This is a genomic window from Ensifer soli (assembly GCF_041928815.1).
Lineage (GTDB): Bacteria > Pseudomonadota > Alphaproteobacteria > Rhizobiales > Rhizobiaceae > JBHFEI01.
This window is the reverse complement of the sequence record NZ_JBHFEI010000012.1, coordinates 1-57,671: the sequence shown is the minus strand read 5'-3', so window position 1 is coordinate 57,671 and position 57,671 is coordinate 1. Positions and strand designations below refer to the sequence as shown.

Annotated in this window: 45 protein-coding genes and 1 tRNA gene (1 of these 46 running past the window's edge); 19 read left to right on the top strand and 27 right to left on the bottom strand. The window is 67.6% G+C overall.

All coding sequences use genetic code 11. The annotated features are described in order from the left end of the window. From ACEVQ6_RS17800 to purH, 3 genes are all read left to right on the top strand, one after another. On the top strand, positions 1-805 hold the 3' portion of the coding sequence (locus ACEVQ6_RS17800; protein WP_374890381.1) for an RsmB/NOP family class I SAM-dependent RNA methyltransferase. It extends 593 nt beyond the left edge of the window; 805 of the gene's 1,398 nt are visible here — the last part of the coding sequence; its start codon lies beyond the left edge, outside the window; its stop codon occupies positions 803-805. Between the two features lie 215 nt (positions 806-1,020). Next, positions 1,021-2,706, top strand: coding sequence for a heparinase II/III family protein (locus ACEVQ6_RS17795; RefSeq protein WP_374890380.1), 1,686 nt, complete (start codon positions 1,021-1,023; stop codon positions 2,704-2,706). 117 nt (positions 2,707-2,823) lie between these two features. Next, the gene (gene purH, locus ACEVQ6_RS17790) at positions 2,824-4,434 is read left to right on the top strand and encodes a bifunctional phosphoribosylaminoimidazolecarboxamide formyltransferase/IMP cyclohydrolase (protein WP_374890379.1); all 1,611 of its coding nucleotides are present in this window, start codon (positions 2,824-2,826) and stop codon (positions 4,432-4,434) included. A 6-nt stretch (positions 4,435-4,440) separates the two neighbouring features. Here the strand turns inward: purH and ACEVQ6_RS17785 are convergent, their stop codons facing one another. Together ACEVQ6_RS17785 and ACEVQ6_RS17780 are read right to left on the bottom strand one after the other, a co-directional pair. Then, complete coding sequence (locus ACEVQ6_RS17785) at positions 4,441-5,766, bottom strand: MFS transporter (protein ID WP_374890467.1); 1,326 nt, start codon at positions 5,764-5,766, stop codon at positions 4,441-4,443. 99 nt (positions 5,767-5,865) lie between these two features. Beyond that, positions 5,866-10,650: an NAD-glutamate dehydrogenase gene (locus ACEVQ6_RS17780; RefSeq protein ID WP_374890378.1), complete on the bottom strand. Its 4,785-nt coding sequence runs from the start codon at positions 10,648-10,650 to the stop codon at positions 5,866-5,868. 256 nt (positions 10,651-10,906) lie between these two features. Here ACEVQ6_RS17780 and pdxY point away from each other — a divergent pair, with 256 nt between their 5' ends. Both pdxY and ACEVQ6_RS17770 read left to right on the top strand, forming a co-directional pair. Next, the gene (gene pdxY, locus ACEVQ6_RS17775) at positions 10,907-11,794 is read left to right on the top strand and encodes a pyridoxal kinase PdxY (protein WP_374890377.1); all 888 of its coding nucleotides are present in this window, start codon (positions 10,907-10,909) and stop codon (positions 11,792-11,794) included. Between the two features lie 88 nt (positions 11,795-11,882). Beyond that, a complete protein-coding gene (locus ACEVQ6_RS17770) occupies positions 11,883-12,527 on the top strand; it encodes a carbonic anhydrase (protein WP_374890376.1) in 645 nt (214 codons plus the stop codon). A gap of 68 nt (positions 12,528-12,595) precedes the next feature. Here ACEVQ6_RS17770 and ACEVQ6_RS17765 read toward each other — a convergent pair whose 3' ends face one another. Both ACEVQ6_RS17765 and ACEVQ6_RS17760 read right to left on the bottom strand, forming a co-directional pair. After that, positions 12,596-13,408, bottom strand: coding sequence for a lytic murein transglycosylase (locus ACEVQ6_RS17765; RefSeq protein WP_374890375.1), 813 nt, complete (start codon positions 13,406-13,408; stop codon positions 12,596-12,598). A 187-nt stretch (positions 13,409-13,595) separates the two neighbouring features. Further along, the gene (locus tag ACEVQ6_RS17760; protein ID WP_374890374.1) at positions 13,596-14,630 is read right to left on the bottom strand and encodes an aspartate-semialdehyde dehydrogenase; all 1,035 of its coding nucleotides are present in this window, start codon (positions 14,628-14,630) and stop codon (positions 13,596-13,598) included. Positions 14,631-15,104: 474 nt separating this feature from the next. On the opposite strand from ACEVQ6_RS17760, the gene ACEVQ6_RS17755 reads away from it, so the two are divergent. Next, positions 15,105-16,991, top strand: coding sequence for an MFS transporter (locus ACEVQ6_RS17755; RefSeq protein ID WP_374890373.1), 1,887 nt, complete (start codon positions 15,105-15,107; stop codon positions 16,989-16,991). A 105-nt stretch (positions 16,992-17,096) separates the two neighbouring features. Here ACEVQ6_RS17755 and ACEVQ6_RS17750 read toward each other — a convergent pair whose 3' ends face one another. From ACEVQ6_RS17750 to mtgA, 6 genes are all read right to left on the bottom strand, one after another. Next, positions 17,097-17,798: a phosphatase PAP2 family protein gene (locus ACEVQ6_RS17750; protein WP_374890372.1), complete on the bottom strand. Its 702-nt coding sequence runs from the start codon at positions 17,796-17,798 to the stop codon at positions 17,097-17,099. 145 nt (positions 17,799-17,943) lie between these two features. Next, on the bottom strand, positions 17,944-19,056 hold the full coding sequence (gene leuB, locus ACEVQ6_RS17745; RefSeq protein WP_374890371.1) for a 3-isopropylmalate dehydrogenase: 1,113 nt from the start codon (positions 19,054-19,056) through the stop codon (positions 17,944-17,946). 97 nt (positions 19,057-19,153) lie between these two features. Continuing rightward, positions 19,154-19,561 carry a hypothetical protein gene (locus tag ACEVQ6_RS17740; RefSeq protein WP_374890370.1) on the bottom strand — a complete coding sequence of 136 codons (408 nt, stop codon included), beginning with the start codon at positions 19,559-19,561 and terminating at the stop codon, positions 19,154-19,156. A gap of 100 nt (positions 19,562-19,661) precedes the next feature. Next, the gene (gene rpmF, locus ACEVQ6_RS17735; protein ID WP_374890369.1) at positions 19,662-19,847 is read right to left on the bottom strand and encodes a 50S ribosomal protein L32; all 186 of its coding nucleotides are present in this window, start codon (positions 19,845-19,847) and stop codon (positions 19,662-19,664) included. Positions 19,848-20,003: 156 nt separating this feature from the next. After that, the gene (locus ACEVQ6_RS17730; protein ID WP_374890368.1) at positions 20,004-20,651 is read right to left on the bottom strand and encodes a glutathione S-transferase family protein; all 648 of its coding nucleotides are present in this window, start codon (positions 20,649-20,651) and stop codon (positions 20,004-20,006) included. Positions 20,652-20,726: 75 nt separating this feature from the next. Continuing rightward, positions 20,727-21,380 (bottom strand): monofunctional biosynthetic peptidoglycan transglycosylase, encoded by a 654-nt coding sequence (mtgA, locus tag ACEVQ6_RS17725; protein WP_374890466.1) that lies wholly within the window; start codon positions 21,378-21,380, stop codon positions 20,727-20,729. A 268-nt stretch (positions 21,381-21,648) separates the two neighbouring features. On the opposite strand from mtgA, the gene ACEVQ6_RS17720 reads away from it, so the two are divergent. Then, the gene (locus ACEVQ6_RS17720) at positions 21,649-22,563 is read left to right on the top strand and encodes a polyprenyl synthetase family protein (protein ID WP_374890367.1); all 915 of its coding nucleotides are present in this window, start codon (positions 21,649-21,651) and stop codon (positions 22,561-22,563) included. Positions 22,564-22,883: 320 nt separating this feature from the next. Then, positions 22,884-24,359 carry a calcium-binding protein gene (locus tag ACEVQ6_RS17715; protein ID WP_374890366.1) on the top strand — a complete coding sequence of 492 codons (1,476 nt, stop codon included), beginning with the start codon at positions 22,884-22,886 and terminating at the stop codon, positions 24,357-24,359. Between the two features lie 295 nt (positions 24,360-24,654). On the opposite strand, the gene ispG is transcribed toward ACEVQ6_RS17715, so the two are convergent. From ispG to ACEVQ6_RS17690, 5 genes are all read right to left on the bottom strand, one after another. Further along, on the bottom strand, positions 24,655-25,908 hold the full coding sequence (ispG, locus tag ACEVQ6_RS17710; RefSeq protein WP_374890365.1) for a flavodoxin-dependent (E)-4-hydroxy-3-methylbut-2-enyl-diphosphate synthase: 1,254 nt from the start codon (positions 25,906-25,908) through the stop codon (positions 24,655-24,657). 104 nt (positions 25,909-26,012) lie between these two features. Beyond that, complete coding sequence (locus tag ACEVQ6_RS17705; protein WP_374890465.1) at positions 26,013-27,200, bottom strand: MFS transporter; 1,188 nt, start codon at positions 27,198-27,200, stop codon at positions 26,013-26,015. Between the two features lie 46 nt (positions 27,201-27,246). Further along, positions 27,247-28,020, bottom strand: coding sequence for a DeoR/GlpR family DNA-binding transcription regulator (locus ACEVQ6_RS17700; RefSeq protein ID WP_374890364.1), 774 nt, complete (start codon positions 28,018-28,020; stop codon positions 27,247-27,249). Positions 28,021-28,171: 151 nt separating this feature from the next. After that, a complete protein-coding gene (gene pyc, locus ACEVQ6_RS17695; RefSeq protein ID WP_374890363.1) occupies positions 28,172-31,627 on the bottom strand; it encodes a pyruvate carboxylase in 3,456 nt (1,151 codons plus the stop codon). Between the two features lie 128 nt (positions 31,628-31,755). Next, entirely contained in the window at positions 31,756-32,496 is a 741-nt protein-coding gene (locus ACEVQ6_RS17690) for a helix-turn-helix transcriptional regulator (protein WP_374890362.1), read from the bottom strand. 342 nt (positions 32,497-32,838) lie between these two features. On the opposite strand from ACEVQ6_RS17690, the gene ACEVQ6_RS17685 reads away from it, so the two are divergent. Continuing rightward, positions 32,839-34,596, top strand: a complete 1,758-nt coding sequence (locus tag ACEVQ6_RS17685; RefSeq protein WP_374890361.1) for a glucan ABC transporter ATP-binding protein/ permease — start codon at positions 32,839-32,841, stop codon at positions 34,594-34,596. Positions 34,597-34,712: 116 nt separating this feature from the next. Here ACEVQ6_RS17685 and ACEVQ6_RS17680 read toward each other — a convergent pair whose 3' ends face one another. Beyond that, complete coding sequence (locus ACEVQ6_RS17680) at positions 34,713-36,146, bottom strand: aminotransferase-like domain-containing protein (RefSeq protein WP_374890360.1); 1,434 nt, start codon at positions 36,144-36,146, stop codon at positions 34,713-34,715. 118 nt (positions 36,147-36,264) lie between these two features. Here ACEVQ6_RS17680 and ACEVQ6_RS17675 point away from each other — a divergent pair, with 118 nt between their 5' ends. Then, on the top strand, positions 36,265-37,128 hold the full coding sequence (locus ACEVQ6_RS17675; RefSeq protein ID WP_374890359.1) for a DMT family transporter: 864 nt from the start codon (positions 36,265-36,267) through the stop codon (positions 37,126-37,128). 107 nt (positions 37,129-37,235) lie between these two features. Here ACEVQ6_RS17675 and ACEVQ6_RS17670 read toward each other — a convergent pair whose 3' ends face one another. After that, positions 37,236-37,838 carry a LysE/ArgO family amino acid transporter gene (locus ACEVQ6_RS17670; RefSeq protein ID WP_374890464.1) on the bottom strand — a complete coding sequence of 201 codons (603 nt, stop codon included), beginning with the start codon at positions 37,836-37,838 and terminating at the stop codon, positions 37,236-37,238. 105 nt (positions 37,839-37,943) lie between these two features. On the opposite strand from ACEVQ6_RS17670, the gene ACEVQ6_RS17665 reads away from it, so the two are divergent. After that, the gene (locus ACEVQ6_RS17665) at positions 37,944-38,843 is read left to right on the top strand and encodes a LysR family transcriptional regulator ArgP (RefSeq protein WP_374890358.1); all 900 of its coding nucleotides are present in this window, start codon (positions 37,944-37,946) and stop codon (positions 38,841-38,843) included. Between the two features lie 12 nt (positions 38,844-38,855). On the opposite strand, the gene ACEVQ6_RS17660 is transcribed toward ACEVQ6_RS17665, so the two are convergent. Next, positions 38,856-41,771: a S8 family serine peptidase gene (locus ACEVQ6_RS17660; RefSeq protein ID WP_374890357.1), complete on the bottom strand. Its 2,916-nt coding sequence runs from the start codon at positions 41,769-41,771 to the stop codon at positions 38,856-38,858. Between the two features lie 341 nt (positions 41,772-42,112). Here ACEVQ6_RS17660 and ACEVQ6_RS17655 point away from each other — a divergent pair, with 341 nt between their 5' ends. The 7 genes from ACEVQ6_RS17655 (at position 42,113) to ACEVQ6_RS17625 (ending at position 50,156) form a co-directional block, all read left to right on the top strand. Continuing rightward, the gene (locus ACEVQ6_RS17655; protein ID WP_374890356.1) at positions 42,113-42,772 is read left to right on the top strand and encodes a response regulator transcription factor; all 660 of its coding nucleotides are present in this window, start codon (positions 42,113-42,115) and stop codon (positions 42,770-42,772) included. After that, a complete protein-coding gene (locus ACEVQ6_RS17650; protein WP_374890355.1) occupies positions 42,765-44,462 on the top strand; it encodes an MASE1 domain-containing protein in 1,698 nt (565 codons plus the stop codon). The genes ACEVQ6_RS17655 and ACEVQ6_RS17650 overlap by 8 nt, the downstream gene beginning before the upstream one ends. A gap of 113 nt (positions 44,463-44,575) precedes the next feature. After that, positions 44,576-44,956: a hypothetical protein gene (locus ACEVQ6_RS17645; protein WP_374890354.1), complete on the top strand. Its 381-nt coding sequence runs from the start codon at positions 44,576-44,578 to the stop codon at positions 44,954-44,956. A 218-nt stretch (positions 44,957-45,174) separates the two neighbouring features. Beyond that, positions 45,175-45,306, top strand: a complete 132-nt coding sequence (locus ACEVQ6_RS17640; RefSeq protein WP_374890353.1) for a hypothetical protein — start codon at positions 45,175-45,177, stop codon at positions 45,304-45,306. A 125-nt stretch (positions 45,307-45,431) separates the two neighbouring features. Then, positions 45,432-45,905: a VOC family protein gene (locus tag ACEVQ6_RS17635; RefSeq protein WP_374890352.1), complete on the top strand. Its 474-nt coding sequence runs from the start codon at positions 45,432-45,434 to the stop codon at positions 45,903-45,905. Between the two features lie 147 nt (positions 45,906-46,052). Then, on the top strand, positions 46,053-48,329 hold the full coding sequence (locus ACEVQ6_RS17630) for a calcium-binding protein (protein WP_374890351.1): 2,277 nt from the start codon (positions 46,053-46,055) through the stop codon (positions 48,327-48,329). Between the two features lie 426 nt (positions 48,330-48,755). Then, positions 48,756-50,156, top strand: coding sequence for a calcium-binding protein (locus ACEVQ6_RS17625; protein WP_374890350.1), 1,401 nt, complete (start codon positions 48,756-48,758; stop codon positions 50,154-50,156). A 512-nt stretch (positions 50,157-50,668) separates the two neighbouring features. Here ACEVQ6_RS17625 and ACEVQ6_RS17620 read toward each other — a convergent pair. From ACEVQ6_RS17620 to rplU, 8 genes are all read right to left on the bottom strand, one after another. After that, positions 50,669-51,262: a nicotinate-nucleotide adenylyltransferase gene (locus ACEVQ6_RS17620; protein ID WP_374890463.1), complete on the bottom strand. Its 594-nt coding sequence runs from the start codon at positions 51,260-51,262 to the stop codon at positions 50,669-50,671. Positions 51,263-51,299: 37 nt separating this feature from the next. Continuing rightward, positions 51,300-52,583 carry a glutamate-5-semialdehyde dehydrogenase gene (locus tag ACEVQ6_RS17615; RefSeq protein WP_374890349.1) on the bottom strand — a complete coding sequence of 428 codons (1,284 nt, stop codon included), beginning with the start codon at positions 52,581-52,583 and terminating at the stop codon, positions 51,300-51,302. Further along, positions 52,576-53,742, bottom strand: a complete 1,167-nt coding sequence (gene proB, locus ACEVQ6_RS17610) for a glutamate 5-kinase (protein ID WP_374890348.1) — start codon at positions 53,740-53,742, stop codon at positions 52,576-52,578. Before proB ends, ACEVQ6_RS17615 begins: the two co-directional genes overlap by 8 nt. Positions 53,743-53,747: 5 nt before the next feature. Continuing rightward, a complete protein-coding gene (gene obgE / locus ACEVQ6_RS17605; RefSeq protein ID WP_374890347.1) occupies positions 53,748-54,755 on the bottom strand; it encodes a GTPase ObgE in 1,008 nt (335 codons plus the stop codon). A gap of 137 nt (positions 54,756-54,892) precedes the next feature. After that, complete coding sequence (locus ACEVQ6_RS17600) at positions 54,893-55,387, bottom strand: GNAT family N-acetyltransferase (RefSeq protein ID WP_374890346.1); 495 nt, start codon at positions 55,385-55,387, stop codon at positions 54,893-54,895. Between the two features lie 80 nt (positions 55,388-55,467). After that, positions 55,468-56,103: a GNAT family N-acetyltransferase gene (locus ACEVQ6_RS17595; RefSeq protein WP_374890345.1), complete on the bottom strand. Its 636-nt coding sequence runs from the start codon at positions 56,101-56,103 to the stop codon at positions 55,468-55,470. Positions 56,104-56,233: 130 nt separating this feature from the next. Next, positions 56,234-56,503: a 50S ribosomal protein L27 gene (gene rpmA / locus ACEVQ6_RS17590; protein ID WP_374890344.1), complete on the bottom strand. Its 270-nt coding sequence runs from the start codon at positions 56,501-56,503 to the stop codon at positions 56,234-56,236. A gap of 38 nt (positions 56,504-56,541) precedes the next feature. After that, a complete protein-coding gene (rplU, locus tag ACEVQ6_RS17585) occupies positions 56,542-56,859 on the bottom strand; it encodes a 50S ribosomal protein L21 (RefSeq protein WP_374890343.1) in 318 nt (105 codons plus the stop codon). Between the two features lie 308 nt (positions 56,860-57,167). Here rplU and ACEVQ6_RS17580 point away from each other — a divergent pair. Further along, a tRNA-Ser gene (locus ACEVQ6_RS17580) sits at positions 57,168-57,257 on the top strand. Positions 57,258-57,455: 198 nt separating this feature from the next. Here ACEVQ6_RS17580 and ACEVQ6_RS17575 read toward each other — a convergent pair. Next, positions 57,456-57,671 (bottom strand): helix-turn-helix domain-containing protein (locus tag ACEVQ6_RS17575; RefSeq protein WP_374890342.1); only part of this gene is annotated, 216 nt, incomplete at its 5' end.

The following is a 57,671-nucleotide window of genomic DNA, read 5'->3' as shown; positions in this document are numbered from 1 at the left end:
CGTGGCGGAACCCGCCGCGCTCGACCTGACGGTCAAGGGCGATGCGGCCAGCTGGGCCGCGCGGCTTGGCGGGCGCCTTCTGCCGACCGGCTCCGTGCGGCTCGGTGCCGTCTCCGGCCCGGTCACCGCGCTCGCCGGCTTCGCCGAGGGCGACTGGTGGGTGCAGGATGCAGCCGCCGCGCTGCCCGCCCGGCTGTTCGGCGCCCTTGAGGGCAAGCGTGTCGTCGATCTTTGTGCCGCACCCGGCGGCAAGACCGCGCAGCTCGTCATGGCCGGCGCTTCCGTCACCGCGCTCGATCTTTCGGCGAATCGTCTGCGCCGGCTGGAGGGCAATCTCGCCCGGCTCGGCCTGACCGCGACGCTGCTCAAGGCCGATGCCGCAAGGTTCGAGACCGAAGACCTCTTCGATGGCGTGCTGCTCGATGCCCCCTGCTCCTCGACGGGCACGCTCCGCCGCCACCCCGACATTCCCTGGACCAAGACGCCGGAGGACATCGAGACGCTGGCGCTTCTTCAGGAACGGCTGCTTCGCCATGCACTTGCCCTCGTCGTGCCTGGCGGGCGCGTCGTCTTTGCCAATTGCTCGCTCGACACGCGCGAGGGTGAGGACGTCACGGCGCGCGTGCTGGCGGACACGCCCGGCATCGCCCGCGTTCCGATCGCGCCGCGGGACTGGCCGGGCCTCGAGCAGGCCATCACCCCCTTGGGCGAATTCCGCACCACGCCGGCGATGATCGCGGCCGAGGACGGTTTTGCCGGCGGCATGGACGGTTTCTACGCGGTCGTCCTGCGCCGGACGGCGTGAGCGCCCCCATGGTAAACAGATCCTTGCCGATGCATCGAATTTTAACCCTTTATCAAGCATGATGGCCGCCACCAGAGGTCTTATTACCGCTTTCTTGAACAGGTTCGGGCAATACACCCCGCCTAGTGTCGCTGCGGTGGCACTGCCTCGCCTGCGCCCGCGGCCGACAGTCGTGCAGGGCTTCCGCGTCGCGCCCAGGAGAGAAACCACGCATCATGGCATGGTCTGATCGCAAGAGACTCTATGCCCTTTACCTGCGGGAAAGCGGGCGACGGGTCGGGCGTGCCCTGCGGGCCGGTGGCAGCCGGCCCCTCTGGTGGCGGCGGACGACACCGGACCGGCTAATCGTGGCACCGACCGACCTGAGGGCGATCGATCCCTTCGTCGCCGAGGAAATCCTGCTCGGGCGCTTTCCGCTGGCCGGGCGGGTGCTGGAGACGGAGGGCGAATCGCCCTTCGAGATCGATCTCCCCTCGCGCGATTTCGCCGTCCGGCTGCTGTCGTTCAGCTGGGTACGCCATCTGCGATCGGTGCGCGACGATGCCGGGCCCGAGCGGCTGCGCATGCTGGTCCAGGAGTGGATCATCGCCCATGGCCGCCCGTCCGGCAGCATCTCCTGGGAGCCCGATGTCGCCGCCCAGCGGGTCATCGCCTGGCTTTCCCATTCTCCGATCATCCTGCGCAATGCCGAACATCCCTTCTATCGCCGGTTCCTGAGAAGCCTGGGGCTGCAGGTCCGCTACCTGAAGCGCAAGGCGGCGACCACCGAGGACGGCGAGGCAAGGCTCAGGCTCCGCATCGCCCTCGCCATGGCGTCGGTGGCGATGCCGGCGTCGGCGGCCGCGCTGAAGAAGGCCTCAAGGCTGCTCGACGAGGAACTCGACCGCCAGATCTGGCCGGATGGAGGCCACTGTTCACGCAATCCCCGCGTCGGCCTGGAACTGCTGCTCGACCTGCTGCCGCTCCGGCAGACCTATGTCAATCTCGGCCATTCCATCCCGTCGCGGCTCATTCCCTGCATCGACCGCATGTATCCGGCGCTGCGCTTCTTCCGCCACCAGGGTGGCGAGCTTGCCCATTTCAATGGTGCGACCTCGGCGCTCGCCAACGAGCTGATGTCGGTGCTGCGCTATGACGAGACCGCGGGCGCGCCGTTCAAGAGCCTGCCGCACAGCCAGTATGAGCGGCTGCAGCTTGAGGGCGTGACGCTGATCGTCGATACCGGCAAGCCGGCTTCGACCGCGCTGTCGCGCACGGCCCATGCGGGATGCCTTTCCTTCGAGATGTCCTCCGGACGACACCGTTTCATCGTCAATGCGGGATCGCCGAAATTCGCCTCCGACCGTTTCCGGCAGCTGGCCCGCGCGACCGCCGCCCATTCGACGGTGACGGTGAACGACACCTCGTCGCTGCGCTTCTCCGCCTCGCGCTTCCTCGGCCCCGTTGCCGTCAGCGGCGTCAGCGAGGTCAAGGCGAAGCGCGAGGACACGGCCGGCGAGCGCGAGTCGCTCGTCGCAAGCCATGACGGCTATCTCGCGAATTTCGGCCTTGTGCATCATCGCGACCTGGCGATCGTCTCCAGGGGGCGAACCGTGCGCGGGCGCGACCGGCTTTCCGCCGCCGACGGCACGGAGCCGCCGGCGACCAGCACCGCCGTGGCGGCCGCGCGTTTTCACATCCACCCCGCGATCACGCTCCGGGCCGACGGCCCCCACAACGTGTTCCTGTCGGCGCCGGACGGCGAGACCTGGCTGTTTTCCTGCCATGACGCCGGGATCGCCATCGAGGAAGACGTCTTCTTTGCCGATCCGTCCGGCATGCGCCAGTCGAGCCAGCTCGTCATCGGCTTTCCGGTCGCCTCCCAGCCGGAAATCCAGTGGATTCTCACCCGGCAGGGCTGATCGCCTCCCGCCTGCCGCGCTTCTCCGTTTCCTCGCGTCGAGACCTGTGCTAACCGGCAGGCACCCTCAAGGCCGGTCCGGTCGCCCGACCCCGGCGCCCGAACAGGAGCATCGCTGATGGCCGTCGCCTCGAAGAAAATCGCCCCGCCCGATCATGTCGCCATCCGCACGGCGCTGCTCTCGGTCTCCGACAAGACGGGCATCGTCGCGCTGGCCCAGGCGCTCCACGACAAGGGCGTGCGGCTGCTCTCCACCGGCGGCACGCGCAAGGCGCTCGCCGATGCCGGGATCCCGGTGACCGACGTCTCCGACGTCACCGGCTTTCCCGAGATCATGGACGGGCGCGTGAAGACGCTGCATCCCGGCGTCCATGGCGGACTGCTTTCGATCCGCGACGATGCCGACCATGTCGCGGCGATGGAGGCGCACGGCATCGGCGCCATCGACCTGACCGTGATCAACCTCTATCCGTTCGAAGCGGTGGTTGCGTCCGGCGCGGACTATCCGAGCGTGGTCGAGAACATCGATATCGGCGGGCCGGCGATGATCCGCGCGTCGGCGAAGAACCACGCCTATGTCGCTGTCGTCACCGATCCCGCCGATTATGCGCCGCTCCTTGAGGAACTCGCCGGCGGCGGAACCTCCTATGCCTTCCGCCAGAGGCTCGCGGCCAAGGCGTTCGGAAGGACCGCCGCCTATGACGCGGCGATTTCCAACTGGTTCGCCACCGCGCTCTCGATCGACACCCCGGCCTCCCGGGTGATCGGCGGCGCGCTGCGCCAGGAGATGCGCTATGGCGAGAACCCGCACCAGAGGGCGGCCTTCTATGTGACCGGCGAGACGCGGCCGGGTGTCTCGAGCGCGGCCCTCCTGCAAGGCAAACAGCTTTCCTACAACAATATCAACGACACGGATGCCGCCTTCGAGCTCGTCGCCGAGTTCCTGCCGGCGAACGGGCCGGCCTGCGCCATCATCAAGCATGCCAATCCTTGCGGCGTCGCCAGCGGCGAAACGCTGGCCGAGGCCTATCTGAGGGCGCTTGCCTGCGACCAGACCTCGGCCTTTGGCGGGGTGATCGCGCTCAACAGCGAGCTCGACGCGGCGACGGCGGAGGAAATCGTCAAGCTCTTCACCGAAGTGATCATCGCGCCCTCGGTCAGCGAGGAGGCGCGGGCGATCATCGCACGCAAGCCCAACCTGCGCCTGCTTTCCGCCGGCGGGCTGCCCGATCCGCGCGTGCCGGGGCTGGCGGCGAAGACGGTCGCCGGCGGTCTCCTCGTGCAGACGCGCGACAACGGCATGGTCGAGGATGTCGATCTCACCGTCGTCACCCGGCGCGCGCCGACGCCGGATGAGCTGCGCGACATGACATTCGCCTTCAAGGTCGCCAAGCACGTCAAGTCCAATGCCGTCGTCTATGCCAAGGACGGGCAGACGGTCGGCATCGGCGCCGGGCAGATGAGCCGGGTCGATTCGGTGCGCATCGCCGCGATCAAGGCCGAGGATGCCGCCCGCGCCCTCGGGCTGGAAAAGCCGCTGACGATCGGCTCGGCCGTCGCCTCGGAAGCCTTCGTGCCCTTCGCCGACGGGCTCGTCACCGCCGTTGCCGCGGGCGCGACCGCGGTGATCCAGCCGGGCGGCTCGCTGCGCGATCCCGAAGTGATCGCGGCCGCCGACGAGGCGGGCATCGCCATGGTCTTCACGGGCATGCGCCATTTCCGCCATTGAAACGAGTCAGGCTGGTTTGTTTGCCGGATAAGGAGTCCGCAGCAGGATCAGGAGACCGGTGACGAGAAAGAGGATGAGCGCGGCCATGCCGAGCCGGGCGGAGCCGGTGGAAAGCGTGATCGTCGCGACCGCGGCGGGGGCGAGAAACGACGTCGCCCGCCCCGTCAGGGCGTAAAGGCCGAAATAGCGCCCCGCCTCGTCGACGGAGACGCTGCGGGCGAGGTAGGAGCGCGACGAGGCCTGCACCGGGCCGAAGGCGACGCCGACGAGAAGGCCGAACAGGATGTAGGCCTTTTCCGCCGCCGTGCCGAACAGGCCGCCGCCGTCCCCGGTCGGAAGCGGGACGAGGCCGAAAAGGGTAAAGCCCGGGCCGGTCGAGATGATGCCGACGGTGGCGACCGTCAGGCAGACGAGGCTGATCACGATGATCCGCTTCGAGCCGAGCCGCGCGTCGAGCCGGCTCGCATAGAGGCAGCCGGCAATGGCGACGACATTGAGGATGATGCCGTAGAGTCCGAGCTCCACCGTCTTCCAGGCGAACATGCCGGCGGCGAAGGTGCCGCCGAGCGCCAGCAGGCCGTTGACCCCGTCCTGGAAGATCATCCGGCCGACGAGGAAGCGCAGGATGCCGCTGCGCGCCTTCAGCTCCCCGATCGTGCCCTTCAGTTCCGCGAAGCCGGAACGCACGGCCGTGCCCATCGGCATCGCCGCGCGGGTCTGGTCGGGCGTGAAGAGGAACATCGGCAGGATGAAGACGAGATACCAGACGGCGGAGATCGGCCCGGTGATCCGCGCATCCTCTCCGGCCGCTTCGCTGAGCCCGAACAGCGGCTCGATGCCGATCAGCGTGCGTCCCGTCTCGGGGCTGCCGGCAAGCAGCGTGACGACGACGACCAGCACGATCATGCCGCCGAGATAGCCGAGGCCCCAGGCGATGTTCGAGATGCGGCCGATCTCCTTCTCGCCGACGAGGCGCGTCAGCATGGAATCGTTGAAGACGATCGAGAATTCCGCCGCCACCGCCGCGAGCGTCATCAGCAGGGCGGCGTAGACCACCGGCGAGCCGGGCTCCGAGAACCAGAGAAGCGCCAGCGCGACGATCTTGACGATGGCGAAGGCGCCGATCCAGGGCTTTCGCGGACCTGTCTGGTCGGCGATCGCGCCGAGCACCGGCGAGAGCACGGCGATGATGATGCCGGACACCATCAGCGTGTAGCCCCACATCGCCTGGCCATAGGCGGGATCGGCCGCCATGCGCGAGACGAAATAGGGGCCGTAGATGAAGGTGGTGACCACGGTGAAGAAGGGCTGGGCCGCCCAGTCGAACAGCATCCAGCCCCAGATGCCGGCGCGGCCCGCCGGCTGTGTTCCTGTGGTCAACCCGTTTCTCCCGCTTGCCGGCGGCCGAGCCCGCCGTCCGCGCGGAAAATGTCATCTCCCCCGCGCCGGCGCAAGGTCGTTGAGGAGGCCGGCTGCGACGGTGATCTTCGCCAGCGTGGTTTCGCCCTTCTCGGTGAGCAACGTCAGCTGCTCGCCGATCTTCGCCACCCTCTCGCTGTCATGCGCGAGCCAGGAGCGGACCGGGTTGCGATCCTGCTTGTAGGTCGACAGCGCCGCGATGGTGACGTTGCGCCGGGCATTGGCGATGTCGCCGGTGCTGCGGGCAAGCGCCATCGCCTCGTACTGCTCCGTCGTCGGCACCCGCTCGGCGGCGACCAGAAGTTCGGCGACCTTCAGCGTCTCCGTCACGGCCGAGTAGGCCTCCGCCGTGCGCGCCAGCGTGACGCCGGTTTCCGCGGCGATCTGCATGATCTCGGGGACGATGATCAGCGCCGCCAGCCCGGCGATGTCGGTCGCGAGGTCTTCCGGAACGCCGTCGGCGATGAAGGCGGCCATGCGGGCCTCGATCTCCGCCAGCGTCCCCTGCGGCAGCGTCGGGCGCATGTCGGCCCGCAGCCGGTCCAGCGCCTTCTGCAGCGTCGCCACCGCCGTGTCGAGCGGCTGGCGCACGGCCTCGCTGCGCAGCATGCGCTCGGTGACCATGGCGAAGATCCGGCCGACCGCGTGGTAGAGCCGGTTCTGCACCAGGCCCGCGATCCGGTTGTCGAGCGCGTCGATGCGCGCATAGACCGCTTCCAGCCCGTAGCCGTCATGGACGAGCACGGCGGCCTTGACCACGTCGGCCGCGAGGAAGCCGGTCTGGTCGATCAGCGTCGAGACGAAGGCGGGGCCGCCCCGGTTGATCACCGTGTTGGCGAGAACCGTGGCGATGATCTCCCGGCGCAGACGGTGCGACTGGATCTCGGCGGAAAAGCCGCGATGCATCTTTTCCGGAAAGTAGCCGGCGAGTAGGCCGGAGAAATAGGGATCGTCCGGCAGGTCGGAACGGATGAGGTCGTCGAAGAGGGCGAGCTTGCCGTAGGAGAGAAGCACGCCGATCTCCGGCCGCGTCAGCGGCCTGCCGGCCTGGTAGCGCTCCGACAAGGCGAGGTCGTTGGGCAGCGTCTCGACCCTGCGGTTCAGCCGTCCTTCCGTTTCCAGCCGCGTCATCAGCCGGGCGAGCGCGGTGCGGTTGGCGCGTCCGTCCATCTCGGTGAGCGAGATCGCCAGCGACTGGCGGTAGTTGTTGGCGAGCACCAGCGCGGCCACCTCCTCCGTCATCGCCGCGAGCTGGCGGTTTCGCTTCTCGCGCGTCAGCCGGCCGTCGCGCATCGCCGTCGCCAGCGCGATCTTGATGTTGACCTCCATGTCGGACGAATTGACGCCGGCGGAATTGTCGATGGCGTCGGAATTGCAGCGCCCGCCATTGAGGCAGAAGGCGATGCGGGCGCGCTGGGTCATGCCGAGATTGGCGCCCTCGCCGATCACCTTCGCGCGCACCTCCTCGGCTGCGACCCGGATCGGATCGTTGGCGCGGTCTCCGGCCTCAGCGTCCGTCTCGGCGCCGGCGCGCACATAGGTGCCGATGCCGCCGAACCAGAGGAGGTCGACCGGGCTCCTCAGGATGGCGGAGAGGATCTCGAAGGGTGTCGCCTCGGCCTGGTCGAGGCCGATCGCCGCTTGTGCCTCGGGCGTCAGGCGCACGGACTTTTCCGTGCGGGCGATGATCATCGCCCCCGGCGACAGGGCGGCGCGGTCGTAATCCTGCCAGCTCGAGCGCGGCAGCGCGAACAGTCTCTGCCGCTCGGCGAAGGAGCGTTCAATGTCCGGATCGGGATCGATGACGATGTCGCGGTGGTCGAAGGCGGCGACGAGCCTGATCTGGCGCGACAGCAGCATGCCGTTGCCGAAGACGTCGCCCGACATGTCGCCGACGCCGGCCACGGTGAAGGGCGTCGTCTGGATGTCGATGTCCATCTCGCGGAAGTGACGCTTGACGGTTTCCCACGCACCCCGCGCGGTAATCCCCATCTTCTTGTGATCGTAGCCGGCTGATCCGCCGGACGCGAAGGCGTCGTCCAGCCAGAAGCCGGATTCCTGCGCCAGCGCATTGGCGGTGTCGGAGAAGGTCGCGGTGCCCTTGTCGGCGGCAACGACGAAGTAGGGATCGTCGCCGTCGAGCCGCGCCGTGTCGGCCGGCGGCACGACGTCGTTTCCGACGATGTTGTCGGTGATCGACAGCATCGTGCGGATATAGGTCTTGTAGGCCTCGGTGCCGGCGCGGAAGATCTCGTCGCGCGTGCCGCCGGCTGGGAGCTGTTTCGGATAGAAGCCGCCCTTGGCGCCGACCGGGACGATGACGGCGTTCTTCACCTGCTGCGCCTTGACGAGGCCCAGCACCTCGGTGCGGTAGTCCTGCGCCCGGTCGGACCAGCGGATGCCGCCGCGCGCCACACGGCCGAAACGCAGGTGGACGCCCTCGACCTCGGTGCCGTAGACGAAGATCTCGCGGAAGGGCCGTGGCTCCGGCAGGCCGTCGAGGGCGGTCGGATCGAGCTTGACGGCAAAGATCGCGGGCGGCTCGCCGCCGGCGGAACGCTGGAAATAATTGGTGCGCAGCGTCGCGCCGATCGCATTCAGGAAGCGCCTGAGGATACGGTCGTCGTCGAGGCTCGGAACGGCGAGCAGCGCCTCCTCGATCGCGGCCTGGAGCGTCGCGAGCCTGCGCTGGCGCGGCTTCTCCTCCGCCTCCGGGTCCATCCGGGCGAGGAACAGCCGGACAAGGTTGGCGGCGACTGCGGGATAGCGGGCGAGCGTGTCGGCGATATAGCCCTGCGAATAGGTGATGCCGGCCTGGCGCAGGTAGCGCGCATAGCTTCTGAGGATGCCGGCCTCGCGGGCGGAAAGGGAGGCGAGCAGGATCAGCCTGTTGAAGCCGTCATCCTCGATGAGGCCGTTCCAGACGGCGAGAAAACCGTCCTCGAGCGCCGGGAACAGCCGGTCGGGCGCGGATGCGCCGTCCCGGTAGAGGAGCTCCATGTCGTGCAGCACGAGGCTGCGCGTGCCTCGCTCCGGGTCAGCCAGCCGCAGCTCGTAGGTCTGTTCGCTGACGACGCTGAAGCCGAGGTTTTCGAGCAGCGGCACGCGGCGCGACAGCGACACCGCGCCGCCGGCATGGAAGATCTTCAGCTCGACCGCCTCGGCCCTGTCCTTGCGCTTTCGATAGAAGGCGATGCGGATCGGATCGTCCGTGCGGCAGGCGCGCATCGCCGCGAGGTCGCCATAGGCCTCCGCCGGGGTGAAGGCCGCCTCGTAGGCGTCCCCGCCCGCAAGCGCGACCCCGTCCTCGTGCGCCAGCGCCGCGAAGCGCTCGCCCCAGCCGGTGACGATGTCGCGGATGGCGCCCTCGAGCCTCGCCTGGGCGATGCGCGGCGTCTTGCCGCCCGACCGGCCGATGATGAAATGCACCCGCGCCAGCCCGCCTTCGGGAAAGGCCGGGTAATAGGCGGAGACGCGGCCTTCGTAGACGCCCTTCAGGTAGTCTCCGATCCGCTCGCGCACGGTGGAATCATACTGCTCGCGCGGGACGTAGACGAGGACGGAAACGAAGCGGTCGAAATGGTCGATGCGGGCGAGCACGCGCACGCGCGGACGGTCGCCGAGTTCGTTGATCTGCTCGCAGAAACCCGCAAGCAGGGTGGCGTCGATCTGGAAGAGGTCGTCGCGCGGGTAGGATTCGAGCGTGTTCATCAGCATCTTGCCGGAATGGCTTTGCGGATCGAAGCCGAAATGCTCGGTGACGCGGGCGAGCTTCAGGCGCAAGAGCGGGATTTCGGCGGCCGGCCTCGTATAGGCGGTCGAGGTGAAGAGGCCGACGACGCGGAGCTCGCCGACGACGTCGCCCGCGGCAGAGAAGCGCTTGATGCCGACATAGTCCATATAGGCGCGGCGGTGGACGACCGACTTGACGTTCGCCTTGGTGACGATCAGGAAGTCCGGCCCGTCGAGGAAGGCGACGATCTCCGGCGTCGTCAGCACGGCGTCCTTGCCGAAACGCAGCACCCGGACATCGGGATCGGCCAGAATGCCGAGGCCGCGCCCCTCGCCGCGCTCGACGGCGGCGTTCTCGCCCTTGCCGGAATAGGTGTATTCGCGCATGCCGAGGAAGGTGAAGTTGCCGTCGCTCAGCCAGCGCAGGAAGGCGAGGGCCTCGTCGCGGTCGGCCCTGCGCCGGCCGGCCGGGTGGTCCTCCAGCTCCCGGGTCGCCTGGGCCAGAAGGGCAGACATCGCGTCCCAGTCGTCCACCGCCTGGCGGACCTGGACGAGGACCTTGCTCAGCCTCTCGGCGAGCGCCAGCGCGTCCGCTTCCGACAGGCGGGAGAGGTGGATCTGGATATGGCTGACGCGGTTCGCCGGCGTGCTGTCCTCGTCCGGATCGAAGCGGCGGATCGGCGCGTTCTTTTCCATGACGAGGATTGGATGGATCGCGAGGTGAATGTCGCGATGCGTGCTCGTCACCTCGCCCATCACCGAATCGTAGAGGAAGGGCTTGTTGCGCCCGGTGACGCTGAGGACCGAGACCGGCGATCCGGCCGGCGCGACACCGTCGAGCACCGTGACCGAGACGCGCGGGCCGTTGCCGTCCCACTGCTTGAGCTCGGCTGCGGCATGGGCGGCGGTGTCGGCGAGCATGGGGGCGCTGTAGTGATCGAGATCGTCCTGGCTCGCACGGCCGAACAGGATGGCGGGGTCGAGCGCCGGCCCGCCCCTTTCGGCTACGGCCTGCCGTGCCGCCTCGATCAGCCGTTCGCGCTTCGGATGCTGTGCGTGTGCCATGGATGTTTCCCTTCGCGCCGGCCGTGCGGTTTCTTTCCGGTTTTGGTCGTCTCTGGAGCCGGTTTCGGCGATGTTAGCGACAAAATCCTATCGTTGAACTGCAATTTGAAGACAACCGGCGGCAGTCGCGAGAAATATATATGCCTTGCCTCCCATGCCGTCTGCGGAAGGCGATTCGCCGCGATCCGGTTGACAGGAGCGCGGCCGCCGCGCCATCTCACGCCTCGAGGTCGGTGCAAGAAGGGGTGGATTGTCGATGTCGGAGACTGCCAGCGGAGCGGCGCCGGGCGCGGTGATCGTCGTCTCGAGCCATGTGGTGCGCGGCACGGTCGGCAACCGCGCCTGCGTCTTCGCGCTCGAGACGCTCGGCCATCCGGTCTGGGCGCTGCCGACCGTCATCCTGCCCTGGCATCCCGGCCACGGGCGCGCGACGCGGCTGGTGATCCCGGAGGCGGAGTTCTCCGCGATGATCGACGACCTGCTTGCCGCACCCTGGATCGGCGAGGTGCGGGCGGTGCTGTCCGGCTATCTCGGCGCGCCCTACCAGGCCGTCGGCGTCGCGCGGCTTGTCGAGGGTCTGCGGCAGACGACGCCCGATCTCTTCTATCTCTGCGACCCGGTGATCGGCGATGTCGGCGGCCGCTACGTCCCCGAGGCGGTCGCGGAGATGATCCGGGACAGGCTGCTGCCGCTCGCCACCCTCGCCTCGCCGAACCGCTTCGAGCTCGGCTGGCTCTGCGGCGCCGAGCTCGCCACCAACCAGCAGATCCTCGATGCGGCGCTGTCGCTGGGGCCGCCGCAGATGCTCGTCACCTCGGCGGTCGCGATGATGAAGGGCGGCACCGGCAATCTCTATCTCTCGGGCCGTCACGCGCTGCTCGCCGAGCATCGGCTGATCGACGACCCGCCGAACGGCACCGGCGACCTGCTCTCCGCCCTGTTTCTCGCCCGGCTGATCGAAGGCGTGGGCGAGGAGAAGGCGCTTCAGCTGGCGACGGCGAGCGTGTTCGAGATTATCGCCCGCTCGACCGGGCGCGGCGCCGACGAGCTGACGCTCGAGCAGGACGCGGCGAGCCTTGCCCATCCGATGGCGATGGTGCAGATGCGCCGGCTGGTGCATCCCGGGCAATTCCGACGTGGCTGAGGCGGCGAGGCTGGCGATGTTGCGTCGCAACAGGTATCAAGGACCGACGCCGTAACCGGCGAAGAACGGATGTGAAAGGGGGTCACCGATGCAGCAGTTTCCCGAAGGCCTGCTCAAGGGCTATCGCAATTTCATGGATGGACGCTTCACCGAGCAGCACCAGCGCTACCGCTCGCTCGCCGAGACGGGCCAGAAGCCGAAGACGCTGGTCGTCGCCTGTTGCGACTCGCGCGCCGCCCCCGAGACGATCTTCGATGCCGGACCGGGCGAGCTCTTCGTCGTGCGCAATGTCGCCAACATGGTCCCGCCCTTCGAGCCGGACGGCCAGTACCACTCGACCTCGGCGGCGCTCGAATTCGCGGTGCAGTCGCTGAAGGTGACGGATATCGTGGTGATGGGCCACGGCCGCTGCGGCGGCATCCAGGCGGCGCTCGATCCGCAGGCCGAGCCGCTGTCGCCGGGCGACTTCATCGGCAAGTGGATGGGCCTGCTGAAGCCGGCGGCCGAGCAGCTCAAATTGACGAACGGGGTGATGACGCCGGGGGAACGCCAGCGGGCGCTCGAGCGGATCTCGATCCGCAACTCGATCGCCAATCTGAGGACCTTTCCCTGCGTGCAGATCCTCGAAAGCCGGGGCAAGCTCCAGCTCCACGGCGCCTGGTTCGATATCTCGACCGGTGAATTGTGGGTGATGGACACGAAGACCGGCGATTTCACCCGTCCGGGCATGTGATCCGCCGGCAGGTCCTCCAGCCAGGCGTGCCGCCGTCCGCTGCGGCACGCTTTTTTTATGTCGGCGGCTCAGCCGCCGTCGATCTCCGCGCCGATGATGGCGATCGCCTGCTGGTAGACGCTGGCGGCGTTCCAGCCCTGGATGGCACCGAAGTTCCCCTGCCCCGGCTGGTAGCCGGCACCGGCGCGCCAGCCATGGCCGCGCAGGAAATTCGCGGTCGAGGCGAGCGCGTCGGCAGTCGAGCGGACCATGTCGACATGGCCGTCGCCGTCGCCGTCGACGCCGTATTTCAGCACGTTCGCCGGCAGGAACTGCGTCTGGCCGATCTCGCCATGGGCGGCACCGCGGGCCGAGGGGCTGAGATCGCCGCGCTCGACCAGCTTCAGGGCCGCATAGAGCTGGTTGGTGAAATAGTCGGAGCGGCGGCAGTCATAGGCGAGCGTCGTCACCGCGGAGAGCGTGTGCTCCTTGCCGAGGAAATTGCCGAAGCCGGTTTCCATGCCCCAGATCGCCAGCAGCGGGCCGGCCGGCACGCCATAGCGCCGCTCGATGCCGGCGAAGAGCGCCGCATTCTGGCCTTTCAGCTTCTTGCCGCGGGAAATGATCGCCTTGGCGCCGCGCTTCTCCATGAAGGACGACAGCGACAGCTTGAAGCTCTTCTGCCCGCGGTCGGCGCGGATCGTCGCCTTGTTGTAGCTGACATTGCCGAGCGCCTTGTCGATCGTCCCACGGGAAATGCCGTTCGAGGCGGCTTCCTGGCGGAAATTGGCGACCCAGGCGTCGAAGCCGGCGGCGGTGTTGCCGCAGGCCGCCGCATGCGCGGGCGCGGCGATCAGCAGGCCGGCGACTGCGAGCGCGGCGCGGGAGAACCATTTCCTCATTTGCATCAATTACCCCATCGGTCTGACGATTCATCGAAATTTCGCGGCAGGATGCCAGTGTTCGCCGGGCCTGTCACCGCACGTTCGCGCGAGCGCGGCGCGATGTTTCACGTGAATCCAGCGTCGCACAAGCATGGAAGGACCCGCGCGGCGGTCGCCGCGCGGGTCGTTGACGGGTGTCAAGGGTTCAGGCGGCCTGCTTCTTGGCCTTGATCAGGCCGCGGGCGACGAGAAGCTCGGCGATCTGCACCGCGTTCAGTGCCGCGCCCTTGCGCAGGTTGTCGGAAACGACCCACATGTTCAGCCCGTTCTCGACGGTGGCATCCTCGCGGATGCGCGAGATGTAGGTGGCGTCCTCGCCGGCGCTTTCATAAGGGGTGACGTAGCCGCCGTTCTCGCGCTTGTCGATCACCTGGCAGCCCGGCGCCTCGCGCAGGATGTCGCGCGCCTGGTCGGCAGTGATCTCGTTCTCGAACTCGATGTTGACCGATTCCGAATGGCCGATGAAGACGGGCACGCGCACCGCGGTGCAGGTCACCTTGATCTTCGGGTCGAGCATCTTCTTCGTCTCGGCCAGCACCTTCCATTCCTCCTTGGTGTAGCCGTCCTCCATGAAGACGTCGATATGGGGGATGACGTTGAAGGCGATACGCTTGGTGAACTTCGTCGATTCGATCGGATCGGCGACGAAGACGGCGCGGGTCTGGTTGAAGAGCTCGTCCATGCCTTCCTTGCCGGCGCCGGAGACCGACTGGTAGGTCGAGACGACGACGCGCTTGATCTTCGCGAAGTCATGCAGCGGCTTCAACGCGACGACGAGCTGGGCCGTCGAGCAGTTCGGATTGGCGATGATGTTCTTCCGGGTAAAGCCCGTAATCGCATCCGGATTGACCTCCGGGACGATCAGCGGCACGTCCTGGTCGTAGCGCCAGGCGGAGGAATTGTCGATCACGACGCAGCCCTGCGCGCCGATCTTCGGCGACCACTTCTGCGACACCGCGCCGCCGGCCGACATCAGGCAGATGTCCGTGTCGGAAAAATCATAGTTCTCGAGGTTCTTCACCTTCAGCGTCCGGTCGCCGAAGGAGACCTCCGTCCCCTGCGAGCGCGCCGAGGCGAGCGCCACGACCTCGTCTGCGGGAAAACCGCGCTCGGACAGGATGGTCAGCATCTCGCGGCCCACATTTCCGGTGGCGCCGGCTACGGCAATCTTGAAACCCATGTCAGTCTCTCTCCTTGGACCTGTCTTTCTCTCCGCGGGCTGTTCGGGGGAAGCGACGGCGTGACCGTGGCTTCGCATCCCCGGCCATGCCGGGGAGAGAGCGGCGGGCCGGAGACGTCAGACGGTTTTCGTCGTCGTTTTGGCCGCTTTCATGCCGGGGCGGTTTTCGGCGCACGGGCCGTCGATCCGCCGTGAGGCGGCGCGATGACCGATTGCAGAAGAATGTGCCCGACGCATGATTCCGTTTCCTGAGACGGGTCGCAGTTACTCTCTTCTGTTGAAAAGTCAAGGCCGGGATTGACGGGCTTTCCTGCGCCCGCCCGCCTTCGACTAAAGTCATAAGCCGAAAGCATCGCTGCCTGCGGCTCTGCATTTCTGCCATTTTGTCGCAGGGCCCGTCCCGGTCGCCGGTCACGGAGGATCGCCGCATCGCGGGACGGGGGTGGCTGCCTTTCTGGAGTGGAGGATATCTGAATGGCACATGTGACGACGGCCGCCACGGGCAAGACCCGCGGCATGACCGGCGAGGAGCGCAAGGTTATCGTTGCGTCTTCGCTCGGGACGATCTTCGAGTGGTACGACTTCTACCTTTACGGCTCGCTGGCGATCTATATCGGCGCCGCCTTCTTCAGCCAGTATCCGGAGACGACGCGCAACATCTTCGCGCTGCTTGCCTTTGCCGCCGGCTTCCTCGTCCGCCCCTTCGGCGCGCTGGTCTTCGGCCGCCTCGGCGACCTCGTCGGCCGCAAATACACCTTCCTCGTCACCATCCTGATCATGGGCGTGTCGACCTTCCTCGTCGGCATCCTGCCGGACGCATCGACGATCGGCATCGCCGCGCCGATCATCCTGATCGTGCTGCGCATGCTGCAGGGCCTGGCGCTCGGCGGCGAATATGGCGGTGCCGCGACCTATGTCGCCGAGCATGCGCCGCGCGGCCGGCGCGGCTTCTTCACCTCGTGGATCCAGACGACCGCGACGGCGGGGCTGCTGCTCTCCCTGCTCGTCATCCTGCTGGTGCAGGTCGCCGTCGGCAAGGAAGCCTTCGCCGCCTGGGGCTGGCGCGTTCCCTTCCTGCTCTCCTGCGTTCTCCTCGGCATTTCCGTCTGGATCCGCCTGAAGATGAACGAATCGCCCGCCTTCAAGAAGATGAAGGAAGAGGGCAAGGGCTCCAAGGCACCGCTGACCGAGGCCTTCGGCCAGTGGAAGAACGCCAAGGTGGCGCTGCTCGCGCTGTTCGGCGCCGTCGTCGGCCAGGCCGTCGTCTGGTATTCCGGCCAGTTCTATGCGCTGTTCTTCCTGCAGAACATCCTGAAGGTGGACGGCCAGTCGGCCAACCTCATGGTCGCGGCCTCCCTCGTGCTCGGCACCGGCTTCTTCGTCTTCTTCGGCTGGCTGTCCGACAGGATCGGCCGCAAGCCGATCATCATGGCCGGGCTGCTGCTCGCCATGATGACCTACTTCCCGCTGTTCAAGGCGATGACCCACGCGGCGAACCCGGCGCTCGCCGAAGCGCAGGCGACGATCCGCGCCACCGTCACCGCGGCGCCGGGGGACTGCAAGTTCCAGTTCAACCCGACCGGCACGGCGAAGTTCACCACGTCCTGCGACATCGCCACCGCCTTCCTCACCCGCAACTCCGTTCCCTACGACGTCGTGCCCGGCCCGGCCGGCCAGCCGGCGACGGTCAAGATCGGCGACGCGACGGTGACGAGCTATGACGCGATCGCCGCCGGCGACCAGGCGAAGGCCATGGGCTCTGCCTTCGAGAAGCAGATCAACATGGCGCTGCAGGCAAGCGGCTATCCGCTGGTGCGCGGCACCGCCAAGGTGCCGGATGCCAAGCTCGACGGCTTCGTCGCCGCCAATCCCGAACTGTCGCTCGACCCGGCGGCGATCCGCGCCGGTACCTCGGAGACCCAGACGGCCGAACAGCTCGTCGCCGCCAAGCTGCTGACCGCCGACGAAGCGGCCGGCGTCAGCGACATGGCCGTCTACAGCGTGCCGAATGCCGGCACGTTCGCGATGGTCGCCGATCCGGCGCGGGTGAACTGGATCATCACGATCGCGGTCCTGACCGTGCTCGTCATCTACGTGACCATGGTCTACGGGCCGATCGCCGCGCTGCTCGTCGAGCTCTTCCCGACGCGCATCCGCTACACCGGCATGTCGCTCCCCTACCACATCGGCAATGGCTGGTTCGGCGGCCTGCTGCCGGCGACCGCCTTCGCGATGAGCGCGGCCCAGGGCGACATCTATTACGGCCTCTGGTATCCGATCGTCTTCGCCGGGCTGACGCTGGTGATCGGCCTCCTCTTCCTTCCGGAAACGAAGGATCGCGACATCGACGCGATGACCTGAGCCACCGCGTCGCACGACAGGCGAGAGACACAGACGAGAGACAAGGGGCCGGACGCATGCGTCCGGCCCCTTGTCGTTCTGGAGGGTTGTTTTCTCAAGCTTTCGTCAGGCGGCCGGCGGCTCCGCCTGGCTCGCCCTCTTCGGCCGCGGCCAGCCGGACGCATCGAGGCGGAAGAGCCAGTTGCGGCCGGCGAAGACGAAGGCGGTCATCACCGCCGTCCAGAGGCCGAGCAGAAGCCCGGCGGCGACGTCGCTTGGATAGTGGGCGCCGACGACGACGCGGGTGACGCCGATCGTCAGCGCTCCGAGCGCGAACAGGATGCGCAGCCGCGGCGCCAGCATGGAGAAGGCGCCGAAAAAGGCGCCGACGGCCGTCGAGTGACCCGAGGGGAAACTTTCGAACAGCCAGCCGCCGGCAAAGGGGGTGAGGCTGTAGGCGCCGTAGTCGGCGAAGAGTTCGGGCCGTGCCCGGCCGATCAGGAACTTCAGCAGGTGCACGATGGCGCTGGCGCTGCCGATCGTGACGAAGAAGTAGAGGGAGAGGCGGCGGGCGGTGCGCAGCTTCTGCGCCAGCGTGTCGCCGAGCGCGACGCGCGTCGCGATGTAGCCGACGATCACCAGCGTGCCGGAACCGTAGATCATCCAGGCGAAGGTGCCGAAATCGGTGATGCCGGCGTTGAAGGCGACGATCGAGGGCGGCAGCGCCTGGGCCCGCTGCGACAGGGTCGCATCGAAGGGCACGAGCGCGGCGACCAGCAGCACGGTCGCAAGCAGCAGCCAGGCGGATGAGGAGAGCGGTCGGTGCATCGGATCCCTTGCGGTGGAAGAGGCCGGCGGTCTCGCCGGGCGATGTCCGTGCATGTGTCGAGCGGCGCGCTCTTTTCAAGGCGCTGCGACAAAAGAACCCCGGAAGGCCCTGTAGCCTCCGGGGTTTGTCGTCATCGGTCTCGCCTCAGGCCGAAAGCGCCTTGAACTCGGCGAGGATCGCGTCGCCCATCTCGGTGGTGCCGACCTGGCGGGCGCCGTCGGCCATGATGTCGGCGGTGCGGATGCCGCTGTCGAGTACGGCGGAGATCGCCTTTTCCAGCGCGTCGGCCTCCGCGATCATGCTGAAGGAATAGCGCAGGCACATGGCGAAAGAGGCGATCATGGCGATCGGGTTGGCGATGCCCTTGCCGGCGATGTCGGGAGCCGAGCCGTGCACCGGCTCGTAAAGCGCCTTGCGCTTGCCGGTCTTCGGCTCTGGCGCGCCGAGCGAGGCGGAGGGCAGCATGCCGAGCGAGCCGGTCAGCATGGCGGCGACGTCGGAGAGCATGTCGCCGAAGAGGTTGTCGGTGACGATGACGTCGAACTGCTTCGGCCAGCGCACGAGCTGCATGCCGCCGGCATCGGCCAGCATGTGCGACAGCTCGACGTCCGGATAGCGCGCCTTGTGGGTGGCGGTCACCACCTCGTTCCAGAGCACGCCCGACTTCATGACGTTGCGCTTCTCCATCGAGCAGACCTGGTTGCGCCGCGTGCGCGCCAGCTCGAAGGCGACGCCGGCGATGCGCTCGATCTCGTAGGTGTCGTAGACCTGGGTGTCGATGCCGCGCTTCTGGCCGTTGCCGAGGTCGATGATCTCCTTGGGCTCGCCGAAATAGACGCCGCCGGTCAGTTCGCGCACGATCAGGATGTCGAGGCCCTCGACGACCTCGGGGCGCAGCGACGAGGCCGAGGCGAGTGCGGGATAGCAGATCGCCGGACGGAGATTGGCGAAAAGTTCGAGATCCTTGCGCAGCCGCAGCAGTCCTGCCTCCGGACGCACGTCATAGGGAACGGCATCCCATTTCGGCCCGCCGACGGCGCCGAACAGGACGGCATCCGCCGCCATCGCCTTCGCCATGTCGCCCTCGGAGATGGCGGCGCCATGGGCGTCATAGGCGCTGCCGCCGACGAGGCCCTCGTCGGTGACGAAGCCCGCACCCTTCTCCGCGTTCAGGAAGCCGATGATCTTGCGGACCTCCGCCATGGCTTCCGGGCCGATCCCGTCGCCGGGCAGGAGAAACACTGTGCGCGCTGTCATGGGGCGATCCCTTTGCGAATGTGTGAAATGCGGGCCCGTCTTAGCCGCCGCGCCCCCTCAGTTCAAGGGATCGGCCGTCCGGGTCCGGCCCCGACGCTCAGAGGCCGATCGAGACGTCGCGACCGGCCGCGCGCATCGAGATCGAGAAACCGGCGATGACGTCGATGAAGGCGATGAGCATCAGGATAAAGAAGATCTGCGTCGCCGCCTGGGGCACGAGCAGGAATTCGACGAGGAAGCCGATGAAGAGCAGCATCGACAGGAGATGGTCCATCAGCGTCTTGGAACTGGTGCGCGTGGCCTTCAGGATCTCGACGAACAGCAGGGCCAGCGCGACCACGATCAGGAGATCGCCGAGGTTCATCGTCCAGGTAGCGCCCGAAAGCATCGACAGCGCCATGATCTCGCCATCGAGCGCCGCAGTGCCGCCGGCGCCGAGGAGGCCGGTCATCGCCAGGTTGTAGAGGGCGAAGGGGACGAGCAGCAGCGGGATGGCGGCAATCATCGGATCTCTTTCCAGCGCGTGCGCGCGCACATGCAAAGGGCCGGAAAATCCGGCCCCTCGAAAGCATCATCGCATTCCGGCGAAAGAACGGCGCGTGGCGTTACGCATTTTCCTTCGGCGTCAGCACCTGGCGGCCGCGATACATGCCGGTCTTCAGGTCGATATGGTGCGGGCGGCGCAGTTCGCCCGAATTCTTGTCTTCGATGTAGGTCGGCGCCTTCAGCGCGTCGGCGGAGCGACGCATGCCGCGGCGCGACGGGCTCGTTTTTCTCTTCGGTACAGCCATGGTCTAGAACTCCACTTGTCGGTCCATGCCGGCTTCTGGCCTGTCAAGGCCGACAGAAACAGACATTCATATCGGGATTTGGCGCGGCTTATACATGCGTTGCACCCGCTTGGCCAGTCCCTCACAGGATTATTTCTGACGGTGGAGGGTGCGGGTTCAGACCTCGTCCTCCGGAACGATCCAGGGTTCCTTCAGCGCCGCGTCGTGCCAGAGGCGGAAGGCCGGATGATCCATCACCGCATCCATGTAGGCGAGCGTGCGCGGATCGTCGACCAGCCGGTAGGTGTCGAAGCGGGTGACGACCGGCGCGAACATCGCGTCCGCCGCGCCGAAGGCGCCGAAAAGAAACGGGCCGCCGGAGGCGGCAAGCGCCTCGCGCCAGATCGTCCCGATCCGCGCCACGTCGCCATCGACGTTCTCCGAGAGCACGATCCTTTCCTTCGGCCGGCGCAGGTTCATCGGGCAGGCGTTGCGCAACGCGCGAAAACCCGCCACCATCTCCGTGGAGATGCTGCGCGCGGTCGCCCGCGCCTTGGCGTCGCCCGGCCAGAGCCCGGCGTCGGGGTAGAGCTCGGCGACATATTCGATGATGGCGAGCGATTCCGAGATCCGCAGGTCGCCATGATGCAGCACCGGCACGCGGCCGGTCGGCGAGATCTCCCGGAAACGCGGATTGCCGGCCGGGAAATCGAAGGGAATGAGCGTTTCGGTGAAGGGAATGCCGGTCGCCGTCATCGCGAGCCAGGGGCGAAGCGACCAGGAGGAATAGTTCTTGTTGCCTATATAGAGGTGGAGGCCGGTCATCGAGACGTCCTTGGTGGCTGGAACGATCCGAGGATAGGCACGGCGCCCGCGGCAGGCCAATGAAAAGGCCTGATCCTACCCATAGATGCAGGTGATGAATTCGCCCGAGGCGCGGGCGCGGCGTTCGATCAGACCGGCGAGCCGCTTCATCCCCCTGCCCGGCTTGCTGGCGACGCGGGTGAAGGGATTGGGCAGGGAGACGGCGAGAAGGGCGGCCTGCTGGCGGCTGAGCCGTGCGGCCGAGACGCCGAAATGATGCTGGGCCGCGGCCTCGATGCCGAAGATGCCCGGGCCCCATTCCGCCACGTTCAGATAGATCTCCATCGTGCGCCGCTTGCTCCAGACGAGATCGGCGGCGAGCGCCAGCGGCAGTTCCATGCCCTTGCGCAGGAAGGAGCGTCCGTTCCAGAGAAAGAGGTTCTTCGATGTCTGCATGGCGATCGTGCTGGCGCCGCGCGTCGATTCGCCGTCGAGCGCGTCGTTGACGACGCCGCGAAGCTGCACCCAGTCGACGCCGCCATGGGAACAGTACTGGCCGTCCTCCGACATCATCACCGACTGCACCAGCGTCGGCGCGATGTCGTCGAGCGGCACCCAGCGCCGGTCGTAGCCGCCCAGCAGCACGACGTCGCGCAGCATCAGCGTCGAGACCGGGTGGACGAAGGACGGCGCGTAAAGCAGGATCAGCGCGTAGGGCAGCAGCACCAGCGCCACCGCGGCCAGCACCATCCGGCGCAGGTTCCGGCGCAGGAAGCCGGTCACGCCGGGTCTCCGCCCCGGTCGTTCCCCGCCGGCCGTGTCCGTCGCCGGCTCCGTGCCCGGTTCGCGTGTTTCGGGTTGGATATCCAAATGTCTCCCGCCTCAGTGCTGCCTTTCGTCTCATAGGGCATCGGGGCGCAAAGTTGAAGACGGTCCCGCCCCTCCCGACTGCGAATGGCCGCCCCCCGAACGCGCGATTGCCGTTGCCTGGGGCGGCCCGCCATGGCAAACAACCGCGATGACCGACACGATCACGCTCTTCCGGCAAAGACTGGCCGACAGCGCCCGCGCTGTCGAGGCCTGCCTTTCGGCAAGTCTCGCCGACCGGCCGGCCGAGGGCGAGCGGGTCCGCCCCGAGCGGCTGCTCGCGGCCATGCGCCATGCCGTGCTCAACGGCGGCAAGCGGCTGCGGCCCTTTCTGGTGATGGAGACGGCGGCGCTGCTTGGTGGCGATCGGCAAGCCGCTCTCCGGGTCGGCGCGGCGCTCGAATGCGTCCATTGCTATTCGCTCGTCCATGACGACCTTCCGGCGATGGACGACGATGCGCTGCGGCGCGGGCAGCCCACGGTCCATGTCAAGTTCGACGAGGCGACGGCGATCCTTGCCGGCGACAGCCTGCTGACCTTCGCCTTCGACCTGCTGGCGGCGCCGGAGACGCCTCTGCCGGATGCGGAGAAGACGGCGCTGGTCCTGGCGCTCGCCCGCGCCGCCGGTGTCGGCGGCATGGCCGGCGGCCAGGCGCTCGATCTCGCGGCGGAAACCGCGCCGCCCGGCGAAGAGGGCATCGTCACGCTTCAGGCGATGAAGACCGGGGCGCTCCTGCGCTTCGCCTGCGAGGCGGGCGCGATCCTTGCCGGGGCAGAGGCTGCCGAGCGCCTCCGGCTGCGCCGCTTCGGCGAGACGCTCGGCCTCGCCTTCCAGCTTGCCGACGACCTCCTGGATCTCACCGCCGACAGCGCGACGCTGGGCAAGGCGACCGGGAAAGACGCCGCGCGCGGCAAGGGCACGCTGGTCTTACTGCACGGCCAGGCCTGGGCGGAGCAGGCGCTCGAACGGCTGGTCGGCGAAGCGGAAGCGCTGCTTGCGCCCTACGGCACGCGGGCGGCGATCCTCGTCGAGGCGGCCCGTTTCGTCGCAAGCCGCACCCATTGACCCGACGCGACCGCGGCTTGCGGCGGCCTTGACGCATGTCCGGCCGAAGCGGGATCGCTTCGGCGTCGGACGATGCGGCACGAACAAAAGGAGAGGGCACGTTCGGTGGACCGAGATTCGCCGGACGTGCTCCAAGGTCCGGACGCCACATCCGATCCGGATCTCAACGGACACGCACCAGGACTGCGCGCCGCCGCCGGTAACCATCTTTCGGCAAAGAGGGGCCCGGATCGGGAATCCATCTTCCGCTTCCCGTCCGGCCGCAGTATCGCTGTTTTAGAACATAGTGGATAAATCGTTAAACACTTCGGGGGATTGCCATGACGGCGACGCTCATCAAGAACCTTGCCTTCAATCCCGCGACCGGCGTGTTCAGCGCGGACATCGTCGCGTCCATCTCGATGTATGTCGATCCGGTCACGCATTACATGTCGAAGGTCTTCTACTACGGGCTCGATTTCGACGGCGAGGTGCTGGCGAGCGGCGTCAAGGCAGGCACCTTCTCCTACAGCGGCAGCGCCGTGCTGAGCCAGGGCCTGCACAGGCTGAACTTCTTTGCCGGCAATTCGAAGAGCGGCGAAAGCGTGTCCTGGAATGCCGACATCCACAATTACACGCTCGCGGCGAGCGGGCAGGTCATCTTTGGCCAGGACAACAGCGCCGGGTCCAAGCATGTCGACTATGCCTTCGGCAGCGGCTATGGCGACGCCTTCTTCCTCGGCCAGAACGACGACTATGTCGAGGCCTTCGGCGGCAACGACTATATCGACGGCGGCACCGGCGCCGACACGATGCTCGGCGGGTCCGGCGACGACATCTACATCGTCGACACTTTCGGCGACATGGTGATTGAGCGGGCGAACGAGGGACGAGACACGGTCGAGAGCGCGATCAACTGGGCGCTCGGGCAGAACGTCGAGGACCTGAAGCTGACGGGGACAGGCTATGCCGCCCCGCATATCAACGGCACGGGCAATGCGCTTGCCAACCTGATCACCGGCAACGACGGCAACAACGTCCTGAGCGGCCTTGGCGGCAACGACACCCTGCGCGGCGGCGCCGGTCTCGACCAGCTCTTTGGCGGCGACGGCAACGATATCCTCGACGGCGGCACCTTCGCCGACCGGATGGAAGGAGGCGCGGGCAACGACACCTATTATGTCGACAATTTCCGCGACTCGCTCGTCGAGGCCGCCGGTGCCGGCATCGACCGAGTCTATTCCTCGATAGATTTCACGCTCGGCGACAATGTCGAGCACCTGACGCTGACGGACGCGCCGTCCAGCCTCACCGGCGCGCCGCCGGTCCGCGCCACCGGCAACAGCCTTGCCAACGAGATCGCCGGAAACAGCGTCGCCAACACGCTGCAGGGGCTCGGCGGCAACGACCAGCTCTCCGGCTTGGGCGGAAACGACCGGCTCGAGGGGGGCGACGGCAACGACCGCCTGAACGGCGGCCTCGGCCAGGACACGCTGATCGGCGGTGGCGGAAACGACGTCTTCGAGTTCCGGTCGGTGAAAGAGTCGCCCTACGGCATCGGCAATGCGGACCAGGTCAATGACTTCTCGGCGGGGGACCGGTTCGACGTTTCCGCCATCGACGCCAACGAGACGGTCGCCGGCAACCAGGCCTTCGTTTTCGATACCGACGGGATCTTCTCGGCCGGCGAGATCCGCCAGCAGACCGCCGGAAACATCACCATCCTGACCTTCAATACCAACAACGATCCGACGCCGGACATGATGATCACGGTCGTGGGCAACCTTACCTTCAACGCCGGCCATTTCTGGCTCTGAAGCAGGTCGCGCTCTCGGAGCATGCCCCCGTCAGCTCCGGGCCGGATGTGACGTCCGGACACCGCGTTGAAACAGAGAGATGAAGCATGTCCGGTGAACCAGCGTTCGCCGGACATGCTTCGGATACGGCAGTCCTGCCAGAGCATTTCCAGCCGAAACGTGATCGCGTCGGCGTCGAAGAATGCTGTAAACCTGCTTCAAGGTATTTTCAGCTGGGCGAGGATGGGCCACGCGCCGAGCGGCCGGTGGGGCGGGCCCGATCCGTCGTGAGCCGGAATCCGCAGTGGTTCGCTGGCTATTCGGCGGCGGCCTGCCCCGTGCCGAAGCGCTTCTCGATATAGTCGGCGAGAAGCGCCTGGAAATCCTCGGCGATCCGGGCTCCGCGCAGCGTCACCGCCTTCTGCCCGTCGATGAAGACGGGCGCAGCCGGGGTCTCGCCGGTGCCCGGAAGCGAGATGCCGATGTCGGCATGCTTGCTCTCCCCGGGACCGTTGACGATGCAGCCCATCACCGCGACCTTCAGCATTTCGACGCCCGGATATTTCTTCCGCCAGACCGGCATGTTGGCGCGCAGATCCTGCTCGATCGTCTGGGCGAGTTCCTGGAAGACGGTGGAGGTGGTGCGGCCGCAGCCCGGACAGGCGGCGACGACCGGCAGGAACTGGCGGAAGCCCATCACCTGCAGCAGTTCCTGCGCCACCTGCACCTCGCGGGTACGGTCGCCGCCGGGCTCGGGGGTAAGCGAGATGCGGATCGTGTCGCCGATGCCCTGCTGCAGCAGGATGCCGAGCGAGGCGGAGGAGGCGACGATGCCCTTCGTGCCCATGCCGGCCTCGGTCAGCCCGAGATGCAGGGCATGGTCGGAGCGGGCGGCGAGCATGGCGTAGACGGCGATCAGGTCCTGCACGCCGCTGACCTTGGCCGAGAGAATGATCCGGTCGCGGCCCAGGCCGATCTCCTCGGCGAGGGCTGCCGAGAGCAGCGCCGACTGCACGATCGTCTCGCGCATCACCTCCTGCGCGGTCAGCGGAAAGCCCTTCGCCTTGTTCTCGTCCATCAGCCGGGTCAGGAGTTCCTGGTCGAGCGAGCCCCAGTTGACGCCGATGCGCACGGGCTTGTCGTGGCGGATGGCGATCTCGACGATCTCGGCGAACTGCTTGTCCTTCTTGTCGCGGAAGCCGACATTGCCCGGATTGATGCGGTATTTCGCCAGCGCCTCGGCGCAGGCCGGGTGGTCGGCGAGCAGCTTGTGGCCGATATAGTGGAAGTCGCCGATCAGCGGCACGTCGATGCCGAGCCGGGCGAGGCGCTCGCGGATCCTCGGCACGGCGGCGGCGCTCTCGTCGCGGTCGACCGTCAGCCGGACGAGCTCCGAGCCGGCGCGGTGGAGGGCCGCGACCTGGGCGACCGTCGCATCGACATCGGCCGTGTCCGTGTTGGTCATCGACTGGACGACCACCGGGGCGTCGCCGCCGACGGTCACCCTCCCCACCCTGACGCCGACGGAAATCCGGCGCGGTTTCGGTTCGAAGTCAAACGTGGTCGACATGGCGATCGTGTCCGTGAGCGGTGCGTCCGCCCCTTCAGGTGGCGGATCATGCCGCCGCTGTCAACGGCATGGTCCCGGATCGCGGCGAATTGATGCCGGCCGGCTCAATGGCTCCGGTCGGCATGCACGGCGTGATGCGACAGCAGGAGCACTGCGAGGAAGAGGATCGGCACCGTCATGAACACCAGCGCGAAGCCGGTGTGTTCGGCGACAAAGCCGATCAGCGAGGGGGCGACGAGGATGCCGGAATAGCCCATCGTCGTTGCGACCGACATGCCGATGCCCGGCGCGAGCCCCGGCATGTTTCCGGCGGCGGAAAACGCGATCGGCACCATGTTGGAAATGCCGAGGCCGGCCAGCGCGAAGCCGAGGATGGCGATCCAGGCCGAGGGTGCCGCCCCCGCGACGACGAGACCGACGAGCGCGATCACCGTGCAGACCCGGAGCGTCTTCACGGCGCCGAAACGATCGCGGATATGGTCGCCGGCAAAGCGCATCACCGCCATGGCCGCGGAGAAGGCGGCGAAGCCGAAGCCGGAGGTCGCGACGCTGGCGCCGAGCTCGTTGCGCAGGTAGAGCGCGCCCCAGTCGAGCACGGTTCCTTCGGGCACCATGGAAAACAGCGCGATGATGCCGATCAGCCAGGGAAGCGGCGTCATCGGCAAGGCGAGCTTGGCCTTCTCGGCATCGGGATGCGGACCATCGGCAATGACGAGCGGCCAGGCGATCACCACGATGACGCCGGCTGCGAGCGTGACCGCCACCGCATGGATCATCAGCCCGAAGGATGCGATCAGCGGTCCGCCGATCGCAGCACCGATCAGGCCGCCGAGGCTCCAATAGGCGTGGCAGGACGACATGATCGCCCGCCGCATGCTTTTCTCGACCTCAACCGCGTTGGCGTTCATCGCCACGTCCATGGCGCCGACGAAGCCGCCGAGCAGGAACATCGCGGCGCCCGCCAGGTAGAGGCCGTCGACCGCCGTCATCAGAACCAGCATCGGGGTCAGCAGGACGGCGGTTGCCAGCATCACGACCCGCGAGCCGAGCCTGGCGATGGCGGCGCCGGCGATCGGCATCATCACCAGCGAGCCGATGCCGAAGACGAGCACCAGCAGGCCGAGCACGCTCTCGCCGATGCCGAGCCTGTCCTTGAATTCGGGAATCTTCGGCGCCCAGTTGCCGACGATGAAGCCGTTCATCAGGAAGAGCAGCGACACGGCAAGCCGCTCCCGCGGCATGTAGCCGGTGGCCGGGCGTGCCGGCGTGACGGTGTCGGACGACATGGATATTCCTCTCCTCAAGGGTCCGCGGGCGGGCCCGGTCTTCTGTTCATGGTCAGGAAGCGCGGGCGCGGCGGACGTCGACCCCGAGCGCGGCGATCGCAAGGGTCTCGTCTTCCGGCGCATCCGCCTCGACGATCAGGTGGCGGCAGCGCGCGAGCGGCACGACGCCGAAGGGCGCGCGCAGGCCGAATTTCTCGTTGGTCGCCGCGACGATCAGGGTGCTGCTGCGCAGGGCGACGGCGCGCTTGAACGAGGCATCCTCGAAGTCATGGGCGGAGATGCCGGCATCGCGCTCGACGCCGCAGGCGCCGAGGATGCAGAGATCGGGATTGAGGCGCTCGATGTCGGCGAGTGCCTTGGTGCAGACCGCGGCGCCGACGCGCCGGTTGATCTGGCCGCCGACGAGAATGATCTGCACATCCTGCTTTTCCATCAACGCCGCCGCGATCAGCGGCGTGTTGGTGGCGACGGTGAGGCCGGCATGGTCGGGGATGGCCGCGGCGATCGCGAGATTGGTCGACCCGGCATCGATGAAAAGCGTCGATCCCGGCGCAATCAGCGTTGCGGCCTCCTTGGCAAGCGCGCGCTTGCGCTCCGGATCGGCAAGCACACGTTCGGCGAAGGGAGCCCCGGTCGCGTTCGCCGGCAGGGCGCCGCCATAGACGCGCTGGCAAAGGCCGGCGGCGGCCATGTCGCGCAGGTCGCGCCGGATCGTGTCCTCGGAAACGAGGAACGTCCGGGCGAGGTCGGCGGCGAGCACCCTCCCCTCCAGCTCAAGCTGCTGGCGAATGCGGTCCTGGCGCTGCTGGACGAGAAGATCGGTCATCAAATCGGCACGAACGTGTATGAATCGGTACAAACATGCATAGACGATTCGTCGTGGCGGTCAAGCTGCCGGGATCGTAAAAACAGAACGGCCGGGCGATGGCCCGGCCGTTCTGTTTTCGTGATTCCGGCAGAGATGAGCCGGCGGCGGATCAGCCGAAGACGATGAGCAGGTCCTTGGTGTCGATCTGGTCGCCGGCCCTGACGAGAACCTCGGCGATCGTGCCGTCCTTGTCGGCATGCAGCGCCGTTTCCATCTTCATCGCCTCGATGGAGAGAAGCACGTCGCCGGCCTTGACGGCCTGTCCGGCGGAGACGGCGACCGTCGAAATGACGCCCGGCATCGGCGCTCCGAGATGCGCGCCGTTGCCCGCATCGGCCTTGCGGCGCACCTGCGAGGTCGCCGCCCGGTTGCGGTCCGGCACCTTGATCAGGCGAGGCTGGCCGTTGAGCTCGAAGAAGACCTTGACCATGGCCTGCTCGTCCGGCTCGCTCTTGGCCTGGTGGAGGATGACCAGCGACTTGCCCTTCTCGATCTCCGGCTGCAGTTCGGCGCCGGTTCCCAGCCCGTAGAAATAGGCGGGCGTCGGCAGGACGCTGACCGGGCCGTAGGTGTCGGCGGCCAGCGCATAATCGGTGAAGACCTTCGGATACATCAGGTAGGAGGCGAACTCGAAATCGTCGACCTTGCGCTCCAGCTTGTCCTCGATCGCCTTGCGCTCCGCCTCGAGATCGGCCGGCGGCAGCAGCGAACCGGGCACGGCGGTGTAAGGCGTGTCGCCCTTCAGCGCCTTCTTCTGCAGCGCCTCCGGCCAGCCGCCCGGAGGCTGGCCGAGGTCGCCCTTCAGCATCGAGACGACGGAGTCGGGGAAGGCGATGTCCTTCGCCGGATTCTCGACGTCGGCGACGGTCAGGTCCTGGGAGACCATCATCAGCGCCATGTCGCCGACCACCTTGGAGGACGGCGTCACCTTGACGATGTCGCCGAACATCTGGTTGGCATCGGCATAGGCCTGGGCGACCTGGTGCCAGCGTGTCTCCAGCCCGAGCGAGCGGGCCTGTTCCTTGAGGTTGGTGAACTGGCCGCCGGGCATTTCGTGCAGATAGACTTCCGAGGCCGGGCCCTTGAGGTCGCTCTCGAAGGCGGCATACTGGTTGCGCACCGCTTCCCAGTAGAAGGAGATGCGGCGGATCCATTCGGGATCGAGGCCCGGATCGCGCTCGGAACCGCGCAGCGCCTCGACGATCGAGCCGAGGCAGGGCTGCGAGGTGTTGCCGGAAAAGGCGTCCATCGCCGCGTCGACCACGTCGACGCCGGCATCGACGGCCGCGAGCACGGTCGCCGCCGCGATGCCGGACGTGTCGTGGGTGTGGAAGTGGATCGGCAGGTCGGTCGCTTCGCGCAGCGCCTTGAACAGGACCTTCGCCGCCGCCGGCTTCAGGAGGCCGGCCATGTCCTTGAGCGCGATCATATGCGCGCCGGCCTTTTCGAGCTCGCCGGCGAGCGTGGCATAATATTTGAGGTCGTATTTCGGCCGGGCGGCGTTGAGGATGTCGCCGGTGTAGCAGATCGCCGCCTCGCAGATGCGGTTCTCCTCGGCGACCGCCTCCATCGAGACGCGCATGTTGTCGACCCAGTTCAGGCAGTCGAAGACGCGGAAGACGTCGATGCCGCCCTTCGCCGCCTGCCGGACGAAATATTTCACCACATTGTCGGGATAATTCTTGTAGCCGACGCCGTTGGCGCCGCGCAGCAGCATCTGCAGCAACAGGTTCGGCGCGTCCTCGCGCACCTTGGCGAGGCGCTCCCACGGATCTTCCGTCAGGAAACGCATGGAGACGTCGAAGGTGGCGCCGCCCCAGCATTCGAGCGAGAAGAGGTTCGGCAGCGCCCGCGCATAGGTGCCGGCGATGCGGGCGATGTCATAGGTGCGCACGCGCGTCGCCAGCAGCGACTGGTGGCCGTCGCGCATGGTCGTGTCGGTCAGCATCACCTGTGTCTGCGCCCGCAGCCATTGCGCAAACTTCACCGGACCGAGTTCATCCAGCTTCTGCTTGGTGCCGTCGGGAATGGCGCCGTCGATGAAGGGGACCACCGGAAGGGCGGCATCGGCATTGGGCTTCGGCCGGCCCTTCGCCTCCGGATGGCCGTTGACGGTGACGTCGGCGAGGTAGGTCAGCAGCTTGGTGGCGCGGTCCTGGCGCTTGACCTGCTGGAACAGTTCCGGCGTCGTGTCGATGAAGCGCGTCGTATAGCTGTTGTCGCGGAACTTCGGATGGCTGATGATCGCCTCGAGGAAGGTCAGGTTCGTCGCCACGCCGCGGATTCGGAACTCGCGCAGCGCCCGGTCCATGCGCGCGATCGTCTCCTGCGGGTTCGGCGACCAGGCGGTGACCTTGACCAGCAGCGGGTCGTAGAAGCGGGTGATGACGGCGCCCGGATAGGCGGTGCCGCCATCGAGCCGGATGCCGAAGCCCGAGGCGGAGCGGTAGCCGGTGATGCGGCCATAGTCGGGAATGAAGTTCTGCTCGGGGTCTTCCGTGGTGATGCGGCACTGCAGCGCGTGGCCGTTGAGCCTGATGTCCTCCTGCCTCGGCACGCCGGATTCGGGCGTGCCGATGGCAAAGCCGTCGAGGATGTGGATCTGCGCCTTGACGATGTCGATGCCGGTGACGACCTCGGTGACCGTGTGCTCGACCTGGATGCGCGGATTGACCTCGATGAAGTAGAACTTGCCGGTGTCCATGTCCATCAGGTACTCGACCGTGCCGGCGCCGACATAGTTTGTCGCGGCGGCGATGCGGGTCGAATAGCCGGCGAGCTCCTGGCGCTGCGCCTCCGTAAGGTACGGCGCCGGCGCGCGCTCGACGACCTTCTGGTTGCGGCGCTGGACCGAACAGTCGCGTTCGTAGAGATGCACGACATTGCCATGGGTATCGCCGAGCACCTGGCTTTCAACATGGCGGGCGCGCTCGACCAGCTTTTCCAGATAGACCTCGTCCTTGCCGAAGGCGGCCTTCGCCTCGCGCTTGGCTTCGGTCACCTCGCGGATCAGGTCCTTCGGGTCGCGGATGGCGCGCATGCCGCGCCCGCCGCCGCCCCAGGAGGCCTTGAGCATCACCGGATAGCCGATCTCGTCGGCGAGGCGCCTGATCTCGTCCGCATCGTCCGGCAGCGGATCGGTCGCGGGCACGACCGGAACGCCGATCTCGATGGCGAGGTTGCGGGCGGCGACCTTGTTGCCGAGCCGGCGCATCGTGTCGCCGGTCGGGCCGATGAAGATGATGCCGGCCTCGCGGCAGGCGTCGACGAATTCCGGGCTTTCGGAGAGAAGGCCGTAGCCGGGATGGATGGCATCGGCGCCCGAAAGCCTGGCGACGCGGATGATCTCGTCGATCGACAGGTAGCTCTCGATCGGCCCGAGATCGCGGGACAGATGCGGGCCGCGGCCGATCTGGTAGCTCTCGTCCGCCTTGAACCGGTGCAGCGCCAGCTTGTCTTCCTCCGCCCACACGGCGACCGTCTTCAGGCCCAGTTCGTTCGCGGCGCGAAAGACGCGGATGGCGATCTCGGAACGGTTTGCGACAAGGATCTTGGAGATGGGCAAGTCGGACTCCTCAAGGTCTGGACGGAACGGGAAATGCTGCACCCGCGAACAAAACTATTAGCGCCTTGCCGGGTGAAGTTCAATTTGAGAAACCGGCCGCGCCGGAGAATCGTCGACCCGCCTCGTCTTCAGGAAATCAGCCCGAGACGGAAGGCGAGCGCGACGGTGTGGTGCCGGTTTCTCGCCTTCAGCTTTTCCTGGATGCCGTTCATGTACCAGTCGACTGTGTGGTTGGAGATCTCCAGTATCTTCGAGATCTCGTTGGAGGTCTTGCCTTCGGCGAGGTAGTTCAACGCCTCCATTTCACGGCGCGTGAGCTGTACCTCGACCCGCGAGACCAGCTCGTCCCTGACGACAGGGTCGCTCCATTCGAGAAGTTTCCAGAAGAGTTTCTCGGCGATCGCGTCGAAAAGCGTGATCTCGACCGGCGAGAGATCGACCGGCCGGCCGCCGACCGAGACGGCGCCGAGCAGGCCGCGACGGCCATGGACCGGAAAGATGTAGCCGTCGAGGAGCCCGTGGCGACGGGCCTCCGCCATCATCCGCTCCATGCGCCGGCGGTGCGGATCCGAGCGGAAGGCGGCGAGCGCCTCGCGCCAGCGGAAGCCGCGCTGCGCATGGCCGAGATAGCGCATGGTCGGATCGATGGCGATGTATTTCTTGGCGATGTAGAGGTCCAGCCATTCCCTGGGAGCCCGCTCCGAGAGAAGGAGGCGGCGGACGTCCTCGTTCGGTTTCGGCTGCCGAACGACCACGTGATGGTCGAAACCGTAGCGCTCCAGCAGGCGGACGAATTCCGGTATGGCCTCCTCGCGCGATCTCAATTCATCCGTCATGGCCAGAAATTGCAGCAAAAGCGGCAGGTTCATGCCCTAAAACCCCTGAAATACAAAAGCCATAAAAACACAACGTCACGACAAACGCGTCCATGAACGCACCGTTCAGGGGCCATTCATGTTGCATCGCGATAATCGAGCCTCATGAAAGCCTGGCCGGCGCACGCCCAAGGTTACTCGAAATGCAGGCTATGCAAATAGCCCCGCATGGGATTTGTCGCTCGAAAACGACGTTCGGGATCGAAACACGACCCGACCGTTCCGCAAGCGGCGTGCCCGGCCTCGTCCAAGGGGCGTCCGCCCCACCACTCGTGCCGCATGCCGCCGCCGGAGCTCCGGTCGGCCGTCCGCCTGTTCCCGGAAGGGGTTGAGACCGTGTCCCTGTTGCAAGTCTACCTGCGTGCGCTCCAGTATCTCGGCGCCCAGAAATTCAGAGTCGGCCTGGTGGTCGCCGCCAACGTCGTCCTGGCGGCGATCACCATCGTCGAGCCCATCCTGTTCGGTCGCATCATCAGCGCGATCTCCGAAAAGACGGATGTCGCGCCGATCCTGATGATGTGGGCCGCCTTCGGCATCTTCAACACCATAGCATATGTCCTCGTCGCACGCGAGGCCGACCGTCTCGCCCATACGCGCCGCGCGACGCTTCTGACCGAAGCCTTCGGGCGCATCATCACCATGCCGCTCTCCTGGCACAGCCGGCGTGGCACGTCGACCGTGCTGCACACGCTGCTGCGCGCCTGCGAAACCCTGTTCGGCCTCTGGCTCGAATTCATGCGCCAGCACCTTGCGACCATCGTCGCGCTCGTCCTTCTCGTCCCGGCCGCGCTCAGCATGGACGTGCGCCTGACGCTGGTGCTGGTGGTGCTCGGCATCCTCTACGTCCTCATCGGCAAGGCGGTGATGGCCAAGACCAAGGACGGCCAGGCCTCCGTCGAGAACCACTACCATTCCGTCTTCGGCCATGTGTCGGATTCGATCAGCAACGTCTCGGTGCTGCACAGCTACAACCGCATCGAGATGGAGACGCGCGCGCTGAAGGACTTCACCCAGCGCCTGCTGTCCGCGCAGCTTCCCGTGCTCGACTGGTGGGCGCTCGCCAGCGCGCTCAACAAGATGGCCTCGACCATCTCGATGATGGCGATCCTCGTCATCGGCACCTATCTGGTACAGAAGGGCGAGCTCGGCGTCGGGGAAGTGATTGCCTTCATCGGCTTCGCCAATCTGCTGATCGCCCGCCTCGACCAGATGAAGGCCTTCGCCACGCAGATCTTCGAGGCCCGCGCCAAGCTGGAGGAGTTCTTCGTGCTCGAGGACTCGGTGCAGGAACGCGACGAGCCGGCCGACCGGCCGGAGTTGCCCGCCGTCAGCGGCAACATCGAGTTCCGCGACGTCTGCTTCGATTTCGGCCAGAGCGGCCAGGGCCTGCGCGACGTGTCCTTCAGCGTCAGGGCCGGCCAGACGGTCGCGATCGTCGGCCCGACTGGCGCCGGCAAGACGACGCTCGTTAACCTGCTGCAGCGCGTGCACGAGCCGCGCGCCGGCCAGATCCTCGTCGACGGCATCGACATCACCGGCGTGACGCGCAAGTCGCTGCGCCGCTCGATCGCCACCGTCTTCCAGGATGCAGGCCTGCTCAACCGCTCGATCGGCGACAATATCCGCATCGGCCGCGAGGGCGCCTCGGCGGAAGAGGTGATGCGCGCGGCGCAAGCCGCGGCGGCGGCCGATTTCATCGAAACGCGCAACGACGGCTACGACACGACCGTCGGCGAGCGCGGCAACCGGCTTTCGGGCGGCGAGCGCCAGCGCATCGCGATTGCCCGCGCCATCCTGAAGGACGCGCCGATCCTGGTGCTCGACGAGGCGACCAGCGCGCTCGACGTCGAGACCGAGGCGCGGGTGAAGGCGGCAATCGACAATCTGCGCCGCAACCGCACCACCTTCATCATCGCGCACCGCCTGTCGACAGTGAAGGAAGCCGACCTCGTCCTCTTCATGGACAATGGCCGGATCGTCGAGGCGGGCGGCTTCCAGGAGCTCAGCCAGAGCAACGGGCGCTTCGCCGCGCTGCTGCGCGCCAGCGGCATCCTGACCGACGACGACGTCCGCCGCAGCCACGCCGCCGCCTAAAGCGTGTCGCGATCTTTCAGATTCGCTCGTACGCTTCAGGTCTTTGTTTCTACGCGTGTCTCGCAAAACCGCTGCACACCTTTGCGAGACACGCCTTAACGGCCTCGTTCCCGACGTCAAGACGCCCGCCCGGCTTGCCCGGCGGGCGTTTTCCGTTGCCGCAGGCTGTCGATGGCCGCATCGAGGATATCGAAGATGCGCGGATCCTCGCACTGGGCGACGTTGAAGCGCATATAGCCGCCGGCGCCCTGCGACGGGCTGAAGACGTTCCCGGGCGCCAGCACCACGCCCTGCGGCAGGCAGGCGCCGGCGAGCGCGGCCGCATCGATCCCCTCCGGCAGGCGGCACCAGAGGAACATGCCGCCGGCGGGCCTGAGCCAGGGCGTGATGCCGAGCGGCGCGAGCCGCGCCAGCGTCCTCTGCATCGCGGCGGCGAGCCTGACGCGCACCGTTTCCATGTGCCGGCGGTAGCCGCCATCCGTCAGCGCGGCCAGCAGCAGTTCGGAGGCGAGCCGCCCGCCGCCGAAGCTGGTGGCGATCTTCAGGTCGGCGAGGCCGTCGATCCAGTCCGCTTTTCCCGCGATATAGCCGCAACGCACCGAGGCCGACAGCGTCTTCGAGACGCTGCCGATGTGTAAGACGCGCGACAGGCCGTCGAAGGCGGCGAGCCGCGGTGCGGGGTCCTCCTCGAAATCGGCGAAGATGTCGTCCTCGACGATGACGAGGCCGGTCGGCGCGGCAAGGCTCAGCAGCCGATGGGCGGTGACCGGGGCAAGCACGGCCCCGGTCGGATTGTGGATCGCCGAATTGGTGATGTAGAGGCGCGGCCGGTCGGCGCTAAGCGCTGCCGCGAAGGCGTCGAGGTCTGGGCCGGACGGCGTGTAGGGCACGCCGACGACGCGGACGCGATGGGCCTTCAGGAGCGCATGGAAATTGAAGTAGCAGGGATCGTCGACGAGCACGGTGTCGCCGGGCTGCAGCAGGAAGCGGCAGACGAGGTCGATCGCCTGGGTGCCGGAGTCCGTCAGCAGGATCTGCCCGGCGCCCGCCTCGATGCCGTGGCCGGCCATGCGCCGCGACAGCAGCTGGCGCAGCGCCGGAAGGCCGAGCGGCGTCGCATAGTCGGTGAGAACCGCCTCCTCCGCCCGGGCGAGGCCGCGCAGCGCCCGGCGCAGGCCCGGGCCGGGCATCCAGGAGGGCGGCAGCCAGCCGCAGCCCGGCCTGAGTACGGCCGCGTCCGCCTCCAGCGACTGGCGCGCGATCCATAAGGGGTCGATGTCGCGGTGGCGGGCCGGCGCGATCTCGGCGAGCGCCAGCGGCGCCAGGGGCCCCGAGACGTAGAAGCCGGAGCCCGGTCGGGCGCGGATCACCCCTTCGGCCGAAAGCCGCTCATAGGCTTCGACCACGGTCGACACGGACACGCCGAGCGACCGTGCCTGGGCGCGAACGGAGGGCAGGCGCGCGCCGGGCGTCAGGCTGCGCGAGGCAATCCGCGCGCGGACGGCGGCCATCACCGCCTCGATGCGGGTCTTCGCGGGACGTTCATCCATCTGTACCGAGATCCGATCCATAACAGTTCTTTCCTATTGTATGGGCCTGTTTCTGGAAAGTCGACGGAGGAACGGCGAGACTGCGCCCGATCAGGGACAGGCGAAGGTGGCGGGAAAGATGGACAGGACAACGGATGGCTGGCTCAGCGGCGGCATCGGCATGGCGATCTTCTCCGGTTCGCTGCCGGCCACCCGCATGGCGGTCGCAGATTTCGACCCGGTGTTCCTCACCGGCGCGCGTGCGGTGATTGCCGGCCTTCTCGGCCTCGCACTGCTGGTGGCGTTGCGCCAGCCGCGCCCGCGCGGCGGCGACGTCGCCTCCCTCCTGGTGGTCGCAGCCGGCGTGGTGCTCGGCTTTCCGCTGCTGACGGCGCTGGCGCTGCAGCATGTTCCGTCCGCCCATTCCATCGTCTTCATCGGCCTCCTGCCGCTGTCGACGGCGATCTTCGGCCTGCTGCGTGCCGGCGAGCGTCCCCGGCCGGCCTTCTGGGCCTTCGCCCTCCTCGGAAGCGCGCTGGTCGCGGCGTTCGCACTGTCGGAAGGGCTCGCCGTCGCCCCCGCCAGCGACGGGCTGATGCTCGCCGCCGTGCTCGTCTGCGGTCTCGGCTATGCCGAAGGCGGCCGCCTTTCGCGCCGGCTCGGTGGCTGGCAGGTGATCTGCTGGGCCCTGGTGCTGGCGCTGCCGGCGATGCTCGTGATCGCGGCCGCGACGCGGCCGTCCTCGCTGGCGCCCGTCGATCAGGCGGCCTGGGCAGGGTTGGCTTATGTCTCGGTCTTCAGCATGCTCGTCGGCTTCGTCTTCTGGTACAGGGGGCTGGCGCTCGGCGGCATCGCCGCGGTCGGCCAGTTGCAGCTGCTGCAGCCCTTTCTCGGCCTCGTGCTGGCGGCGCTCCTGCTCGGCGAGAGCGTCAGCCCGGCAATGGTCGCCGCCACGCTCGGCATCGTCATCTGCGTCGCCGGCGCCCGGCGCTTTGCCGGATAGGGCATCTCCGGTGAACATGGGTTCACCGGAGATGCCCTATCTCTCTGTTTGTACGCATTGTCCGGACGTCACATCCGATCCGGATTTGACGGGACCTGCTCTGGCCGTCAGCCGCCGAGAAGAAGCGACACGGCGATCAGCCCCATGACGAGTGCGATGACGGCCTCGAGTATCCGCCATGCGGCCGGACGGGTGAAGACGGGCCGAAGCCAGGCGGCGCCATAGCCGAGCGCGAAGAAGAAGAGGAACGAGCCGGTGGCGGCGCCTGCGCCAAAGGCGACCTGCGCGCCGGGGAAGCGGGTCGAGACGGTGCCGAGCAGCACGACCGTGTCGAGATAGACATGCGGGTTCAGCCAGGTCAGCGCCAGGCATGTCAGGAGGGTGGCGCGCAGGCTCCGGCCACCGCCGGCACCCAGCGCCAGGGCATCCGAGGAGTGTAGCGCGTTCCAGAGGCTCCTTGCCCCGTACCAAGAGAGAAAGGCCGCGCCGCCGAAGCGCATGGCGGGATCGAGCCAGGGCAGGAGATCGGCGATCTGGCGGAAGGCGCTGACGCCGAGCGCGATCAGCAGCGCATCGGACAGCGCACAGGCCAGGCAGACGGCAAGGACATGCTCGCCGCGCAGGCCCTGGCGCAAGACGAAGGCGTTCTGCGCGCCGATCGCGACGATGAGGCCGAGCCCGGTCGCAAGGCCGGTTCCGTAGGCGGACATGTCCAAGGGTTGCAACCTTTCCAAGGGGGGTTGCCTCCCTGCTAGCGCAGCCGTGAGACTTAGTGTAGTTAAACGTCCTTACTCAAATGAAGTTCTGCTAAACCGATGCTCGACTACGCCTCCCTTCGTGCCGTGGCCGCCGTCGTGCAGACCGGCAGCTTCGAGAAGGCCGCCCGCGCGCTCAACGTCACGCCGTCGGCGGTGTCCCAGCGGGTGAAGCAGCTGGAGGAACGTCTCGGCCTGGTCCTGATCGCAAGGGGCAGCCCCTGCGTGGCGACGGAAAAGGGCGCATGGCTCTGTCGCCACATGGAGCATGTCGGCCTGCTCGAGGCCGATCTCCTCACGCATCTGCCGGGCCTCGCTCCGCCCGCAGACGGTGCTCCGGCGGTCACGGTGCCCGTCGCGACGAGCGCCGACAGTCTCGGGACCTGGTTCCTCGACGCGGTCGCAGAGGTTGCCGCCAGCACCGGCCACCTGTTCAGCATCGCCGTCGACGACGAGGAGCATACGGCCGAATGGCTGAGGCGCGGCCAGGTGGTGGCCGCGGTGACCAGCCTGGAGGCGCCCGTACCGGGCTGCCGCAGGCTCTTTCTCGGCCGGCTGCGCTATCACGCGGTGGCGAGTCCGGCCTTCCTGGCGCGGCATTGTCCCGACGGTGTCACGGCAAAGGCCCTTTCCCGGGCGCCGGCCCTGACCTTCAACCAGAAGGACCGGCTCCAGGAGCGCTGGCTGCGTCAGGTCTTCGGGGAGACGCCGGCATGCCCGACCCATTGGCTGCCCTCGACGCAGGGCTTCCTGGAGGCGAGCCTGCGCGGCATGGGCTGGGGCATGAACCCCGCCCCTCTCGTCGCCGAGCATCTCCGGCAGGGGCGGCTCGTCGAGCTCGTGCCCGGCCAGCCGCTCGATGTCGCCCTCTACTGGCAGATCAACCGCCTTTCGGCCGACCGCCTTTCCGGGCTGACGGCCGCCGTCACAGCCGCCGCCCGCCATCGTCTCCTGGCATGATCCGCCCGGCGTTCAGGCGACGACGAAGAAGTCGGCCGCGGTGAGCAGGGCCTTGTTGTCGAGAAGCGCGAATTGCGTCGCGCCGCCCGCAAGGCTGCCATTGGCGTCGAAGGAGAGGACGCCGGTCTTGCTGTTGTAGACGACGCGGTCGTCCGTATCGAGCACCGCGCCCGCGACCCCGAGATCCTTGAAGAGGTTCGCCGTCAGCGTTCCGAGCGCGAGGCTGGCGGCGAAGACGCTGCGATCGAGCCGGATCGTGTCGTCGGGCACGGAGAAGTCGGTGATGCGGTCGATATTGTTGGCCGCGGGCGTCGAGGCGAAGAGGAAGGTGTCGGCGCCCGCGCCGCCGGTGAGGATATCGGAGCCGAGCGCACCGTCGAGGATGTTTGCGGCACCGTTGCCGGTGATGGCGTTGACGGCCGAATTGCCGGTGCCGTTGATGGCGGCGGTGCCGGTCAGTACCAGGTTCTCGATCGCCTGTCCGGCAAGCGAGAAGCCGACGGAGGCGTTGACGGTGTCCGTGCCCTGGTTGCTCGCCTCGGTCACCCGGTCGCCGGCATTGTCGACGATATAGGTGTCGTTGCCGCCCCTGCCGGCCATCCTGTCGGCGCCGGCGCCCCCGTCGATCGTGTTCGCCGCGTCGTTGCCGGTGATGCTGTTGGCGGCGGAATTGCCGGTGCCGTTGATGGCGGCGGTGCCGGTCAGCACCAGGTTCTCGATCGCCTGTCCGGCAAGCGAGAAGCTGACAGAAGCGTTGACCGTGTCCGTGCCCTGGTTGCTCGCCTCGATCACCTTGTCGCCGGCATTGTCGACGACATAGGTGTCGTTGCCGCCCTTGCCGGCCATCGTGTCCGCGCCTGTCCCGCCGTCGATGAGATTGGCGGCGGCATTGCCGGTGATGCTGTTGGCGGCGGAATTGCCGGTGCCGTTGATGGCGGCGGTGCCGGTCAGCACCAGGTTCTCGATCGCCTGTCCGGCAAGGGAGAAGCTGACGGAGGCGTTGACCGTGTCCGTGCCCTGGTTGCTCGCCTCGAACACCCGGTCGCCGGCATTGTCGACAACATAGGTGTCGTTGCCGCCTTCTCCGCGCAGCGTGTCCGCCCCGGTGCCGCCGTCGAGCGTGTCGTTGCCGCCGCCGCCCAGAAGCGTGTCGTTGCCGCGCATGCCGAGCAGCCGGTTGGCGAGGCTGTTGCCGGTGATGGTGTCGTTGCCGTCGCCGGCGGCGAAATTCTCGATCGTGGCGGCGCCGGCCGAAAGCGTGAACCAGTTGGCCGTGCCGACCCGGACCGTGCCTCCGGCGGAAAGGTTGGCGCTGATGTTGCCGGCGATCGCGGCCATGTTGATCCAGTCGGTGCCGCCATTGGCATCGACAAGCGTGCCGCGGTCGGGCTGCAGGTCGCGCAGGGCCAGGAAGTCGCCGGTATAGGTGTGGATGTCGTTGGCACTGTTGGCGGTGCCGAAGAATTCGAGCTTGGCGCTGCGGACCGAGCCGGTCTGGCCCGTGACGCTGTCGCGCACGAGGACCTGCCAGGTGCCGACGCTCGAGATGCCGCGCAGCGCCTCGACGCCGAAGGTCCAGCGCAGGCCCGCCTGCGTCTGCGTCGTGACGATGTCCTCGTTTTCGAGCAGCGGGATCTCCGTGCCGTCCGGCAGCACGATCGACAGCGTCAGGTCGCTGCCGCGGCGGTGGGAGAGATCCACGGTGACATAGGCCGTTTCGATCTCGACGTCGCGGGTGACGCGGAAGGAGAGGGCCCGTTCTCCGTCTCGGCTCGCGGTCGCGTCGGGAATGGCGACGGTCGGGCCGGTATAGCTCGCGCTGACCGTCGTCTCGTTGGCGCTGGTGGAGGCGGCGCCGCGCAGGGTGGTCCACACCTCGGCCATGCGCACGGCGGCGAAGGCATCGACCATGCCGAAGCCGTAGGAGAAGTGGAAGGCATGGCCGCCGCCGTTCCAGCCGGCCTCGGACAGGGTCGTCCACGGTCCCTGTTCGGTGCTGGAGGGATCGGCATCGTAGGCCGAGCCGGTGTGCCTGGCCGACTGTGCGAGGACCGAGGCGACATCGCGCCAGCCGAGCCCGCGATTGGCCTCGAGCATCAGGGCGACGACGCCGGCGACGGTGGGGGTGGCGGCCGACGTGCCGTTGAACTCCCCGGTATAGTCGGTCGGCAGCGGGTCGGCGTCGCCGCTCTTGTTGGAACCGGCCTCGCCGGTCAGGTCGGTCGTCACGGCCGAGGCGGGGGCGGCGACGAGGATGCTGGCGCCGAAGTTCGAATAGTCGGCGGCAAAGCCGTCCTTCTCCGTCGCGGCGATCGACAGCGTGTAGCGCGAGGCGTTCACCCCGTCGCCATTGGCGTTCATGGTCTCGTTGCCGGAGGCCTGGACGATGACGGTGCCGAGACCGCCGCGTCCGGTCTCGACGACGTATTTCATGTTGGCGTTGGTCATCGCCTGCGAGGAGATGCTCGGATCCACCGCCAGCGACTGGTCGGGCTCGTAGTTGGGGTCGCTGCCCCAGCTGTTGCTCATGATGTCGAAACGGTTCGCCCAGCGCAGCGCGGCCTCGACCACCGGCTGCTCTGCCTCCTGCAGGTCGACGATGAAGTTGACGCCGGTCAGCTTGACGCCGGGCGCGACGCCGCTGCCGCCGACCTTGTTGTTGGCGACCGAGCCGATGATGCCGGCGCAGGCGGTGCCGTGCGAATCGTCCTCGCCCAGCGGCATGGGATCGTAGACCTCGCCCTGGTAGGTGAAGTGCTTGCTGGCGTCGTAGTTGGCGGCGAGGTCCGGGTGATCGTATTGCAGGCCGTCGTCATAGACGGCGACGCTGACGCCGCGGCCGGTATACTCGTCCCAGACGCGGGCGATGTTGCCCATCAGGCCGAAATGCCATTGCTGCGCGTAGAGGGGATCGGTGGGTGCGGCCATCGCGGTTCATCCTTGTTGAAAATCGGCGGTTGCGGAGTGCGGAACACGGGAACGGGCATGCGGGGAGCGGACATGCCGTCATGCCTCGCGCCGCCCGCATCCGCGGGTCCGGCACGGCGCCGCCGGCCGGCGCGGGGCGCGGCGGCGTGTCAAAACGATGTGTCCGGCTGTGCACGGATCGCGCCGGTGATCGTCAGGCCCCCCGTCCGATCACCCGCTCCCGTGCGTCCTCCCGGCGCGGATCTAGAACCGCTTCGGGATCGGCGTCCATAAGTCATAGCCCTAGAGATTAGCATTTTGTAAAGTGCTAGGAGAAGGGCGGGGTCGAACGGGAGAGGGTGTTGGCAGAGAGCGGGCGCCGTGACGGCATCATTTCCTTGTTCCTGATCGACGATCATCCGGTCGTCGGCCTCGGCCTGTCGCTGGCGCTGAGCGGGCATGCGCGCCTGCGGCTTGCCGGCTCCGCCGTCAACCGCTTCGCCGGCCTGCGCGCGATCGAGGCGCTTCAGCCGGACGCGCTCGTCGTCGACCTGGTCTTCGACGGGGAGGCGGAGACCGCCTTCGTCGGCGAATGCCGTTCGGCGGCGCCCGGCGCGGTCATCGTCGTGTTCTCCTCGCTGCCGCGGCGTGCCTATGAGCGCGAGGTGATTGAGCGGGGCGCCGACACCTATGTGGCGAAGAGCGCCGACCTCCAGGTGCTCCTCGACACCGTGCTGGCGCTTTCCGGCCGGCCGAGGCCGGATGCGTCGTCGTCCGCGTTGCCTGCCGGCGGCGAGGCGGGGAGCCTGCTGATCGACGGCGTGCACCTGACGCCGCGCGAGGGAGACGTGGCGCGGCGGCTCGCCGAAGGCGTGTCCATCGCCCGCATCGCCTCCGATCTCGGCATCAGCCCGAACACGGTCGGCGTCCATCGCGACAATATCCGCAAGAAGCTGAAATGCCGCGACATGACCGAGCTCGTCGCGCTTCTCGCGCGGCACCGGGTCCTGGACCATGGCTGAGGCCGGATCCGATGGCGCGCGGCGCTGGCGGATGCCGGGACGGCTTGCGCCGCAGGCCTTGCGGGAGAGCGCCGCGGACGGGGCCGCCTTCGCGCTTTCCGTCCTCCTCTATGCCTGTCTCGGCGCGGCCTCGCTGTCGACCGCCTATGTCCAGGCGAATGCGGCGGCGGTCTGGATGCCGGCGGGCTTCTCCGTCGGGCTCCTGGTCGTGCGCGGGCTCGGCCGGTGGCCGGCGGTCGCCGTCGCCTCGCTGGTCCTGAACAGCGTCGTCAACCTGCTCGCACCGGACGGCCCGGCCCTTGCCGTCGCGCTTGCCGCCGCCGCCCTGATCGCGCTCGGCAACACGCTGGAGGCGCTTGCCGGCGCCTGGCTGACGCGCCGTTTCGCCGGCGGCGCGGCGTTCCTGTCGCGTCCGCGCGGCCTTGCCGTGTTCTCGCTCGTCGCCGCGCCGCTGCCGCCGGTGCTGAGCGCGGCCGCCGGTGTCGCGGCGAGCTGGTGCGGCGGCCTGACGCGGCCCGAGACCGTCGTCGAGGTGACCGTCACCTGGTACATCGCCAATGTCGTCGGCATCCTGATCTTCGCCGGACCGACCGTCTGGCTCCTCACCCGCCGCGGCCTGCATCTCAAGGGTGCGCGCCTTCTGGAGGCGCTGGCGCTGCTTGCCGGCCTCGTTTTCGTCAGCCAGTCGATTTCCGGTCTCTACATCGCCGACATCGTCGATGGCTGGCCGCGGCTCTACATGGTGATGCCGCTTCTCTGCTGGGCCGGGTTCCGCTTCGGCACGGCCGGCGCCCTGTTCTCGATCGTCCTCGTCGTCGTCGTCGCGACCCTCGGGACGATGCGGGGTTTCCAGGCGTTTCCGGCCGAAACACCGTCGCGTTCCCTGCTTTACCTGCAGATGTTCCTGGCCATGCTGTCGGTGATGACGCTGTCGATCGCCGCGGCGCGCGCCGAAGTGCAGAGGCTCCAGGACGGGCTGGAAGAGCGCGTGCGCCAGCGCACCGCCGAGGTCGAGCGGCTGATGCGGGAAAAGGAGGTGTTCACCACCCTCGTCGCCCATGACCTGCAAAGCCCGCTCTATGGCGTGCGGAACGCGCTGCGCGCGGCCATCGACGCCATCGGCGGACGCCGTATGGCGCTCGACGAGGCGGCGCGGGCAATGGCGGTGATGGAGGAGGCCTGCGCGGCGCTCGCCGAAAGGGTCGGCGGCCTCCTGGTGCCGAAGCCGGCGGCCGAGGATCCGCCGCCGGCGCCGGAGCGGATTTCCGTGCTCATCGCCCGCATCCTCGCTGCGCACCGCGTCACGATCGACCGCAGGGGCGCGGACATCCGCTTTTCCGGCGACCGGAGGCTGGCGCTGCGCCGTGCCGAGGAGGTCGAGCACATCCTCGACATCCTGATCGAGAACGCCCTGCGCTACACGTCCGGACGTCCTGTCGTCGAGGTGGCCGCCTATGCCCATGGCGGCGCCGTCGACATCCTCGTCTCCGACAACGGCCCCGGCGTGCCGGCGTCGGAGGTGTCCCGGCTGTTTCTCCGGCGTGCGCCGGATCTCGACGGCGACGAACGGCCGCGCAACGGTCTCGGCCTGCATCTTGCAAGCGAGCTCGCCAGCCGGCTCGGCGGGTCGCTCAGCTACTGGCGCCGCGAGCCGTCCGGGTCCTGCTTCCGCCTGTCGCTGCCGCGCTGACGCGCGGGTTTGCGCGTCGTGTCACCGGCGGAACAGCGCCGCCCCGTGCATGGCCCTAGGGTCTGGTCATCGGCGGACGAAGGGTCCGCCTCAAACCCGAAGGAAAGCCCGCCATGTTCCGCAAGACCCTGCTCAGCGCCATGACCGCCGTCATCCTCTGCACCACCCTGCTGCCCGCGACCAGCGGGGCCGCCTTTGCCAGCGACTTCGGCCAGGAGGTCGCCCCGGTCGGGAAGAAGCACAAAGGCAATCGGGGCAAGGACGTTGCCGCCGGTGCCGTGATCGGCTTCGCCGCCGCCGTGATCGGCGCCGCCATCCTGGAGAACGGCCGCGAGGAGCGGGCGCGCGAAGCCCGCCGCGAGCGGCGCGAGCGCCGCGAACGCTTCGCCGAGGTAGAATTCGACGGCGAGGCGTGCTTCGACAAGCCGGTCCGCCGCTTCGATCCCGACATCGGCCGCAAGGTCGTCGTCGGCTACCGGACCGTCTGCCGCTGAAGCATTTCCCGCCGAAGCGTCCACCCTCCGCGGCCGGACAATGCGATCGACACAAACCCATTTCCAGCCGGAGCGCCTGCGCTCCGGCGTCCGGAAGATACGCCGACAGGATCGAGCATTCCCGGCGACCCGGTTGTGACGGGACGCGCCCGGAAGCCGGCCTTCCTTCCCAAAGCGCGAATGCCGCGCTCCCCTTTCCAGAACATCAGGAGGCCGTCATGGCAAGGCAGTTCATCGACGAGAGGGGCGTCACGCTCGTCGAGGGCGACGTCAACGGCGACGGACGGGCCGATTTCGCCATCAAGACGGCCGGTCCGATCATGCCCGATGCCGGCGACTTCGTTCTCTGAGGCCTATGTCGACCCGCCGCCGGCAAGACGCCGGTGGACGCGGCCGGCACGTCCGGTGCATGATGCCGGGATCGCGGGCTGAGGAGGATGGCCCGCCCCTCCCCCAACGCGGAAGGACTGCATCCATGGCGAAGAACACGATCTGCCTCTGGTACGACAAGGACGCCGAGGCCGCCGCCCGCTTCTATGCGGATCTCTTTCCCGACAGCGCTGTCCATGCGGTGCACCGCGCGCCCGGCGACTATCCTTCCGGCAAGGCGGGCGACGTGCTGACGGTCGAATTCACGGTCGCGGGCGTCGCCTGCCTCGGGCTGAACGGCGGCCCGGCCTTCACCCACAGCGAAGCCTTCTCCTTCCAGATCGCGACGGAAGACCAGGAGGAGACCGATCGCTACTGGAACGCGATCGTCGGCCATGGCGGGCAGGAAAGCGCCTGTGGCTGGTGCAGGGACCGCTGGGGCATTTCCTGGCAGATCACGCCGCGCGTCCTGACCGAGGCGCTGGCGGCCGGCGGCGACGAGGCGAAGCGCGCCTTCGAGGCGATGATGACCATGGGCAAGATCGACGTGGCCGCGATCGCGGCGGCCCGGCGCGGCTGACGCCGTCCCGCCGGACGCGGCCAAGGCACCCTCGATGCCTTCCTGCCGGGGCCGTCGATCTCCCCCGGACGGGTGAAGACGCGCGGGAGACCGTTTGTTAACGATCGTCCGGATGCCAGGCGAAGCTTGGCAAGGGGGGATCGTGCCATGCTGAATTTCGATATCGCGGCGGGAATGTGGGGCGCCAACGGGCCGCGCAGCATCGATTACGATTTCAGGGATTTCTATTTTTCCGCCTCCGGGAGCCCCGAGGCCCGGCCGAGCATCGGCCTCGGCGACCTCGCCTCGCTCGGCGTCAAGATCGGCCTTCGCTACGATTTCGGCATCGGCCTCGTCGGGCGGGCCAAGCTGGAGCTTGGCAGTATCGACGCCCGTCTCGGCATCGAGACCGGCGCCGTCGCCTCGACGGCCGAGACGACGCTCAACGCCGCGAGCTTCATCGACACGCGCGCCTTCGCCGTTTCGTCGGCGACCCTCGGGGCGACCGGCATCGATATCGCCAACAGCTTCATCGACGTCGATTTCGAGACGCGGCTGAAGGCCGACATCTATGGCGGCTTCGACGCGCGCGTCCTCTTCGAGACATGGTCGACCCGCACCTTCGGCCACACCCTGATCGACTACCGCGACCGCGTCGATCTCGTCACCATCAACGGCGGCGACATCCGGCCCTATACGTTCGACTACACCTATGGCCGCTTCTCGGCGCAGCTGCCGACCTTTTCCTACGGCGCCAGCGAATACAACGCCGCCGGCGGGCCCTATGGCGCGCTGTTTCTCTCGGGGCGATCGACGGACATCGCCAGCGTCACCTTCGATGTCGACGCCGCGCTTTTGACGCTCTTCGGCCTGCCGCCGAACACGCTGTCGGGCGGAGCGGGTTTCGACTGGGGGTTCCTCAAGGCCTCCATCGACTACAAGGTGCTCGACGCCCAGCTGCGCGGCACCGCGACGCTGGAGCAGGAATTCGCCTTCAAGCCGACGGTCGACGTGACCATGACCAGCAGCTTCGGCGAGGTGCGCTCGGGCAAGCTCGGCGACCGTTTCGCATTCGAGACGCCGGAGGGCGAAGGCACGTTCGAGGTCGACGCCGCCTATACGCTGTCGGGCGAGCTGACCTCGACGACCTTCACGCGGCTCTCCTCCTTCCTCGACTACCGCGTGCTCGAGGGGCGGCTGGCCGTCAACCTGCTCGGCATCCAGGGATCGGTCGGCTTCGGCCCGCTGCTCAACGACACGCTCGGCATCGGCGGCGGACTTCGCCTGCAGCTGTTCAGCAATACGAGCCGCTATACCGGCCAGACCGTCACCGAGACCTATACGGTTTCCTACGAGCGCTTCGTCACGGCGGCCTCGGGCGCCTACCTGCAGCTGACCAGCCATCAGGTCTCGGTCGAGGGCGGAGACATCGACAACACCATCGTCGGCAATGCGCGCGACAACACGCTGAACGGCCATGGCGGCCATGACACGATCCTCGGAAACGAGGGGAACGACACGCTCGACGGCGGCGACGGCAACGACACGCTGGACGGCGGCGCCGGGGAGGACGTGCTGGTCGGCGGGCTCGGCGACGACACTTTCGTGCTCTCGGACGGCCAGGACACGGTCAGCGACGCGGACGGCGTCGACACGATCACCTCGACGATCAGCCGGTCGCTCGCCGGCCACGAGGCGATCGAGAACCTCGTCCTCCTCGGGCGTGGCGCCATCGACGGCACCGGCAACGCGCTCGACAACGTCATCACCGGCAATGCCGGCGCCAATGTGCTCGACGGCGGCGGCGGCGCGGACACGCTGATCGGCGGGCGCGGCAACGACACCTATGTCGTCGACGGTCTCGACCGCGTCGTCGAGGCCGCGGGCGGCGGGCGCGACACGGTGATCGCCTCGCTCTCCGTCACCCTCGCCGCCCATGTCGAGGATCTCGTCCTTTCGGGCACGCAGAACATCCACGGCACGGGCAATGCGCTCGCCAACCGGATCACCGGCAATGACGGCGCCAACCGGCTGAAGGGCGAGGGCGGCAACGACGTTCTCTCCGGAGGAAACGGCAACGACGTGCTTGCCGGCGGGCTCGGCCGGGACACGCTGACCGGCGGCGCGGGACGCGATACCTTCCTGTTCGACACGGCGCCGAGCCGCTTCAACCTCGACGTCATCACGGATTTTTCCGTACGCGACGACACGATCCGGCTGGCGCAGGATGTCTTTGCCGGCCTTTCGCGCGGCAAGATCTCCGCCGACGCCTTTGCCCGCAACACGACCGGCCGGGCGAGCGATGCGGATCACCGGATCATCTACGAGACCGACACGGGCAAGCTGTTCTACGACGCAAACGGTTCGAAGGCCGGCGGCTCCGTCCAGTTCGCCACGCTGGAGGCCGGTCTGAGGCTGACGACCAGCGACCTGTTCATCGTCTGAGCGGGATCGCGCCGATCCCGATCGCGACAAGGGCCTGGCGCCCGACAGCCAAGGTCCGGAACAGGCTCTTTCCTTGCTCTTTGGCGGATGCCGGCTCGGGCGACACATATAAGCAACATTTCATGTGTCGCCCCGGCCATGCCTGCCTCAAGCGTGCTTGCGCGCCGGCAGGTGCTCCTTTTCTCCCGATCTGCCCCTAGAGATGATGGTCGGCAGGAAAACGGCCTCCTGCCAGGCGTGACGCCCTCGTTTTTCGGCGATGCATCCGCTTTCGGGAGTCTGCTGCACCGGCGCCCACCCCGTCTGGCGTCCCAGAAAACGAGGTCCGGGCAACCTTTTTCCGCCCGCGCAAACCGGCATTCGCCGGAAACGTCAGGGGCCTATCTGCACTCCGTCAACAGCGATATGTGAAACGGAGAATACGAAATGGCAAGGAAGAAGACCGCGGTCCTGAAGGCCGCCCCGCCGGCCGACAGCCTGACGGCGGCAATCTACGGAACCCTTAACGACGACGTGCTGAGCGGCCGCCAGGGTTACAACAACACGATCTTCGGCAAGGACGGCCATGACACGATCAGCGGCGCGAACCTGCGTGACGGTCTCTATGGCGGCAACGGCAACGACCGGATTTTCGCCGGCGGCGGCAACGACGTCGTCGATGGCGGCGCCGGCGCGGACATCGTCAATGCCGGCACCGGCAACGACGAGATCCGGGCGCTGAACGACGGCGACGTCATCGACGGCGGCGCCGGTACCGATGTCGTCAGCTATGCGCAGGCGGCCGGCGCGGTCTATGCCTCGCTGAAGGCGGGCCATTCCTTCCGTTATGCCTCGGAGACCGTCATCGACACCTATGCGAATGTCGAGAACCTCGGCGGGTCCGCCTTCGACGATTCTCTCGAGGGCAATGCGAACGCCAACACGCTTTCGGGCGGCGCGGGTAACGACACGCTCGCCGGCGGCCTTGGCGCCGATACGCTGATGGGCGGCGCGGGCGACGATCTCCTGCTCGGCGAAGGAACGGAAAGCGGCGGCATCGACGTCGGCGACCGGCTCTATGGCGACGCCGGCAACGACACGTTGCGCGGCTATGCCGGCAACGACCAGCTCGACGGCGGCGACGGCGACGATCTCCTCAATGGCGGACAAGGGCGCGACGCCCTGTCGGGCGGAAAGGGGATCGACACCGCCGACTATTCCGACGACCTGACCGGCCACGCGCTCGGCCACGGCGTGATCGTCGATCTGACGCGCGGCATCGGTTATCGCGGCCACGCGGAAGGCGATACGCTGACCGGCATCGAGAACGTCGTCAGCACGGTCAACGGCGACCGGCTGACGGGCGACATGGCCGCCAACGTGCTCGACGGCGGCATGGGCAGCGACACGCTGACGGGCATGGCCGGCCGGGACACGCTGGTCGGCGGCACGGGCAGCGATTTCCTGCTCGGGGGCGCCGGCGCGGATCACCTGTGGGGAAGCGTCCCCGGTGCCGTGAGCGGCGACGGCATGCGCGACTATTTCCGCTACGAGGCGTCCTCGGACTCCTTCCTGTTCGCGATGGACACGATCCACGATTTCGACCAGAACGCCGCCTTCTCCGGCGACCGTATCGTCCTTGATTTCGACGCGAAGACCGGCGTGTCCGGCATGCAGGACTTCGTCTTCATCGGCGACGGCGATTTCACCGGCGCGGGACAGCTGCGCAGCTATTTCTCGAAGGGCGACACCTATGTCGCCGCCAACACCGGCGGCGGCCTGGAGCCGGAATTCGTCCTGAAGCTCTCCGGTCTCTACGAACTGACGGCGAGCGACTTCATTCTTTAGGCGATGCGGACCATCTCCGGGCCGGCGGCGGCACTCCGCCCGTCTGCCGCCGTCGACCCCGGTCTTTCCCCCGTCATGCTGCGTGACGGACGCCGTGCCGATGTCAATCCCGTCCATGAACAACAGGCGCGCATGGTAGAAATTCTATGCTCTGCCCAGCCGCATGGCGAGGCATCCCGCCGGTTTGCCGATTGGCGCCCCCAGGCCTCGCCCCTCGCCCCTCTTCTGGATAGAAGCCCTTGAGGTGAAGAGACGGGAGCGGGTCGGCCTTCCCGGTTTCGAAAGCAAGATCCGCGGCAAACGACCGCGATCGCGGCGTCGGATCCGACCGCCGGCACGTGTCGCTGAGCCGATCCGCCCTCGTGTTCGAAAGCGTGTGCCGTCGGTATTCGACGAGGATCGGTAGAGCGCGGATCTGGTCCGGAGTACCGAAGCCGACGAGGCCGCCACGGGAAGCGCGGCCTCTTCAGGCAGCCCCGTCTCCAAAGGAAATGCTCCGGGAACCGCGCGGCTCAGCCGCCTCGTTTCGACCGCGCCCGCAGTTCGGTCGAGCTCAGCGTCGAGCGCGGGCCGTGGATGAAGGTCCAGGCGGGCGGCTTGCGGGCGGCGAGCGTGTCGGCATCGTCCTCGTCGATGCGGGCGCGGGCGAAGGTGCGCGCCATCTTCGACGAGAGAAACGCAAGCGTCGCGCCGGGACGGTCGACGACGGCGATCGGCAGGGCATCGGCGATACGCCGCCAGTGCTGCCATTTGTGGAAGTCGCGCAGGTTGTCGGCGCCCATGATCCAGACGAAGCGGACGCCGCGGTTGCGGGCAAGCACATGGCGGAGCGTGCGCTCCGTGTAGCTCTGGCCGAGCGCCTGCTCGAAGGCGGTGACGCGGATGCGCGGATCGCGGGCGAGCGCCTCGCTGAGCGCGATCCGCTCCGGAAGCGGCAGCCGTCCGTCGGCGCCCTTCAGCGGATTGCCGGGCGTCACCATCCACCAGAGCTGGTCGAGCCGGAGCCGCCGGAGCGCGATCTCCGCGACGAGCAGGTGCCCCTCATGCGGCGGATTGAACGAGCCGCCGAAGAGCCCGACCGCCATGCCGCGCTCGACATGGGGCATGCGCAGGAAGCGCGACGCGACCGTCTCGCCCGCCACGTCAGGGCCGGGTCTGGCCGGTGCCGCGCACGCGGTACTTGAACGAGGTGAGCTGCTCGACGCCGACCGGACCGCGGGCATGCATCTTGCCCGTCGCAATGCCGATCTCGCCGCCCATGCCGAACTCGCCGCCATCGGCGAACTGGGTCGAGGCATTGTGCAGGAGGATGGCGGAATCGATTTCGGTAAAGAAGCGCTCGACCACGGCCGGATCCTCGGCGATCACCGCCTCGGTATGGGCCGACGACCAGCGCTGGATGTGCGCGATCGCGCCGGAAACGCCGTCGACCAGCCGCACCGAGATGATGGCGTCGAGATATTCCGTCGACCAGTCCTCGGCCTTTGCCGGCACGAGCCCGTCGGCAAGCGCGCGCACATCCTCGCTCGCGCGCACCTCGCAGCCCGCCGCCCGCAAGGCCTCGACGAGCGGGACGACCAGGCGGTCCTTCGCCGTCGCGTCGATCAGCAGCGTCTCGGCGGCGCCGCAGATGCCGGTGCGGCGCATCTTGGCGTTGACGACGATCGCTTTCGCCATGTCGAGATCGGCGGAGGCATCGACATAGACATGGCAGAGGCCTTCGAGATGGGCGAAGACCGGCACGCGCGCCTCTTTCTGCACGCGCGCCACCAGACCCTTGCCGCCGCGCGGCACGATGACGTCGATCGCGCCGTCGAGACCGGAGAGCATGGCGCCGACGGCGGCGCGGTCGGAAACCGGCACCATCTGGATCGCGTGCTCCGGCAGGCCGGCGTCCCTCAGGCCCTTGACGAGGCAGGCATGGATCGTCTGCGAGGAATGGAAGCTGTCGGAGCCGCCGCGCAGGATCACCGCGTTTCCGGCCTTGAGGCAGAGCGCGCCGGCATCGGCCGTCACGTTCGGCCGGCTCTCGTAGATGACGCCGATGACGCCGAGCGGCGTGCGCACCCGCTCGATGTGAAGCCCGTTCGGCCGGTTCCATTGCGCGATCACCGCGCCGACGGGATCGGGAAGGTCGGCGATGGCGCGAATGCCGTCTGCCATCGCCCGGATGCGGGCGACGGTCAGGGTCAACCGGTCGATGAAGGAGCCGGTGATGCCGTTTGCGCGCGCGTTTTCGAGATCGATCTCGTTGGCGGCGAGAATGTCCTCCTGCCGGGTGACGATCTCGGCAGCCATCGAGACGAGGGCGGCATGCTTGCGCTCGGCCGAAGCGATGGAGAGTGGCCGGCTTGCCGCCTTCGCCTGCCGGCCGATCGCCGACATGATCGCGTCGATATCGTCCGCTTGTCGCACCGTCTCAAGCATCGGCGTTCTCCCTTGCCGTCTCCTGTCCGTGGTCGCGCGCCGTCATGACGAGGTCGTCGCGATGGATCATCGGCCCGCGCCCGGCATGGCCGAGGATGGCGGCGATCTCGCCGGATTTGCGGCCGGTGATCTGCCGCGCCTCGTCGGCATCGTAGCCGGCAAGGCCGCGGGCGATCTCGATGCCGGAAAGATCCGTCACCGCGATCGTGTCGCCGCGGCTGAACGATCCCGTCACCTGCACGACGCCGGCCGGCAGCAGGCTCTTGCCCGAGCGCAGCGCGGCCTGCGCGCCGAGATCGATGCTGAGGCTGCCCGCCGGCAGCAACTGCCCGGCGATCCAGGTTTTTCGCGCCGTGACCGGCGAGGCGGAGGGCGCGAACCAGGAATTCGCGGCCCCGGCCTCGATCGCCGCCAGCGGATGCACCGGCTTGCCCGAAGCGATGATCATGGCGCAGCCGGCCGTGGTCGCGATCTTGCCGGCGTCGATCTTGGTGCGCATGCCGCCGCGCGACAGTTCGGACGCCGGCCCGCCGGCCATCGCCTCGATCTCCGGCGTGATCGCCGCGACGGTGTCGAGAAGCCGGGCGGACGGATCGATGTGCGGCGGCGCCGTATAAAGCCCGTCGATGTCGGAGAGAAGGATCAGCAGGTCGGCGCCGATCATGGTGGCGACGCGGGCGGCGAGCCGGTCGTTGTCGCCGTAGCGGATCTCTGCGGTCGCGACCGTGTCGTTCTCGTTGATGATCGGCACGGCGCCGAGCTTCAGGAGCTGGTTCATCGTCGCGCGCGCATTGAGGTAGCGCCGGCGCTCCTCGGTGTCGCCGAGCGTCAGCAGCACCTGGCCGGCGACGATGCCGTCGCGCGACAGCCGCTCCGACCAGGCCCGCGCCAGCGCGATCTGGCCGACGGCCGCCGCCGCCTGGCTTTCCTCCAGCTTCAGCACGCCGGCCGGCACGTCCAGAACCGATCGGCCGAGCGCGATCGCGCCGGAGGAGACGACCAGCACCTCGACGCCGCGCGCCTTCAGCCCGGCGATGTCGGCGCACATCGCGTCGAGCCACGCCGCCCTCAGCCCCGTCGCGCGGTCGACCAGAAGCGCCGAGCCGATCTTGATGACGATGCGGCGGTATTTCGAGAGAGGTTTGCGCTTCGCCGCCATCGGCCTTACTCGTCGTCCTGCCGGCCGGCGCTGACGATGACGTCGCGCAGCGCCCGCAATGTTTCCGTCATCCCCTGGCCGGCAATGGCGGAGAGCACGAAGGGCGTCGTGCCGCTCGCCTTCGCCAGCGCCTTCGCCTTCTTCCTGAGGGTCGCCACGTCGAAGAGGTCGGCCTGCGACAGGGCGACGATCTCGGGCTTGTCGACGAGGTCGCCGCCATAGGCCTCGAGTTCGTATTTCACCGTCTCGTAGGCGGCCGCGACGTCCTCCTCCTGCGCCGAGACCAGATGCAGAAGCACGCGGGTGCGCTCGACATGGCCGAGGAACCGGTCGCCGAGGCCGACCCCCTCATGCGCCCCCTCGATCAGCCCGGGAATGTCGGCGAGCACGAATTCGCGCCCGTCGATGGTGGCGACGCCGAGGTTCGGATGCAGCGTCGTGAACGGATAGTTGGCGATCTTCGGCCGGGCACGGGTGCAGGCGGCGAGGAAGGTCGATTTTCCCGCATTGGGCAGGCCGACGAGGCCGGCATCGGCGATCAGTTTCAGCCGAAGCCAGATCGTCTTCTCCTCGCCTTCGAGGCCGGGATTGGCCCAGGTTGGCGCCTGGTTGGTCGAGGATTTGAAGTAGGCATTGCCGAAGCCGCCATTGCCGCCGGCGGCGAGCCGATAGCGCTGGCCCTCCGCGATCATGTCGACGATCAGCGTCTCGCCGTCCTCCTCGAAGATCTGGGTGCCGACCGGAACCTTGAGCGTCACGTCCTCGCCGCCCTTGCCGGTGCGGTTGCGGCCCATGCCATGCGTGCCCGTCGCGCCCTTGAAATGCTGCTGGAAGCGGAAATCGATCAGCGTGTTCAGCCCGTTGACCGCTTCGACCCAGACATCGCCGCCGCGCCCGCCGTCGCCGCCGTCCGGACCGCCGAACTCGACGAACTTTTCGCGCCGGAATGACACGGCCCCGGCCCCGCCGTCACCGGAGCGGATATAGACTTTCGCCTCGTCGAGAAACTTCATCGCTTCGCCATCTGTTTTCCATCGCCGGCGGATCGGCGCCATCGATACAGAGGCGCGCCGCCGAGGTCAAAGATTATCATCGTTCGAACGGTCGGTCGGCCACCCGAAAGCGGCCGGCCGACCGGATTTGCCCGGTGTCACGGACGGGAGAGCATCTCCGCCGTCGCCCGCATGGCGATATGGCTCACCATCGCGCCCCGCGCGGCGCAATAGACCTCGCCGCAATCGACGATCGCAAGGCCGATGCGCCGCTGGATCTTCAGCGCCGCCGGATTGTCGGCAAAGGCGCCGGCGTAAAGCTCCGCTTCCGGCATGCGCCGGAAGAAGCGCTCCGCCACGGCATGAACCGCCTCGGCGGCGTAGCCGCGCCCCCAGAAGTAACGGTTCAACCAGAAGGCGAGTTCCCACCGGCCCCGGCGCTGCCCGATCATGACCGCACCGAGGGCGGCATCGCCGCCGCCGGTGACGGCAAAGCTCCAGCCGGCGAGGACGCCGCAGGTCTGCCGCACCAGGAACACCGTCGCGTCCTCCCGGTCGAAGGGAACGGGAACGTCCGCCAGCATGCGCGCGACCTGGAAATCGCCAAGCGTCTCGGCGACCGCGTCGCGGTCCTCCATCCGCAGCGGTCTCATCACAAGCCGCGCCGTCCTTACGAGCGGCGCGGGTCCGGGGAGACGAAGCGGCAGGCATGCCGGCCTCGCCGACACCGCGCTCATCGTCCCGTCCCCCAGCTTCGAAGCGACAGCCAGGTCTTGCGGTCGAGCCGGTACCACTCGACCGCGACCGACCCGCCGAGGGCGAGGCTGTCGACCATGCCGCCGCCCTGCAACTGGAAGCCGCACTTCTGGATGACGCGCCGCGAGGCGACGTTCATCACCCGGCAGCGCGCGTCGATCCCGTCGATCTCGCGGGTGCGGAAGGCCATGTCGATCAGCGCCTGCGCGGCCTCCGTCGCATAGCCGCGGTTCCAGTGCGGCTCACCGAGCCAGTAGCCGATCTCGACGGTGCGTCCGTCCGCCCCGTGCGGCTCGACGCCGCAGCAGCCGACGAAGGCGCCCGTCTCGGCGATCGTGATGGCATAGACGCACTTGCCGATCGCGCCGTCTTTCGTGCGTCGCACGAAATCCGCCGCGTCTGCCACCGTGTAGGGGTGGGGCATGCGCGAAACCATGGTGGCGACATTGGCGTTGTTGGCGAGATGGGCAAGGGCATCGATGTCGTCGTCGTGGGGGGCGCGCAGCACCAGCCGCGGCGACAACAATATCGGGCAATCGGTTCTCGACCGGCTCGGCCTCAGCCGTTCCTGGGGGGACCGGGATTGGCCCTCCCTCAACAATTCGCTTTGCATTGGTTCTGCCTCCAGAAACGAAAAAGGGGAGTTGGGACTTGTCCCATCTCCCCTGTTCGATCTTAAGGCCTGAACCGTCAGACATTGAGCCGGGTCGATGAGACGCCGGCTGTTTTAGAGCGCTTCCGGCTTATTCCGCTGCTTCCGCTTTCGGCATGACGGACACGTAGACGCGACCGTTGGCCTTCGCGCGGTAGTTCACATTGCCGGCCGTCAGCGCGAAGATCGTGTGATCCTTGCCGATGCCGACATTGGCGCCCGGATGCCACTGCGTGCCGCGCTGGCGCACGATGATGTTGCCCGCAATGACGGTCTCGCCGCCGAACTTCTTCACGCCAAGGCGCTTGGATTCGGAATCGCGACCGTTGCGCGAGGAACCGCCAGCTTTCTTGTGTGCCATGGGATGTCTCCTTTAACCTTCGATCCTGATCTTCGAACTCAAGCGCCTGCGACGATGTCCAGGATGCGGACGGTCGTCTGGTGCTGGCGATGGCCGCGCGAGCGCTTGGAGTTCTGCCGGCGGCGCTTCTTGAAGGCGATGACCTTCCGGGCGCGACCCTGCTCGACCACTTCCGCGCTGACGCTGGCGCCGGCGACGAAGGGCAGGCCGATCGTCGCATCGGCGCCTTCGCCGACGATGAGGACCTCGGTGAATTCGATCTTGGCGCCGGCGTCGCCGTCGAGCTTCTCGACGGTGATGACGTCGTTGGCGGCCACGCGGTACTGCTTACCGCCGGTCTTGATGACTGCGAACATTTCTTATCCTTTCATGTTCGTTCCGGCTCTTGCTGCGGAAACCCGCGGACAGGCCGTCTTTTTACCAGTCGGGACATGGCAGGATCGATCCTGCCGGTGAAAGGAAGCGCAAAAGCACCTCCCGAGCGGCGCGCGCATGGCGCACCTCTTCAGGCGGGCAGGTAGCAAGAAGCACCGCGTCCTGTCAAGCCGAAAGCCTGTCGCGCGGGCCGGCACCGCGGCACAATATCTGCCTCCCGCCCCTTGTCACACGGCAAAACTGCCGCTATGAACCGCACCGCGCCCGCAAGGGCAGACCGCGGACTTCCGGAGAGGTGGCAGAGTGGTCGAATGCACCGCACTCGAAATGCGGCATACCTGCAAGGGTATCGTGGGTTCAAATCCCACCCTCTCCGCCATGGTGGCCTAGGGCCGCAAGGGTTTTCCCAATATCCGCTGACTTAGCGCTGACGCGAATTGCCCTACTAAATCTGACGAGGGCCACACTTACGGCGCTGCCTGCAATTTGAGGGGCTCTTTCGAGTAGGCCGTTTCGTCATCATGTAGCGTGCGGTAGCGGCGAGGGTGTGTTTCAAGCTCCGTCGCTCATCAAAGCCTCAGACAACACCTGTGACGTCGCCGATGCTGCCGCGCAGACGCAAGGCGTCTCGGATCGGCGGCACACCGAACAGTCGCGCATATTCGCGGCTGAACTGCGAGGCGCTTTCATAGCCGACGGCATAGGCCGTGCGCGCCGCGTCCGCGTTGGTCGCCAGCAGACGCCGCGCGGCCTGGAGCCGCAACATCTTCTGGTATTGGAGCGGGCTCATGGC

Bases quoted from the DNA above. Each gene is read 5' to 3' on its own strand.
- ACEVQ6_RS17795 (WP_374890380.1), top strand. From the start codon at position 1,021: ATGGCATGGTCTGATCGCAAGAGACTCTATGCCCTTTACCTGCGGGAA.
- purH (WP_374890379.1), top strand. From the start codon at position 2,824: ATGGCCGTCGCCTCGAAGAAAATCGCCCCGCCCGATCATGTCGCCATC.
- ACEVQ6_RS17785 (WP_374890467.1), bottom strand. From the start codon at position 5,766: ATGCTGTTCGACTGGGCGGCCCAGCCCTTCTTCACCGTGGTCACCACC.
- ACEVQ6_RS17780 (WP_374890378.1), bottom strand. From the start codon at position 10,650: ATGGCACACGCACAGCATCCGAAGCGCGAACGGCTGATCGAGGCGGCA.
- pdxY (WP_374890377.1), top strand. From the start codon at position 10,907: ATGTCGGAGACTGCCAGCGGAGCGGCGCCGGGCGCGGTGATCGTCGTC.
- ACEVQ6_RS17770 (WP_374890376.1), top strand. From the start codon at position 11,883: ATGCAGCAGTTTCCCGAAGGCCTGCTCAAGGGCTATCGCAATTTCATG.
- ACEVQ6_RS17765 (WP_374890375.1), bottom strand. From the start codon at position 13,408: ATGAGGAAATGGTTCTCCCGCGCCGCGCTCGCAGTCGCCGGCCTGCTG.
- ACEVQ6_RS17760 (WP_374890374.1), bottom strand. From the start codon at position 14,630: ATGGGTTTCAAGATTGCCGTAGCCGGCGCCACCGGAAATGTGGGCCGC.
- ACEVQ6_RS17755 (WP_374890373.1), top strand. From the start codon at position 15,105: ATGGCACATGTGACGACGGCCGCCACGGGCAAGACCCGCGGCATGACC.
- ACEVQ6_RS17750 (WP_374890372.1), bottom strand. From the start codon at position 17,798: ATGCACCGACCGCTCTCCTCATCCGCCTGGCTGCTGCTTGCGACCGTG.
- leuB (WP_374890371.1), bottom strand. From the start codon at position 19,056: ATGACAGCGCGCACAGTGTTTCTCCTGCCCGGCGACGGGATCGGCCCG.
- ACEVQ6_RS17740 (WP_374890370.1), bottom strand. From the start codon at position 19,561: ATGATTGCCGCCATCCCGCTGCTGCTCGTCCCCTTCGCCCTCTACAAC.
- rpmF (WP_374890369.1), bottom strand. From the start codon at position 19,847: ATGGCTGTACCGAAGAGAAAAACGAGCCCGTCGCGCCGCGGCATGCGT.
- ACEVQ6_RS17730 (WP_374890368.1), bottom strand. From the start codon at position 20,651: ATGACCGGCCTCCACCTCTATATAGGCAACAAGAACTATTCCTCCTGG.
- mtgA (WP_374890466.1), bottom strand. From the start codon at position 21,380: ATGGTGCTGGCCGCGGTGGCGCTGGTGCTGCTGCCCTACGCGCTGATC.
- ACEVQ6_RS17720 (WP_374890367.1), top strand. From the start codon at position 21,649: ATGACCGACACGATCACGCTCTTCCGGCAAAGACTGGCCGACAGCGCC.
- ACEVQ6_RS17715 (WP_374890366.1), top strand. From the start codon at position 22,884: ATGACGGCGACGCTCATCAAGAACCTTGCCTTCAATCCCGCGACCGGC.
- ispG (WP_374890365.1), bottom strand. From the start codon at position 25,908: ATGTCGACCACGTTTGACTTCGAACCGAAACCGCGCCGGATTTCCGTC.
- ACEVQ6_RS17700 (WP_374890364.1), bottom strand. From the start codon at position 28,020: ATGACCGATCTTCTCGTCCAGCAGCGCCAGGACCGCATTCGCCAGCAG.
- ACEVQ6_RS17690 (WP_374890362.1), bottom strand. From the start codon at position 32,496: ATGAACCTGCCGCTTTTGCTGCAATTTCTGGCCATGACGGATGAATTG.
- ACEVQ6_RS17680 (WP_374890360.1), bottom strand. From the start codon at position 36,146: ATGGATGAACGTCCCGCGAAGACCCGCATCGAGGCGGTGATGGCCGCC.
- ACEVQ6_RS17675 (WP_374890359.1), top strand. From the start codon at position 36,265: ATGGACAGGACAACGGATGGCTGGCTCAGCGGCGGCATCGGCATGGCG.
- ACEVQ6_RS17670 (WP_374890464.1), bottom strand. From the start codon at position 37,838: ATGTCCGCCTACGGAACCGGCCTTGCGACCGGGCTCGGCCTCATCGTC.
- ACEVQ6_RS17665 (WP_374890358.1), top strand. From the start codon at position 37,944: ATGCTCGACTACGCCTCCCTTCGTGCCGTGGCCGCCGTCGTGCAGACC.
- ACEVQ6_RS17660 (WP_374890357.1), bottom strand. From the start codon at position 41,771: ATGGCCGCACCCACCGATCCCCTCTACGCGCAGCAATGGCATTTCGGC.
- ACEVQ6_RS17650 (WP_374890355.1), top strand. From the start codon at position 42,765: ATGGCTGAGGCCGGATCCGATGGCGCGCGGCGCTGGCGGATGCCGGGA.
- ACEVQ6_RS17645 (WP_374890354.1), top strand. From the start codon at position 44,576: ATGTTCCGCAAGACCCTGCTCAGCGCCATGACCGCCGTCATCCTCTGC.
- ACEVQ6_RS17640 (WP_374890353.1), top strand. From the start codon at position 45,175: ATGGCAAGGCAGTTCATCGACGAGAGGGGCGTCACGCTCGTCGAGGGC.
- ACEVQ6_RS17635 (WP_374890352.1), top strand. From the start codon at position 45,432: ATGGCGAAGAACACGATCTGCCTCTGGTACGACAAGGACGCCGAGGCC.
- ACEVQ6_RS17630 (WP_374890351.1), top strand. From the start codon at position 46,053: ATGCTGAATTTCGATATCGCGGCGGGAATGTGGGGCGCCAACGGGCCG.
- ACEVQ6_RS17625 (WP_374890350.1), top strand. From the start codon at position 48,756: ATGGCAAGGAAGAAGACCGCGGTCCTGAAGGCCGCCCCGCCGGCCGAC.
- ACEVQ6_RS17620 (WP_374890463.1), bottom strand. From the start codon at position 51,262: ATGCCCCATGTCGAGCGCGGCATGGCGGTCGGGCTCTTCGGCGGCTCG.
- ACEVQ6_RS17615 (WP_374890349.1), bottom strand. From the start codon at position 52,583: ATGCTTGAGACGGTGCGACAAGCGGACGATATCGACGCGATCATGTCG.
- proB (WP_374890348.1), bottom strand. From the start codon at position 53,742: ATGGCGGCGAAGCGCAAACCTCTCTCGAAATACCGCCGCATCGTCATC.
- obgE (WP_374890347.1), bottom strand. From the start codon at position 54,755: ATGAAGTTTCTCGACGAGGCGAAAGTCTATATCCGCTCCGGTGACGGC.
- ACEVQ6_RS17600 (WP_374890346.1), bottom strand. From the start codon at position 55,387: ATGAGACCGCTGCGGATGGAGGACCGCGACGCGGTCGCCGAGACGCTT.
- ACEVQ6_RS17595 (WP_374890345.1), bottom strand. From the start codon at position 56,103: ATGCAAAGCGAATTGTTGAGGGAGGGCCAATCCCGGTCCCCCCAGGAA.
- rpmA (WP_374890344.1), bottom strand. From the start codon at position 56,503: ATGGCACACAAGAAAGCTGGCGGTTCCTCGCGCAACGGTCGCGATTCC.
- rplU (WP_374890343.1), bottom strand. From the start codon at position 56,859: ATGTTCGCAGTCATCAAGACCGGCGGTAAGCAGTACCGCGTGGCCGCC.